This window comes from Acidobacteriota bacterium (assembly GCA_033549365.1).
In the GTDB taxonomy this organism is placed as follows: Bacteria; Acidobacteriota; Aminicenantia; order Aminicenantales; family Saccharicenantaceae; genus JAWSUF01.
Genome location: JAWSUF010000005.1, coordinates 114,994 through 172,664, shown reverse-complemented (window position 1 = coordinate 172,664; position 57,671 = coordinate 114,994). Strand labels below are relative to the sequence as shown.

The 57,671-nt window shown below is 58.2% G+C and carries 54 protein-coding genes and 1 tRNA gene (2 of these 55 only partly in view); 32 read left to right on the top strand and 23 right to left on the bottom strand.

Features of this window, described 5'->3' with window-relative positions:
• The 8 genes in view from SCM96_09350 to SCM96_09315 are tightly spaced (at most 16 nt apart) and all read right to left on the bottom strand, a layout consistent with a single transcriptional unit that may run on beyond the window.
• Positions 1-181: the start of an NADH-quinone oxidoreductase subunit C gene (locus SCM96_09350; GenBank protein MDW7760830.1), read on the bottom strand. 293 nt of this gene lie to the left of the window's left edge; only the first 181 of its 474 coding nucleotides appear in the window; it begins with the start codon at positions 179-181; the stop codon falls past the left edge of the window.
• Between the two features lie 16 nt (positions 182-197).
• The gene (nuoB, locus tag SCM96_09345) at positions 198-617 is read right to left on the bottom strand and encodes an NADH-quinone oxidoreductase subunit NuoB (protein ID MDW7760829.1); all 420 of its coding nucleotides are present in this window, start codon (positions 615-617) and stop codon (positions 198-200) included.
• A 1-nt stretch (position 618) separates the two neighbouring features.
• Positions 619-951: a hypothetical protein gene (locus SCM96_09340; protein MDW7760828.1), complete on the bottom strand. Its 333-nt coding sequence runs from the start codon at positions 949-951 to the stop codon at positions 619-621.
• 3 nt (positions 952-954) lie between these two features.
• On the bottom strand, positions 955-1,263 hold the full coding sequence (locus tag SCM96_09335) for an NADH-quinone oxidoreductase subunit K (GenBank protein MDW7760827.1): 309 nt from the start codon (positions 1,261-1,263) through the stop codon (positions 955-957).
• A complete protein-coding gene (locus SCM96_09330) occupies positions 1,256-1,738 on the bottom strand; it encodes a hydrogenase subunit MbhD domain-containing protein (GenBank protein MDW7760826.1) in 483 nt (160 codons plus the stop codon). The genes SCM96_09335 and SCM96_09330 overlap by 8 nt, the downstream gene beginning before the upstream one ends.
• 3 nt (positions 1,739-1,741) lie before the next feature.
• Positions 1,742-3,235, bottom strand: coding sequence for a proton-conducting transporter membrane subunit (locus SCM96_09325; protein ID MDW7760825.1), 1,494 nt, complete (start codon positions 3,233-3,235; stop codon positions 1,742-1,744).
• Between the two features lie 10 nt (positions 3,236-3,245).
• Entirely contained in the window at positions 3,246-5,111 is a 1,866-nt protein-coding gene (locus SCM96_09320; GenBank protein MDW7760824.1) for a proton-conducting transporter membrane subunit, read from the bottom strand.
• The gene (locus SCM96_09315; protein MDW7760823.1) at positions 5,108-6,538 is read right to left on the bottom strand and encodes an NADH-quinone oxidoreductase subunit L; all 1,431 of its coding nucleotides are present in this window, start codon (positions 6,536-6,538) and stop codon (positions 5,108-5,110) included. The genes SCM96_09320 and SCM96_09315 overlap by 4 nt, the downstream gene beginning before the upstream one ends.
• A gap of 177 nt (positions 6,539-6,715) precedes the next feature.
• Here SCM96_09315 and SCM96_09310 point away from each other — a divergent pair, with 177 nt between their 5' ends.
• Positions 6,716-7,840, top strand: a complete 1,125-nt coding sequence (locus tag SCM96_09310) for a hypothetical protein (GenBank protein MDW7760822.1) — start codon at positions 6,716-6,718, stop codon at positions 7,838-7,840.
• Here the strand turns inward: SCM96_09310 and polA are convergent, their stop codons facing one another.
• Both polA and SCM96_09300 read right to left on the bottom strand, forming a co-directional pair.
• Complete coding sequence (gene polA, locus SCM96_09305) at positions 7,841-10,516, bottom strand: DNA polymerase I (protein ID MDW7760821.1); 2,676 nt, start codon at positions 10,514-10,516, stop codon at positions 7,841-7,843.
• A 7-nt stretch (positions 10,517-10,523) separates the two neighbouring features.
• Positions 10,524-10,790, bottom strand: coding sequence for a hypothetical protein (locus SCM96_09300; protein MDW7760820.1), 267 nt, complete (start codon positions 10,788-10,790; stop codon positions 10,524-10,526).
• A 68-nt stretch (positions 10,791-10,858) separates the two neighbouring features.
• Here SCM96_09300 and SCM96_09295 point away from each other — a divergent pair, with 68 nt between their 5' ends.
• From SCM96_09295 to SCM96_09260, 8 genes are read left to right on the top strand one after another with little or no spacing between them, the layout of a single operon-like run.
• Entirely contained in the window at positions 10,859-11,389 is a 531-nt protein-coding gene (locus SCM96_09295) for a DUF177 domain-containing protein (GenBank protein ID MDW7760819.1), read from the top strand.
• Positions 11,389-11,571 (top strand): 50S ribosomal protein L32, encoded by a 183-nt coding sequence (gene rpmF, locus SCM96_09290; protein ID MDW7760818.1) that lies wholly within the window; start codon positions 11,389-11,391, stop codon positions 11,569-11,571. Before SCM96_09295 ends, rpmF begins: the two co-directional genes overlap by 1 nt.
• Before the next feature lie 14 nt (positions 11,572-11,585).
• Positions 11,586-12,599 (top strand): phosphate acyltransferase PlsX, encoded by a 1,014-nt coding sequence (gene plsX, locus SCM96_09285; GenBank protein MDW7760817.1) that lies wholly within the window; start codon positions 11,586-11,588, stop codon positions 12,597-12,599.
• A gap of 1 nt (position 12,600) precedes the next feature.
• Complete coding sequence (fabG, locus tag SCM96_09280; protein ID MDW7760816.1) at positions 12,601-13,341, top strand: 3-oxoacyl-[acyl-carrier-protein] reductase; 741 nt, start codon at positions 12,601-12,603, stop codon at positions 13,339-13,341.
• Positions 13,342-13,371: 30 nt separating this feature from the next.
• Positions 13,372-13,614: an acyl carrier protein gene (gene acpP, locus SCM96_09275; protein ID MDW7760815.1), complete on the top strand. Its 243-nt coding sequence runs from the start codon at positions 13,372-13,374 to the stop codon at positions 13,612-13,614.
• A 19-nt stretch (positions 13,615-13,633) separates the two neighbouring features.
• Positions 13,634-14,908, top strand: coding sequence for a beta-ketoacyl-ACP synthase II (gene fabF / locus SCM96_09270; protein MDW7760814.1), 1,275 nt, complete (start codon positions 13,634-13,636; stop codon positions 14,906-14,908).
• A gap of 35 nt (positions 14,909-14,943) precedes the next feature.
• On the top strand, positions 14,944-15,726 hold the full coding sequence (locus tag SCM96_09265; GenBank protein ID MDW7760813.1) for an electron transfer flavoprotein subunit beta/FixA family protein: 783 nt from the start codon (positions 14,944-14,946) through the stop codon (positions 15,724-15,726).
• A 10-nt stretch (positions 15,727-15,736) separates the two neighbouring features.
• A complete protein-coding gene (locus tag SCM96_09260; protein ID MDW7760812.1) occupies positions 15,737-16,720 on the top strand; it encodes an electron transfer flavoprotein subunit alpha/FixB family protein in 984 nt (327 codons plus the stop codon).
• A 530-nt stretch (positions 16,721-17,250) separates the two neighbouring features.
• Here the strand turns inward: SCM96_09260 and SCM96_09255 are convergent.
• The 8 genes from SCM96_09255 to SCM96_09220 form a co-directional block, all read right to left on the bottom strand.
• Positions 17,251-17,820 carry a hypothetical protein gene (locus SCM96_09255; protein MDW7760811.1) on the bottom strand — a complete coding sequence of 190 codons (570 nt, stop codon included), beginning with the start codon at positions 17,818-17,820 and terminating at the stop codon, positions 17,251-17,253.
• A gap of 44 nt (positions 17,821-17,864) precedes the next feature.
• A complete protein-coding gene (locus SCM96_09250; GenBank protein MDW7760810.1) occupies positions 17,865-18,341 on the bottom strand; it encodes a hypothetical protein in 477 nt (158 codons plus the stop codon).
• Positions 18,342-18,482: 141 nt separating this feature from the next.
• A complete protein-coding gene (locus tag SCM96_09245; GenBank protein ID MDW7760809.1) occupies positions 18,483-19,460 on the bottom strand; it encodes a hypothetical protein in 978 nt (325 codons plus the stop codon).
• Positions 19,461-19,734: 274 nt separating this feature from the next.
• On the bottom strand, positions 19,735-20,769 hold the full coding sequence (locus tag SCM96_09240; protein MDW7760808.1) for a 6-bladed beta-propeller: 1,035 nt from the start codon (positions 20,767-20,769) through the stop codon (positions 19,735-19,737).
• 419 nt (positions 20,770-21,188) lie between these two features.
• Positions 21,189-22,763: a 4Fe-4S binding protein gene (locus SCM96_09235; GenBank protein MDW7760807.1), complete on the bottom strand. Its 1,575-nt coding sequence runs from the start codon at positions 22,761-22,763 to the stop codon at positions 21,189-21,191.
• Complete coding sequence (locus SCM96_09230; protein MDW7760806.1) at positions 22,744-23,634, bottom strand: DUF362 domain-containing protein; 891 nt, start codon at positions 23,632-23,634, stop codon at positions 22,744-22,746. The genes SCM96_09235 and SCM96_09230 overlap by 20 nt, the downstream gene beginning before the upstream one ends.
• Positions 23,631-24,806 (bottom strand): N-acetylmuramoyl-L-alanine amidase, encoded by a 1,176-nt coding sequence (locus tag SCM96_09225; GenBank protein ID MDW7760805.1) that lies wholly within the window; start codon positions 24,804-24,806, stop codon positions 23,631-23,633. The genes SCM96_09230 and SCM96_09225 overlap by 4 nt, the downstream gene beginning before the upstream one ends.
• 166 nt (positions 24,807-24,972) lie before the next feature.
• The gene (locus tag SCM96_09220; GenBank protein MDW7760804.1) at positions 24,973-26,175 is read right to left on the bottom strand and encodes a 2,3-bisphosphoglycerate-independent phosphoglycerate mutase; all 1,203 of its coding nucleotides are present in this window, start codon (positions 26,173-26,175) and stop codon (positions 24,973-24,975) included.
• An 84-nt stretch (positions 26,176-26,259) separates the two neighbouring features.
• Here SCM96_09220 and SCM96_09215 point away from each other — a divergent pair, with 84 nt between their 5' ends.
• From SCM96_09215 to SCM96_09180, 8 genes are all read left to right on the top strand, one after another.
• Positions 26,260-29,751 carry a DNA polymerase III subunit alpha gene (locus tag SCM96_09215; GenBank protein ID MDW7760803.1) on the top strand — a complete coding sequence of 1,164 codons (3,492 nt, stop codon included), beginning with the start codon at positions 26,260-26,262 and terminating at the stop codon, positions 29,749-29,751.
• A gap of 69 nt (positions 29,752-29,820) precedes the next feature.
• Complete coding sequence (locus tag SCM96_09210) at positions 29,821-30,375, top strand: response regulator (GenBank protein ID MDW7760802.1); 555 nt, start codon at positions 29,821-29,823, stop codon at positions 30,373-30,375.
• Between the two features lie 30 nt (positions 30,376-30,405).
• Positions 30,406-31,149, top strand: coding sequence for a biotin--[acetyl-CoA-carboxylase] ligase (locus SCM96_09205; GenBank protein ID MDW7760801.1), 744 nt, complete (start codon positions 30,406-30,408; stop codon positions 31,147-31,149).
• 17 nt (positions 31,150-31,166) lie between these two features.
• Positions 31,167-31,970: a type III pantothenate kinase gene (locus SCM96_09200; GenBank protein ID MDW7760800.1), complete on the top strand. Its 804-nt coding sequence runs from the start codon at positions 31,167-31,169 to the stop codon at positions 31,968-31,970.
• Complete coding sequence (locus tag SCM96_09195; protein ID MDW7760799.1) at positions 31,951-32,595, top strand: hypothetical protein; 645 nt, start codon at positions 31,951-31,953, stop codon at positions 32,593-32,595. The genes SCM96_09200 and SCM96_09195 overlap by 20 nt, the downstream gene beginning before the upstream one ends.
• Positions 32,596-32,597: 2 nt before the next feature.
• Complete coding sequence (gene rnr / locus SCM96_09190; GenBank protein ID MDW7760798.1) at positions 32,598-34,658, top strand: ribonuclease R; 2,061 nt, start codon at positions 32,598-32,600, stop codon at positions 34,656-34,658.
• A complete protein-coding gene (locus SCM96_09185; GenBank protein ID MDW7760797.1) occupies positions 34,655-35,728 on the top strand; it encodes a SelB C-terminal domain-containing protein in 1,074 nt (357 codons plus the stop codon). The genes rnr and SCM96_09185 overlap by 4 nt, the downstream gene beginning before the upstream one ends.
• 551 nt (positions 35,729-36,279) lie before the next feature.
• Positions 36,280-38,913, top strand: a complete 2,634-nt coding sequence (locus SCM96_09180) for a DUF5916 domain-containing protein (GenBank protein MDW7760796.1) — start codon at positions 36,280-36,282, stop codon at positions 38,911-38,913.
• Here SCM96_09180 and SCM96_09175 read toward each other — a convergent pair whose 3' ends face one another.
• Genes SCM96_09175 through SCM96_09160 form a run of 4 tightly spaced genes read right to left on the bottom strand, consistent with a single transcriptional unit; the run spans position 38,914 to position 44,242 of the window.
• Entirely contained in the window at positions 38,914-41,007 is a 2,094-nt protein-coding gene (locus SCM96_09175; protein ID MDW7760795.1) for a hypothetical protein, read from the bottom strand.
• 47 nt (positions 41,008-41,054) lie between these two features.
• Positions 41,055-41,978 (bottom strand): ornithine carbamoyltransferase, encoded by a 924-nt coding sequence (gene argF / locus SCM96_09170; protein ID MDW7760794.1) that lies wholly within the window; start codon positions 41,976-41,978, stop codon positions 41,055-41,057.
• 9 nt (positions 41,979-41,987) lie between these two features.
• The gene (arcC, locus tag SCM96_09165) at positions 41,988-42,938 is read right to left on the bottom strand and encodes a carbamate kinase (GenBank protein MDW7760793.1); all 951 of its coding nucleotides are present in this window, start codon (positions 42,936-42,938) and stop codon (positions 41,988-41,990) included.
• Positions 42,938-44,242, bottom strand: coding sequence for a cyclic 2,3-diphosphoglycerate synthase (locus tag SCM96_09160; GenBank protein ID MDW7760792.1), 1,305 nt, complete (start codon positions 44,240-44,242; stop codon positions 42,938-42,940). Before SCM96_09160 ends, arcC begins: the two co-directional genes overlap by 1 nt.
• Positions 44,243-44,642: 400 nt before the next feature.
• On the opposite strand from SCM96_09160, the gene SCM96_09155 reads away from it, so the two are divergent.
• Entirely contained in the window at positions 44,643-45,125 is a 483-nt protein-coding gene (locus tag SCM96_09155; protein MDW7760791.1) for a metallophosphoesterase, read from the top strand.
• Here SCM96_09155 and SCM96_09150 read toward each other — a convergent pair.
• Positions 45,122-46,303 (bottom strand): MFS transporter, encoded by a 1,182-nt coding sequence (locus SCM96_09150; protein MDW7760790.1) that lies wholly within the window; start codon positions 46,301-46,303, stop codon positions 45,122-45,124. The genes SCM96_09155 and SCM96_09150 overlap by 4 nt on opposite strands.
• 115 nt (positions 46,304-46,418) lie before the next feature.
• On the opposite strand from SCM96_09150, the gene SCM96_09145 reads away from it, so the two are divergent.
• The 14 genes from SCM96_09145 to dxs all read left to right on the top strand — a co-directional run.
• A tRNA-Val gene (locus tag SCM96_09145) sits at positions 46,419-46,493 on the top strand.
• Between the two features lie 82 nt (positions 46,494-46,575).
• Complete coding sequence (gene thrS / locus SCM96_09140) at positions 46,576-48,525, top strand: threonine--tRNA ligase (protein MDW7760789.1); 1,950 nt, start codon at positions 46,576-46,578, stop codon at positions 48,523-48,525.
• Between the two features lie 16 nt (positions 48,526-48,541).
• Entirely contained in the window at positions 48,542-49,189 is a 648-nt protein-coding gene (gene infC / locus SCM96_09135; GenBank protein MDW7760788.1) for a translation initiation factor IF-3, read from the top strand.
• Positions 49,104-49,304, top strand: a complete 201-nt coding sequence (gene rpmI, locus SCM96_09130; protein ID MDW7760787.1) for a 50S ribosomal protein L35 — start codon at positions 49,104-49,106, stop codon at positions 49,302-49,304. Before infC ends, rpmI begins: the two co-directional genes overlap by 86 nt.
• A gap of 75 nt (positions 49,305-49,379) precedes the next feature.
• Positions 49,380-49,733, top strand: a complete 354-nt coding sequence (gene rplT, locus SCM96_09125; GenBank protein ID MDW7760786.1) for a 50S ribosomal protein L20 — start codon at positions 49,380-49,382, stop codon at positions 49,731-49,733.
• A gap of 7 nt (positions 49,734-49,740) precedes the next feature.
• Complete coding sequence (pheS, locus tag SCM96_09120; GenBank protein ID MDW7760785.1) at positions 49,741-50,775, top strand: phenylalanine--tRNA ligase subunit alpha; 1,035 nt, start codon at positions 49,741-49,743, stop codon at positions 50,773-50,775.
• Entirely contained in the window at positions 50,772-52,832 is a 2,061-nt protein-coding gene (gene pheT, locus SCM96_09115; protein ID MDW7760784.1) for a phenylalanine--tRNA ligase subunit beta, read from the top strand. The genes pheS and pheT overlap by 4 nt, the downstream gene beginning before the upstream one ends.
• A complete protein-coding gene (gene zapB / locus SCM96_09110) occupies positions 52,822-53,082 on the top strand; it encodes a cell division protein ZapB (GenBank protein ID MDW7760783.1) in 261 nt (86 codons plus the stop codon). Before pheT ends, zapB begins: the two co-directional genes overlap by 11 nt.
• A gap of 7 nt (positions 53,083-53,089) precedes the next feature.
• Positions 53,090-53,416: a cell division protein ZapA gene (locus SCM96_09105; GenBank protein ID MDW7760782.1), complete on the top strand. Its 327-nt coding sequence runs from the start codon at positions 53,090-53,092 to the stop codon at positions 53,414-53,416.
• A 107-nt stretch (positions 53,417-53,523) separates the two neighbouring features.
• Positions 53,524-55,086, top strand: a complete 1,563-nt coding sequence (gene rny, locus SCM96_09100) for a ribonuclease Y (protein MDW7760781.1) — start codon at positions 53,524-53,526, stop codon at positions 55,084-55,086.
• On the top strand, positions 55,076-55,912 hold the full coding sequence (locus SCM96_09095) for a TIGR00282 family metallophosphoesterase (protein ID MDW7760780.1): 837 nt from the start codon (positions 55,076-55,078) through the stop codon (positions 55,910-55,912). The genes rny and SCM96_09095 overlap by 11 nt, the downstream gene beginning before the upstream one ends.
• Positions 55,905-57,236: an exodeoxyribonuclease VII large subunit gene (gene xseA / locus SCM96_09090; GenBank protein ID MDW7760779.1), complete on the top strand. Its 1,332-nt coding sequence runs from the start codon at positions 55,905-55,907 to the stop codon at positions 57,234-57,236. The genes SCM96_09095 and xseA overlap by 8 nt, the downstream gene beginning before the upstream one ends.
• Positions 57,233-57,484: an exodeoxyribonuclease VII small subunit gene (xseB, locus tag SCM96_09085; protein MDW7760778.1), complete on the top strand. Its 252-nt coding sequence runs from the start codon at positions 57,233-57,235 to the stop codon at positions 57,482-57,484. Before xseA ends, xseB begins: the two co-directional genes overlap by 4 nt.
• Positions 57,484-57,671, top strand: the 5' portion of a protein-coding gene (gene dxs, locus SCM96_09080) for a 1-deoxy-D-xylulose-5-phosphate synthase (GenBank protein MDW7760777.1). 1,693 nt of this gene lie beyond the right edge of the window; only the first 188 of its 1,881 coding nucleotides appear in the window; its start codon is at positions 57,484-57,486; its stop codon lies off the right edge, out of view. Before xseB ends, dxs begins: the two co-directional genes overlap by 1 nt.

Sequence of the window (57,671 nt, the reverse complement as noted above, 5' to 3'; positions counted from 1 at the left end):
CCACGCCGCTGATCGTCGACAGGTGGGTATAGCCGAAATCGTCCCGAAGACCGGTGACTGCGGGGACAAGATCCCCCGGATCGACCGTCAGGAAGATCCGCAAGGGCGCGGGGTTGGCGGTTTCGCGGATCCGGCTCCCCAGTTTTCCGTTGATCTGTTCAATGAGTTCCGCGTCTGTCATGCTGTCCTCGATGTTTTCAGAGTGTGCCCAGGAGTTTGACCACCCCGTCCACGATGGCGTCGGGCCGGGCCGGGCATCCCGGAATATAGGCATTCACCGGGATGACCTGATCGAGACCTCCCATAACATTATAGCAGCCCCGGTAGACGCAGCCGGACATGGCGCAGGCGCCCACGGCGACGACGAACTTGGGATCGGGCACCTGTTCATAAATCCGGATGATCCGGTCCTTGATCTGCCGGGTCACGGGACCAGTGGCGATGATGACATCGGCGTGGCGCGGCGTCGCTTTGAGCAGAACGCCGAAACGCTCCACGTCGAAACGGGGGGTCAGGGCGGCCACGATTTCGATGTCGCAGGCATTGCAGGCCCCCGAATTCAAATGGAGGATCCAGGGCGACTTGATCCTCGACCAGCGAACGAGCCTCTCGAGCATGTTAACTCCTTGTGGGCAGAGCCATGACGGCCAGGAAAATGACCGCGAGGTAACCGACGGCGAGAAAGGCGAATTTCCCGGCCGGTGCGGTGGCCACGACGAGCGCTGCGACATGCATGATGGTGAAAAAGAGCGCGATGAAGAAAAACAGGCGATATCCGAACTGAATTTTTTCTCCCTCGATATTCTCGCCGCAAGCGTAGGTGGCCAGCTTGCCGCCGACGCGCTTGAGCTTGGGCGCCATCTTTGTGCCGAGCCCGTAGATCGCAAAAGACACTCCGAGAAAAATGACGAAAGCGACCGGCGGAAAGAGAAGGAATTCCAGTGGGCCCATGGCTTATCCTTTCAACCGGGTGAGCTTGCGCACGTCCAGATCCTTCGTGTGGCGATAAGCGTTGATGGCCAGCGCCAAAGCGACAGCCACCAGACAGACCTCGACAACGATGAACGTAATGACGAGGCTCTGGGCGGTGAGCAGCAAATTCTGAGCCCAGCCCGAGGCCAAGAGGGCCAGGCTTATGCCCTTTCCGATAATCCCGACGGCGATGAGAAGCCGGATGATGTTTCTCATCGTCAGCAGGGCATAGAGTCCGACGGCCACGAGGGCCGCGGCAAAAAACATGTAGAGATACCAGGTTTCAGTCATCGAGATCCTTCTTTCTGAACAGAGCCAAAACGGCGAAGACACCGGCCAGGATGACGGCCACCTGGCCGACGAGGTCAAAGGTTCTCTGGCCCCAGAGAACCTGTCCGAACAGCCCCGTTTCCGCTTCGGCGGGAAGGGTCGGAATCTTTCGGATCAGCCCCCGCATGACAAGGACATCGATGATGATGAACACGATGAAAAACAGCGGGAAAATCAGCCGGGCCTTCGGGGATTCGCGGACCTCGGCCTTTTTTTCCGTCAGAGCGACGGCCAGAATGAAGAGCACGGTGATCAGGCCGGCCACGACGGAGATCTCGAAAACGCCGGCGTAAGGGGCACCCATCCGGAAAAAGACGATTCCCAGGAAGAGGCTGGCCGCGGCGAAGCTGATGGCCGCCTTGATGAGATCCCGGCTCAGCAGGGCCAGAGCCGAGAACACGATCAGGCCGATAAGGAGAAGCGTTTGCAGTGTCATCTTCTATAATCCCCACGCGCCGAGAACGAATTGAATTCCTTTGCCCAGAACGCCGGCGGCCGGTTCGATCCAGGCCGCGACGACCGGAGAGAAAAAGATTCCGACGCCGATGCAGAGGAGAGCCAGGACGACCGTCGATGCGGTCATCCAGAACGGCGCCTCCCGAATGTCTTTCCAGCGCTCTTCCGGTTTGCCGAAGAAGGCTTTGCGCTGGAAAAGGAGGTAATACCAGAGGGTCAGAATGCTGGCCAGAACGGCGATCAGAGCGAAGCCGCCCTGTCCCGCCTGAACCAGGGCGATGATGATGATCAGTTTGCTCCAGAAACCGTTGAGCGGCGGCACGCCGGCGATGGACAGCGATCCGACGAGGCTGGTGACCGCGGTGACGGGCATGCGCCGGGCGAGTCCGGCCATTTCGTCGAGGTTCCGTGTGCCCGCGGCGCTCTGGATCGATCCCGAGTTCAAAAACAGAAGCCCCTTGGCCAGGGCGTGATTGAAGAGATGGAACAGGCCGCCGATAATCCCCAGCGGCGTGCCGAGCCCCAACCCCAGGACCACGTAGCCGACCTGACTGATCGAGGAATAGGCCAGCATGCGTTTGAGATCTTTCTGACCCAGCGCCAGGAACGCGGCCAAAACGATGGATACGGATCCGAGAATCATCAGAACCATGGAGAGGGCCGGTGTCAGTCCGAAGACATGGAAGAAGATCCGGGTCATGGCGTAGACGCCGGAAACCTTGATCAGCAGACCCGACAGCATGGCGGAAATGGGAGCCGGGGCCGAAGGATGGGCGTCGGGAAGCCAGGCATGAAACGGGATGAGGGCCGCCTTGAGACCGAATCCCATGAGGAACAGGGCCGAACAGACGGCGACGACCGGACCGGCATCCATGGCGGCAAGCGATCGGGCCACATCCGACAGGGCCAGGCTTCCGGTCATGAAGAAGATGACGGCGATCGAAATCAGGATGAACGCCGAGGCCGCGACCGAAAGCATGAGATACTTGAAAGCCGCTTCAACCTCGTCCCGGCCCAATCCGAAGGCGACCAGGGCGTAAGAGGCGACGGCGGCGACTTCGAGGAACACGTAGATGCCGAACAGATCGGTTGACAGGATGAGCCCGTTCATCCCGGCGACCATGATCAGGAGAAGAGCGTAGTAGGCGGGCTTGGAGCCGAAATGTTCCATATAGGAGATGGAGTAAAGCCCGACGCACAGGCTGACGAGGGCGACGGCCAGGAGCAGAAACAGGCTGAAGTTGTCGACGGCCATCCGCAGGCCGAGAGGTTCGCCGAACCAGGACGCCTGGAGAATGAGCGGCTCCCCGGCCGGAATGCGGCGGCCGAGAACGAAAGCGTTGACGACGAGCACAAAAAAGACGGCATTGGCCAGGATATCGGGCAGGACCCGCTTGGACAGCCGGCCCAACAGGGGCAGGACGGCAGCCAGGGCGAGCGGCAAGACCAGGAAAAAAACTATCAACGTTGTCTCCATATTCATTGCCTCACAACAACCAGCTCAACAGCCCGATGACGACGACCAGCCCCCCGAGACACCAGGCGAGATAATTGGCGTAATGCCCGTTGTGGGCTTTCCGCAGAAGGCCGGTGAACCGGTCGCCGGCGGCGGTGAGGGTTTTTTCATAGACGAAATCGATCGGCCGGTCGACCATGCGGAACAGCGCCGTAGACAGGCCGAACAGGAACTTGACGCCCTGCTCATAGAGGTCGAACACCCGGGCTTCGGCCAAGTCGTAGATCTTCCGGATCCCGGGCAGGTTGTGGACGGGCTCGGAGGCCAGGTGCGCCTTGTTCCCGCCGCGCCGGAAGCCGTAGATGTGGAGCGCCAGGGCCGCCAGCAGGCAGGCCATCGAAATGAGCGCCACGATGTTGAAGAGATCCAGGGCGTGGCTCGTGAAGTCCAGATGTTCGCCGGCCGCGACGTGGCCGTCGAGAATGGGGGTGATGAACGTGTTCAACGGAAGCTTGTTATAAACGCCGAACAGGATGCAGAGAAGGGCCAGGATGACGATGGGGATGAGGATCGGGCTCGGGCTTTCCTTGACGCGGGGCGCATCCTTGTCTCTTTCTCCGAAAAAGACCGAGTGGCCGGCCTTAAGGAAGGAGGCGAATGTGAAGATGGCGCCCAGCCAGGCGGCGGCGGCGAAGATCGTGTAGCCCGAGTCGAGAGCGCCGTGGAAAATCATTTCCTTGGAGACGAATCCGTTCAGGGGCCAGACGCCCGAAATGGCCAGGGCGCAGACGATGAATCCGAAAGAGGTGACCGGCATCTCCCGCCACAGACCGCCGAGTTTCTTGAGTTCGGTCGTTCCGCGCCGATGCTCGACGGAGCCGGCGCTCAGGAACAGGCCGCTCTTGTACATGGCGTGGTTGATCATGTGGAAGATGCCGCCGGCGATGCCCGCCGGAACGCCCGTGCCGATGCCCAGGATCATGTAGCCGACCTGGCTCACCGCGTGGTAGGAGAGCAACCGCTTGAGGTCCTTCTGGATCAGAGCCATCATGACGGCCAGGACGATGGTGACCGCGCCGATGAACATGAGGAGAATGCCCAGGCTGCTTCCCGGCTGCATCTTGAAGAAATCCAGCGTGATGCGGGCCAGGAGATAGATGCCCAGAAGTTTTTCGAACGCGGCCGGCATGAGAGCCATGAAACTGACGGGGGAATCTTCAGCGGCATCAGGGATCCACGTATGGAAGGGCATGGCGCCCGCTTTGGCGACGGCGCCGATCATCATGAGGACGAAAGCCGCTACGGCCGGGCCCTCCGGCCGAATGGAGATCTCCGACATGGTCAGGGAGCCTGTCAGGTGCCACAGGATGCCGATGCCCAGGATCAGGCAGAAGTCGCTGAACCCGACGATCACAAGGCTCTTGACGGCCGTGCGGTTCGACGTGAGCTTGCCGCCCATCGTGATCAGTCCGTACATGACGACCAACAGCCCTTCCCAGAAAAAGATCAGGAGAATGAAGTTGTCGGCCAGGACGGCGCCGTTGGCCATGGCCGCCGCGATCAGCACGTAGGCGTAGTACTCCCGGATCCGGGGGTCGTCTTTCATCTTCACCGTGGAGTAGAGAACGATGAGGAGGAGGAATCCCGCAAGTCCCAACAGGATGAAACTCGAGAAGTGGAAAAGGCGAAGCTTGAACTCGATGCCCGGGCCCAGCCAGGATGTCTGGTAGACAAGGGACTTCGCCGAAAACAGCAGGAACGCCAGGACCAGGACGGCGCCGGCCGATACCACGGCAAGGAATTCCCGGACCAAACGGACGTGCCGCGGCACGAGAAGGGTCAGGACGGCCGCAACGGCCGGAAGGAGAATGGGCCAGAGAAGAGTTTGAGGCATCATGGGAGCCACCAACCGATATGGGATGTCGCCGCCTGGACGAATGTCATGGGATAGGCAACCAGCAGGCCGGCCGCAAGGGAGAGAACGGCCAGGAGCGCAACGACATAGACCATGGAATGGGTCTTTTCCGGCGCCGTATTCTTCGGCTCACCCAGGAAAACCTGGCTGAAGACGCGGAAAAGGTAGTAGAGGGTCAGGACGGCCGTGAACAGGGCGACGGCGGCCAGCCAGGTTTTTCCGGCCTGGACCGTGCCCATGATGACCAGGAGCTTGGAGAAAAATCCTCCGAACGGGGGGATGCCGATGACGGACAGGGCACAGACAAGGAAGGCGATGGCCGTGATCGGCATGGTCTTGATGAGGCCGCCCATCTCGCGAATGTCCTTTTTATGAACGGCGTGAATGACGATGCCGGCACAGAGGAACAGCCCGGCTTTGCCCAGGCCGTGCATCAGGATGAACAGCAGGCCGCCCGAAATCCCGGTGGCGTTGGCCATGCTCAACCCGAGGAAGATGTAGCCGATCTGGCTGACCGTGGAATAGGCCAGGATCCTCTTGATGTCGTTTTCGACCATGGCCGCGCCGGCGGCGACAAGACTCGAAAAGACGGCGACGATGGGGATGATCTCTTTCCAGATGTCGGGGAGCTGGAAGCCGTAGAGGAACAGCCGGGCGTAGGCGTAGACGCCGATTTTGACCAGGACGGCGGCATGGAGAAGCGCGGTGACGGTGGTCGGGGCGACGCCGGCGTCGGGAAGCCAGGTGTGCAGGGGCACCGTTGCCGACTTGGAGAACATGCCGAACAGGATGAGGACGGCGGCCGTTCCCGGAATCAGGACGCCCCGCATCTCGGTGATGTCGAAAGTGCCCGTGGACTGGAAGACGATGACGAATCCCAGCAGCATGACGACGGCGCCTCCGAACGTCACGAGGAAAGCCTTGTCGGCTTTCAGGACGTACTCCCTCAACCTGTAAAAGCCGATCAGGCGCCAACAGCAGATGGCGATGATCTCCCAGAACAGGTAAAGGAAGATCAGGTTCCCGGAAAAGACCAGACCCATCATCGATCCGATGAAGAGGACGACCATCAGGTAGTATTCGCTCTGGTTCTCCTCATGGTGGATGTAACCGAGGGAGTAGACGACGATGAGGAAACCGATCGCGGAGGAGACGACGGCCATGAAGATGGACAGAGGATCGATGACCAGGATGAAGTCCAAGCCCAGGACCAGGCTCCAGCGGACGATGCGTTCGCCGCCGCTCAAGGCGAAAGGAATGAGGAACAGGGGCAGCACGGCCGTCGCTGCGGACAGGACGACGGCCCATGCGGAACGGGCGGATTTCGACACGAGGGCGGCCAGGGGGATCGTCAGGGAGCCGATGATGGGGACAAAAACGGTGAGAAGGGTTATGTTTTCTTGGCTCATGATGGTTATCGGCTACGTATAGTATTTTTCCGGGCGCCGATTGTCAAGGTTTTCAACAAATTTTCCGAAATTCCTTCACAGGCGTGAAGACCACCGATTTTGCTTTTTTTGAGAGGCTTGAGGATGTATAATCCACACAGAAGTCATGAAAACCTGGAAAAAGAGAGGGAAATCCGGATGAACATATATATCAAGGAAGCTAAAACCAAGCCGGATTTAAAAACCTTCATCTATCTTCCGGAAAAATTGCACGCCGGGCACGAGGAATGGACCCACCCCATCTACCGGGACGAATGGGAGTATTTCGACAGGAATCGGAACAAAGCCTTTTCCTACTGTGACACAATATTATATTTGGCCTTCCGTGACGGCCGGTGCGTCGGACGGATTATGGGCATCATCAACCGCCGGTTCAATGAGCATAAGGGCGAAGCACTGGCGCGGTTCGGCTTTCTCGAAGCCGCGGAGGATCGAGAGGTCGTCCGTGCCCTGCTCGCGGCGGTCGAGGATTGGGGCCGCGGGATGGGCATGACCCGGATTGTCGGGCCTTACGGATTTTCGGATCAGGATCCGGAGGGCTTCATGATCGAGGGATTCGAACAACGGGGCACCATCGCTACATATGCGAACTTTCCCTGGATGCCCGGGTTTGTGGAGGCGGAAGGCTATGTCAAGGACATGGATTACGTCGTCTACAAGATCGACGTCCCCAAGGTCATGCCCGAGTTTTACAACAGGATCTACGAACGCGCCATGCGCAAGGGAGTTTTCGAGGTTCTGGATTTCAGGAACAAAAAGGAATTGAAACCCTGGGTCCGGCCCATCCTCGCCCTGATGAACGAATGCTACCTCGAAGGCAACATCTACGGATTCGCCCCGCTCGACGAAAAGGAGATGGATGACTTGGCCGGGCGCTATATGCCCATTCTCGATCCGCGGTTCATCAAGGTGGTCAAAAAGGGAGATGAGGTCGCGGCCTTCATCATCGGAATTCCCGATATGTCGGAAGGGATCCGGAAGGCCCGCGGCCGGCTCTTCCCCTTCGGCTTCATTCACATCCTCCGGTCGGCCAAAAAGACCAAACAGCTCGACCTTCTGCTTGGAGCCATCAAGGAGAAATACCGGGGCCAGGGGCTTGATGTCATGATGGGCGTCCGGATGCTGAAATCGGCTCAGGCGGCCGGCCTGGAGATCATCGACACCCATCACGAAATGGAGACGAACGTCAAGGTCCGGGGCGAGATGGAGCGCATGGGCGGCACGATCTACAAGCGATTCCGAGTCTTCTCCAAAAACCTTTAGTCATTTTGTGCCTGCCCAGGAGATGCCGAGACCAATGTGCACCTTGAGCGGCACGTTGAGCGGGCAGACGTTCTCCATGCCTTCGCGGATGACGGTCTCGGCTTCGTCGCGGACCTCCGTGGGCACTTCAAAAACAAGCTCGTCATGAACCTGAAGGATCATGCGGACGCCGAGGCCGCGCCGGTCGAGCTCTTCCTGGACGCGAAGCATGGCCAGCTTGATGAGGTCGGCCGCCGATCCCTGAATGGGCGTGTTGAGGGCCATCCGGCGTCCGGCGTCGCGGGCGATCCGATTGTCCTGGGCGAGTTCCGGAACGGGCCTCTTGCGGCCCAGAATGGTCAGGGCATAGCCGCGGTCACGGGTTTCCTCGACCGTCCGGTCCAGGAATTCGCGGACCTTGGGGTGGGTTTCGAAGTATCGATCGATGAAGGCCTGGGCTTCCGCGTTCGACGTTCCGAGCTCGCCGGCCATGGAAAAGGCCGAGGAGCCGTAGATCATGCTGAAATTGATGATTTTCGCACGGCGGCGCTGTTCCTCCCGGCTGAGCGGCGAATCGTCGCCGAAGACCCGGCGGGCCGTTTCTTCGTGAATGTCCCGGTCTCCGGAGAAAATCCCGGTCAGGACGGGATCGCCCGAAAGGTGGGCCAGAACCCGGAGTTCGATCTGGGAGTAATCGGCGGCCAGGAGAAGGCAGGCGTCGTCGGGGATAAACGCTTTTCGGAATCGGGGCCCCCATTCGCCGCGGGCCGGGATATTCTGGAGATTGGGATCGCTCGAGGACAACCGGCCCGTCGCGGCTACGGTCTGGTTGTAGGATGTATGGATCCGCCCGGTTTCGGGATTGACGAGAATCGGCAGGGCGTCGGCATACGTGGATTTGAGCTTCGTAATCCGGCGGTAGTCCAGGACAAGACCGGCCAGGGGATGGAGGGGCGCCAGCTCCTCAAGGACGTCCATCGAAGTCGAGAGGCTGCGTGTCACCTTGGTCTTCCGGGTTGTGGGCAGATTCAGCTTATTGAAGAGGATGTCGGCCAACTGGCGCGGCGACTGGATGTTGAATTCGCAGCCGGCCGCATCGAAGACCCGGCGTTCGAGGCGGCGGATTTCGGCATCGAGCTCTTCGGATATTTTTTTGAGTTCCTCGAGATCGACCCGGACGCCCCACATTTCCATGCGGGCCAGCAGAGGAATCAGGGGGCGTTCGATTTCCGTGTACAGGTTTTCCAGTTCTCCGGCCCGAACCTTGTCCCTCAGCCGCCGGCCGAGACGCAGAGCGAAATCGGCATCCTGACAGGCATAGGGGGTCACGGTCTCGATGGCCGCCTGATTCAGGGTGACGCGGTTCCGGCCTTTCCCGGCGATATCGTCGTAGGAGATTTTTTCTTCCTGAAGATAGGCCTGCGACAGGCGCTCCAGATTGTGTTTCCCCCAGTTGGGTTCGAGGAGGTAGGAGAGGATCATGGTGTCGTTTTCGATCCCCTGAAGCCGAACGCCTTCCCTTTCGAGGACGATGGCGTCGTACTTGATGTTCTGCCCGGTCTTGGGGATGTCCGGATTCTCCAGAATGTTGCGCAGGACGGCCAGGGCCCGCTCGACGGGAATCTGCCGCGGGGCGCCCAAACCGTCATGGCGCAGAGGAATGTAAAAAGCTTCTCTTTCCTCGACGGCGAAAGACATCCCGACCAGGCGCGCTCTGACGGGCGACGGGCTGTCGGTCTCCGTATCCAAAGCGAACGCTCCGGCCGAAAGCAGACGTTCGGCCAGCGCCTCGAGATCCTTTTCTTCCAAGACGGCCTGATATCGGACGGGTCCGGATTCGGCCGCATCGGCGTATTCGCGGGCCAGGGCGGAAAACTCCAATTCGCGGAAAAGACGGAGGGCCTCGGCGCGGTCGGGCGGTTCGGATTTGAACCGGTCGGGATCGAAATCGATGTTCAGGTTTCTTTCGAGAGCCGTCAGTTTCCGGCTGAGTTCGAGAGATTCGCGATTGTTTTCGATGGCCTCCCGAATCCGGCGGTTTTTCACCCGGGGCAGGTTTTCGAGGAGGGCATCCAGAGATCCGAACTCCGCGATCAGGGATTTGGCCGTTTTTTCCCCGATGCCGGGAACGCCGGGGATATTGTCCGTCGTGTCGCCCCAAAGGGCGAGAACGTCGGCCACCTGCCCGGCTTCGGCCCCGAAATAGTCCCGGACGTTGTCCCGGCCGATTTCGATGTCTTTGGCCGGATTGTAAACGGATGTCGTGTCGTCGACCGCCTGAAGAAGATCCTTGTCCGTGGTCACGATGAGGGTCCGGAAACCGAGAGAGGCGGATTTGGCGGCCAGGGTCGCCAGAACGTCGTCGGCTTCGTGCCGCTCCTGTTCAAAAAGAGGGATGCGAAGGGCCTTGAGAACATCCTTCAGAACGGGAAGCTGGACGGCCAGATCGTCGGGCATGGGCTTGCGGTTGGCCTTGTAGTCCCGGAAGATCTCATGGCGGGCCGTCGGTCCCTTGACGTCGAAGACGACACCGATGTGGTCGGGATTTTCCGCAGCCGATATTTTCCGGAGAGTCGTGATGAACCCGTAGACGGCGTTGGTCGGAAAACCCTGGGATGTCGAAAGCCCCCGGATGGCGTAATAGGACCGGTAGAAAAGCGAGTTGCCGTCGATGAGGACGATTTTCGATTTCGGCAAAATCGCGTCAGCTCTCCCCGTTCAAAATCCCGTCGAGTTTTCCGTCGGCGATGTCCTTCAAGACCGCCTGGTGCTGGTCATCCATGAGTTTTTCGATTCTGCGGGAGAGATTCAGGCTGTTGAGATAAGGCGTATAATACGATTTCCGCGAAGTCAGCAGACGCCCGGCGCTGTAGACCAGCGTCTCGACATACTGGGCGCCGGCCCCCTTGTCCTGGGTTTGGACGAGAAAAAGCGTCCGGCCGTGCTCCAGGCGGGTATGATATCCGTGCATGCGGGAAGAATAGCAAACCCCGGCACGGTTGACAAGGGGGGCCAAGTTGGTATAATAAACTGCATTTTATGGACAAGACTATGCTGATCGACATCGACAATTTGCCCGTTGATGGACTGCGCCTGGAGCGGGACTTCGATTTCATGAGCGCGGACCTCGTGGAGGAAAACGCCGTGTTTCTCGACCCGGCCCGGGCCGAGGTCGAAATCCGCCCCGCCGGCGACGGGATCAGCGTCAAGGGACGCATCACGGCCCGCCTGAGCTTTGTATGCAGCCGGTGTCTGGCGCCTTTCGAGTATCCCATCGACTCCCGGTTCGACCTCGTTTTTCTGACCGACGAGCTGGACGTCCTGCAGGATGAATTGTCCGATGTCGACATGAACAGACTGTTTCTCTGCGAGCGGCGGCTGGATCTCCGCGCCCTCGTCCTTGAACAGCTCAATCTGTCCTTTCCCGGAAAGCCCCTCTGCGACGAGGCCTGCCAGGGCCTCTGCGCCGTCTGCGGGGAACTGATCGGGGGTGGGGGTTGCAACTGTTCCGTTGAGGAGTCCGATCCGAGACTCCTGAATCTCAAGCGTTTTCAAAGAGATAAAAGCTGATGCCAAATCCAAAACGACGCCATTCTCCGCAGCGGAAAGGCAAGCGCCGCACACACGACGCGCTGTCTCTTCCTTCATTCTCGGTTTGCTCCAACTGCGGTAATCCCAAGCTGCCCCACCGCGCCTGTCCGGAATGCGGGTTCTACAAGGGGCGGCAGGTTATCGAGGGGTCCGAAGACTGACCGGGAGCGGCGCCATGAAAATCGCCGTGGATGCCATGGGGGGGGATTTCGGCCCGCGGGTGGCCGTTGAGGGCGCCGTTCGCGCGTCCCAGGATTTCAACATCGAAGTCCTTCTTGTCGGCGATGAAAAGGCCATTTGCAAGGAATTCGACAAACTCGGCGGACGCCGGACCCTTGTGACCATTGTCGATGCTCCGGATGCCATCGGCATGGGCGAGGGTCTTCTGGCCTTCCGCCGCAAGAAGAAATCCTCCATCCGCGTCGGCGCCGAGCTCGTCCGCAGCGGCCAGGCCGGCGCCTTTGTTTCCATGGGCAACACCGCCGCCGTCGTCTCTATTTCCCGAAAGGTGATCGGCGCTCTTCGGGGCGTGGATAAACCCGCCCTGGCGCTGCTGGCTCCCGGGGCCGCGGGACTGACCCTGCTGATCGATGTCGGGGCCAATGCCAATTGTCTGCCCCACCACCTCGTCCAATTTGCGGTCATGGGCAAGACGTTCATGGAGACGGCCATGGGATTGAAAGATCCCCGTGTCGGCCTGATGAGCATCGGCGAGGAAGACAACAAGGGAAACGATCTCACCCGGGACACGTACGAAATGCTGCAGGACTCCCCCCTCCGATTCGTCGGAAACATCGAAGGCAAGGATCTTTATTCCGGCAAGGCCGATGTCGTCGTCAGCGACGGATTTACGGGGAACGTGGCCCTGAAGGTTTCCGAGGGGGTTGTCGACACCCTGGTGTCCATGGCCCGAACGGAAATCATGAAGAATTTTTTCGCCAAGATCGGGTTCCTGCTGATGAAAAGAAACCTCAAGAAGGTTTACAAGAAGCTGGATTATTCCGAATACGGAGGCGCTCATCTCCTGGGACTCAACGGCGTCTGCATCATCGGCCACGGGCGGTCCAATGCGACGGCGGTTCGGAATGCCGTCCGCAACAGCGGGCGGTTTGTCATGGAAAAGATCCATGAACGCATCCAGAACGAATTGCCCCGTTTCGAAAAGGCCTGGAAAGGGGCAGGAGGGTAAGATGCCGTTCCAAGGAAAAATCGCCATCGTCACGGGCGCTTCTCAGGGAATCGGCGAAGCCGTGGCCCTTGAACTGGCCGGGAAAGGCGCTTCGGTCGCCCTGGTGGATATCCGCAGGGACGGCATGGAAACCGTCGCCCAAGCCGTCCGGGAGCTGGGGCGTCCGGTGTCCGTCCACGAAGCCGACGTGGCTCATCCCGAAAGCGCCGGCCGGGTGATCCAGGAAGTTCTGGACGCCCACGGCCGCATCGATTTTCTCGTCAACAATGCGGGGATCACCCGCGATACCCTGCTCATGCGGATGAAGGACGAGGATTGGGACGCCGTGATGAACGTCAACCTCAAGGGCGTGTTTCTGTTCTCCCGCGCCGTCATCCGGACCCTGCTGGCCAACCGGTCCGGGCGCATCGTCAACATCGCGTCCGTCGTCGGCGTCATGGGCAACGCCGGGCAGGCCAACTACGCCGCCTCCAAGGCGGGCGTCATCGCGCTTTCCAAATCCCTGGCCCGGGAAGTCGCCGCGCGGGGCATCACGGTCAACTGCATCGCCCCGGGATATATCCAGACGGCCATGACCGACCGCCTGCCGGAAGATGTCAAGAAAGCGTTTCTGGACATCATCCCCGCCAAGAGATTCGGGCTGCCCCGGGAAGTCGCCGCGGCCGTCTCCTATCTGCTGTCTGAAGATGCATCCTACATCACCGGTCAAGTGATTCATATCAACGGCGGCATGTACATGTGACATGGCCGTGCAACTTTAAAGGAGGAAACCATGGAAAGAGATCAACTCATCAAGAAAGTCAAGGCCATCGTCTCCGACAAGCTGAGCATCGGCGAAGACCAGGTGACGGAAGAAGCCTCCTTCATCGACGATCTCGGAGCGGATTCCCTGGATACGGTGGAACTCGTCATGGCTCTCGAAGATGAATTCGGACTCGATATCCCCGACGAGGACGCCGAAAAACTGACAACGGTCGGCAAGGCGCTCGACTACATTCTCGCCAACGCCAAGTAACCGGGACCGTTCTTTTCGCATGTCCGGCAGCGGAACGAAACCGCGGCCCATTTCCGAAAAGCGGGTCGTCGTCACCGGGATCGGCCTGGTGACGCCCCTGGGGGTGGGTACGCAGAAAAATTGGGAAGCCCTCCTTCGGGGGGAAAGCGGCATCCGGCCGATTACGCGGTTCGATGCCGCGAGATACGACAGCCGTATCGCGGGGGAAGTTCAGGGCTTCGACCCCCTGGACTTCATCGACCGGAAAGAAATCCGGAAGATGGACCGGTTCATTCAATATGCCCTCGCCGCGGCCCAATTGGCCGTCGACGACTCCGGTCTTTCTTCCGGGAACATCGAAGGCGAGCGGAACGGCGTTTACGTCGGATCGGGAATCGGCGGCATCGGGTCGATCGAAGAGACCCACAAAACACTCCTGGAAAAAGGGCCGGAGCGGGTTTCACCCTTTTTCCTGATTCAAACCATCATCAACGAGGCCTCGGGACAGATCGCCATCCGCTTCCAGGCCAAGGGGCCCAACTGTGCCTCGGTCACGGCCTGCAGCTCGGGCACGCATGCGATCGGCGATTCCTTCCGCATCATCGCCCGCGGCGACGCCGACATCATGATCGCCGGGGGGGCCGAGGCGCCCATCACGCCGATAAGCGTGGCGGGTTTCACGGCCATGAAGGCGCTGTCCGTGAGAAACGACGATCCGGCCGCGGCCTCCCGCCCGTTCGATGCCGAACGCGACGGGTTCGTCATGAGTGAGGGCGCGGGCATCCTGATCCTCGAAGAACTGGAACGGGCCCTGAAAAGAAACGCCCGCATCTACGCCGAAATCGTCGGCTACGGCATGACCGGAGACGCCTATCACGTGGCGGCGCCTGCGGCCGACGGCGACGGCGCGGTCCGGGTCATGATTCGGGCTGTCGAGGACGCCGGCATTTCCCCCGAGTCCGTGACTTACATCAACGCTCACGGCACGTCCACGCCCTATAACGACAAGACCGAAACGCTGGCCATCAAGCGTGCCTTCGGGGACCATGCGGCGCGCATCGGCGTCAGCTCTTCGAAATCGATGACCGGCCACCTTCTGGGAGCGGCCGGCGGGATCGAGGCCGGTATCACGGCGCTCTGCATTCAACACCAGGTCATGACGCCGACCATCAATCAGCAAACGCCCGATCCCGACTGCGACTTGGACTATGTTCCGAACGCGGCGCGGCCGGCCGAAATCATTTATGCCCTGAGCAACTCTTTCGGCTTCGGGGGAACCAACGGCTCGCTCTGCCTGAAGCGGTTCGAACAATAGACCGGGCCGGCGTCTAGACATAAGGAGGGACAACGATGAACATTTCCGTCTTGGTCAAACGCGTTCCCGATACGGAATCCCGGATCCGCATCCGTCAGGATGCGCCGGGGATTATCGAGGACGGCTTGAACTTCGTGATCAGCCCTTACGACGAATATGCCATGGAGGAAGCCCTGCGCATCCGGGAAGCCCGGGGCGGGCTGGTGCGCGCCGTCTCGATCGGACGGGAGGACGCCTCAACCGTGCTCAAGAAATGCCTGGCCATGGGAGCCGATGAAGCCGTCCTTGTCCGGGACGATCTTCCGGAGACTTACGACGGCCTGCGGACGGCCCGGATCGTCGCCCGCGCGGTGGAGAAAAAATTCCCGGATGCCGACCTTCTTCTTTTCGGCCGCCAGTCGGTCGGCGCCGATAATGCTCAGGTTCCGGGCATGACGGCCGAACTTCTGGGATGGCCCCATGTCGGTGTCGTCACGAAGATCGAATGGGGCGACGGCGAGGCGACCGCCTTTCGCGAAATCGAGGGCGCTTTGGAAAAAGTCCGGTTCTCGCTGCCAGCCGTCCTCAGCGCCCAGAAAGGACTGAACGAACCCCGCTACGAAACCCTCAAGGGTATCATGGCCGCGAAGAAAAAACCCATCCCCGTGATCACGCTCGAAGAACTCGAATTGACGGCCGAGGATCTGGCGCCTTCCATCACGGCGGTCGAACTATCGGCGCCCTCCGTAAGGAAGGCGGGGACGATCCTCGAGGGGGATCCCGTCGAGGCCGCCCGTCGTCTGGTCGAAATTCTCCACGGCGAAGCCAAGGTTTTTTGAGGAAACGAAGATGATCTGTGTATTCATCGAAATCAGAGACGGAAAAATCAAGAAAAGTTCGCTCGAAACCCTGGCCGAGGCCCGGCGCAGGGCGGATGAGCTAGGCTGGCCGGCCGCCGCGGTGCTGGCGGGATCGGGGGTGGAAAAGTTCGCTCCGGAGCTTTTCCCCCACGGTGCGTCGAAAGTCTACGTGATCGACGACCCCTCTCTCGAACACTATGCTCCCCAAGCTTGCGCGGCCGCTCTCGCCGAGATGACCGCCATGGCTTCACCGAAGGCGATATTTTTCGCCGCCTCGGCCCTGGGTCGCGATCTGGCGCCCCGTCTTGCGGCTCGTCTGGGCGTTGGGCTGGCATCGGACTGCACCGGCCTCTCCGTCCGGGATGGGAAGCTCCTTTATACTCGTCCCGTCTATGCCGGGAAAGCCCTGCTGACCCTGGAAGCGAACGGCTCTCCTGCGATGGCCACCCTGCGGCCGAATGTCTTCCCACTTCTCTCCGAGCCGGCGGCCGCTCAGGGCGAAATCGCGTCGGTTCCCGTTCAAATCGACCCGGCGTCCGTCAAGGCCCGGGTCATCGAAAAAGTGAGTGAGGACGGCGCCGAAATCGACGTCAGCGAGGCCGACATCATCGTTGCCGGCGGCCGGGGTTTGAAAGGACCCGAAAACTTCACCCTGTTGAAGGAGCTGGCCGCTCTTCTCCCGAAGGCGGCCGTCGGCGCATCGCGGTCGGCCGTGGACTCCGGTTGGATCGGGCACCAGCATCAGGTCGGGCAGACCGGAAAAACCGTTTCGCCCAATCTCTATATGGCCTTCGGTGTCTCCGGCGCGATCCAGCATCTGGCCGGGATGTCATCCTCAAAGTATATCGTCGCGGTGAACAAGGATCCCGAAGCGCCGATCTTCAGAGTCGCCGATTACGGCATCGTCGGCGACCTCTTCGAAGTCATTCCCGCACTCAAGGCAGCCCTCATCAAACTCTTCTCCGACTCTTAGGAGAAGCTGTGCGTCATAACGCCGTTTTTGTTTCTTTTCCCTATCCGGCGTTATGACCCTTCGGGCGAGCCGATCTCACCACACCGATTTCGTCCCGGCCTGCTCGACGTAGCTCAACTACGCCTGCGCAGTCCGAGACTCATCGCTGCGGCAATCTCGACTCGCGCACAGCCTCTCCTCTTCCCAGGGCAGTGCGTTAAAAGAGCCGGGTTTTTCTTTATTGCATCAATGGCAGACCGCAATACGTATGCTCACCTAAATAGTGTGTATGGAAATCATAAGTATCCCAACAAGCAAGCACATATTCACATTGACAGAGCCAGGAAAACCCGGGGATTAAACACTCACAAAACCACTTTGCATAGCCTCCACAACCACCTAAGTCCTGACAAAGGAATTCACAATCCTGAGATGCAGTGTTATCAGCCCAATCTAAAGTGCAAGGACGCCCCCACCATCCAATTAGCACATCAGATTGAAGCACACATAGGAATAATATCAGGACCGGTATAAAGAACCTACAAACTCTTTTACTCAAAGTTACCTCCTATTCGGTATTTTATTAAAGTGCTTCTGTCCTTCTTCAATGCATATAAAAAACCCTTTCCATCGGAAACAAAAGGCGGAAAAAGATCATCGCTTGCAACAAGCGTATCCATGTGCTGGCCTGATTGAAGATAACGGTATATCACATAGTTATTTGCGCCCTTGAAATAACCCAGGCAAATATTCCCTAGGTTGTCGAGATAAAGTGAAAAAGGAAGGATTGTCGCCGTCGCACTTTTTCTTTTAAGTAGGGAGGCTCTTTTTTTAAAATCCTGAAAGAAATCCCTGTTTTGTTTTAGTGAAAATTCTCTGATCAATGAGTGTTCCCGATCATAGATAGATACGGATAGAGTATAATTGGAAATAATAACCAAGTGATCGTCTTGAGATATTGCTTTTTTCAAATCAAATTCACTAACTAATCTCTTTTCCGCCGCGGGCCGAACATTATAAAATTCTGAATGGAAATGCCGGTTCGATACAAAAAAGCCATCTTTGTGAGCGAAACTCTCATCGAAACACTGAATTAAATTTCCTCCCTCGTAGGTGACCAAATAGATGTTCCCATCGGAATTCACAAGGGGAGTGTCCAGGATTCTTATCTTTCGACTCCTGGGCGCATTGAAGCTCTTTTCAAATAAGAATGATTTTGAAAATACGGAAAATCGTTCATTGCCTTGATCATAGACATAGAGCTTTTCATTATTCCCATAACTGATCTTGAGGGGGGCTGAGAGCGGGCTAGCCGTGAATTCGCCGGGCCCTGTCCCGGCCGCCCGACCGTATCGATATGTTCGCCGTAAGGATTGAACTTGAATATTTTATTCCACCCCGAATCAGCAACGATAAGGTTGTCGGTCCGATCGCAACATATTGATGAAATATTCCAGAAAAGCTGTGGCCCGCTAGTTGATTCGAAGCCCTCAATTTCAAAAATCTTTTCGAGTTTCTTCACGGGTACTTGTTCATGTCTATTGTCTTTATCACAGGATAGACAAACAAAGTACGAGAACAACACGGTGGAAAGCACGGCAATCTGCTTGTTGGTTAACCTGAATTTCCTTCGAATGGTCATCTTCGCCTCTTCCGGGATCTTCCCTGGTAAACTCAATCTCCAAACAATCCTTACGTAATTTTTAATGACCTCGATTCAGGTTCGGTAAGTCTGTTTGTGCTGACAGCATGAATGTTTGACCATATCTTTGACTTTCGCCATTCATTTAAAATACCGAGCCATTGTTGAAGCATCAAGCCTAACGATATCACCGGGCTCTTCAGAAAATGTTATACGGCCCCTGCTATTTAAAATGATGAAGTAGGGATCAATATAGTATTTATAAAGCAAAGATTCTTCAAACATTGAATCTTTATCTGTATCTGAGAAAATCCCTACGGTTACTTTTTGAGGGATATCGTACCTCTCAATAAAATTGTTGACCTCGCTAATCTCGTTTCTGCTGCTGAAAAGGATCATGATCAAAGGGGTTTCCTGAGATGTTTCTGGGAAGCCATATCCATTCATTAAGGAGACCCGTATTTGCGGGAGGCAGGACAAGCATACGGATAGAAACAAATGAATAATTGACGGTCTCTCACGAATTGTTTGTCTTATGCATTCAATGTGTTGTGTCCTGACATTCATATAGAATGATTGTTTTAAGATGATTTCAAGCGATGAATCAGAAAAAGCCGGCATTTTCTGCCCTTCATCGAACAGATGCGTTGTAATGAGCGAGTATATTGTCGGATTGTTTAGGTTATTATGCTTGATTCTTATTTTGAATGATTTATCGATGAGGATTAGGTCATTGAGGTTTGCGTGAAAAATGGAGGCAATATACCCGTCGTCATCTACTACCGGTGCAGAAAAATGTTCTTGTCGGATTGAGTTGTCTTTTCCCAATGTATTGATAAAGACCAGACGGAAATTATATTTTTGAAGCCTTGTGAATAATGAGTCAAGAAAATGCAAACCTTCCAAATCATGCTTATTAAACCTGGAAAAACGGAGCACAATCACATTCCCAAGAAAATCCCTGAGATTGAGAGTCTCTGCCGCTGAAAGAGGGATTGGAATATCAGGACAATCTTTGACAGGATAAGAAACCTCTTCAAAATGAATAGGTTCGAATTGAAAAGAAGTTCCAATTGCATGACCCTTCTTGGGGTTATCTTTTGATAAATACAGAAACATGCCTCCTGCATACAGAAGCACAAGAAGAAAGATTAGAGAGAGCTTAATAGTATTCAAGCTACCCCAATTTGACCACATAAGATGTCTTTGCTGATTCTCCTGTAGAAAAACCCATTCTCAAAAAAATTTACTCTATTTCAAAGTATGAGCAAAATACATGCTGGCCGATCGACATGTCGTCGCGATCATGGAAAACAGGCGGGGCCGGAATCTGTAGCTGTGCGGCGGATAAGCATTTTTACTCGGCGGTCAACCGAATTGCGAAAGATTTAAGTCAGGATATCCGCTGCCTGAACTTGACAATATCAGGTGGAAAAGCTTCATGGAACCTCAACCCGAAGACAGCGTCTTCCGTGATCTTGAGGATTCCGAAAGCATCTGTGGTGGTTTTGTGGATGAAGCGGCCGTGATCGTCGAATACCTCGATGAACATTTTTCTTGTCTTGAAGAAAGAATCTCCGGAGGGCAAGCTGACTGCAAAGATGTTCCCCTCGGCATCCCCATCAACGAGAATAAAGCGGGTTGATGTGTCTGCTGCCTCCAGGCTCTTTTCGATAACGAAAAGAGGCTCCCCATAGGGATCCAGAATGGAAAGCTTATTATCGGATGATTCACAATAAATAAAACCACGGTTGTTGAGGGCGCCCAAAAGAAAATCCGGATGATTGGCGAAGTCTGCAACGCTTCTCGTTGTTTGGGAAGGGATCTGTTTCGGCGGCGGCAACAAGGCCAGAGTCCTCTGCTTATTCATGTTGTTGTCATAGATAGCTATTTCCTGTCCTTTGTGTCCAAACGTCTTTGCCAAAATGCCGCCTCCGGCTGTGAAGAAGAACTGTGCAACATATTCCGTCAAAACCATGGTCCTTAATAAATCGCTCTGATGTGCGAAGACATTCATTCGCCTTTTTCTTCTATCATGTTTCATGACTTGAACAATATGGAAGTTGCCATCAGGGTCCAGAGCAAAGGCAACGGCTTCGGTCAATTCTCCGGAACCGCGGCCTTGTTTTCCTATCGACCTGAGATATCGTCCCCTATAATCGAAGACCCGGACACATCCTTCCAGCTTGTCCAGCACAAGGATATTTCCTTTGCTGTCGATCTTGAGATCCGTGATTAATCCTCCAAGGGTGTATTCTCCTTCGCGCTTCCCGGGTATGACGAAATCCTCGTCCAGAATCCATTCCTGTTCTATGGGTCGCGAAGAAATGGTATTCTCGCTCTTTTCCTGGATCTCGGATACAGGCTTATCCGCCCGGCAGCAAAACAACACCAACAACCCCAATACCGGAAAAATAATATTTTTCATAATCACCTCCCGCGGGATTTCAAATTACATGGGATAATGATTGATGTCAAGATTACGTTCTTCATCTCGGAGAGACGCCGGTCCAGGATGGCCGTCGCGGCGATCTCGTCTCCCGCAAGGAGACTCTCTCTGGATGATTGGGGTGGCCGGGGATGCCTGAAGCGACCATGGGAGGGTTTAGCCTTCATGAGCCGTTCCGGCAAGGAAAGCGGTCCACGAGAGCGTAGTGATGCTACGTCGAGTGGGCTGCGACGAAGCCGGAATGGTGAGATCGGCTCGCCCGAAGGGGAAAAAGCGCCGGCATATAACTGAGGGGAAAAACCCGGCTCTTTTTCCGCACGGCTTCGGCAAGCCTGGATTATTCACGAGTCGAGGCGGCTGCAGATGCAAGGCGCGGAGGGTGAAGCTGTACTCCCAGGCTAAAAGAGTTCGAGGAGGAGCTGGTTCTTGGACGACCGCTCCTCTCCGACGCTGGTGACGAAGATGGCCGGCTTGTCCATGACCGGGCACTTGTTTTCGCAGACGCCGCAGCCGATGCAGAGATCGAGGTCGATAACCGGCCCCATCTGGGTCACGATGCTCCCGTCCGGAAGCTTGGCTTCGACCTCGACGAGCTTGATGGCCTTGGGTGACGTCGGGCAGTGCTCCTCACAGACGATGCAGGGTTTTCCGAAAACGTAGGGAATGCAACGGCTCTTGTCCACCCATGATGTACCGATCTTGACATCGACTTTTTCCTCGACGGTCAATTCACGGATGGCGCCCGTGGGACAGACCTGGGTGCAGAGCGAGCAGTAGTACTCACAGTATCCGATCTTCGGAACGAGCATGGGCGTCCAGATCCCTTCCGGTCCGGCTTCCGACAGTGTCGGCTGCAGCCCGTTGGTCGGGCAGACCTTCATGCACGCGCCGCATTTGACGCAGGTTCGCAGGAAATCCTCTTCCGGCAGCGATCCGGGAGGCCGGATGAGCTTTTCGGAGGCCCGTTTTCGGGCGGGCGTGATCCGGAACAGGGGGGCCGCCGCGAAGCCGAGAAATGTGGTCAGGACAAGCTTTCTTCTGGACAGGTCGATCCCGGTCATTTTCGCCGGTGCCGGCTTCAGAGGAAAGCTGATGGCGGCCGTCGGACAGATCGCCGCGCAGGTCTGGCAATACACGCACTCCGAGCTTTTCCATTCGGCATTGGGGAAGGGTGTGGCCTGGGTTTCGCAGTGGAGATTGCAAAGTCCGCATTTGATGCATTTGTCTTCATCGATGCGGAGTTTGAAGATGTTCCATCGGGAAAAGAGCCCCAGAAGAGCGCCCAGCGGACAGAGATACCGGCACCAGAAACGCTCTTTCCAGGCGTTCAGCATGACGGCTCCCGTCAAGAGAAGCCCGATGAACAGACCCTGCAGAAAAATCGTGTTGAACATCATGTTTTCGACGAATTGGCCGAGACTTCGGCCGGCCGTGGTCATTCCCGTTCCATAGAGAACGTCGAGAACCGCGTCCGCGCCGAAAGCCAGGAAGGGAAAGACGGCCAGAGTAAACGATCGATAGAGAAAAGATAGGGGATCGAGATATCCTACGAGATTCAAGGTGAAAAGCGAGCCGGCCAGGACGAAGACGAGCACGACATACTTCCAGGCCAGCCCGGCCTTCCCGTCGTTTTTCGGCTTCAGAAAACGGGCTTTTTTAAAAACCCAGGAAAAGAACTGATGAAGCGTGCCCAGGGGGCAGGCCCAGCCGCAAGCGACACGTCCCAGGATCAGGGTGACCAACAGGGTGATGCCCGCCAACAGGAAAGAGGCGAAGAAGACCCGGGTCGCGATAAACGTCGTCAGTCCCAGCAGAGGATCGAAATGGAAGAAGCGCTCGACCGGACCGATATAATCGTCCCCGGGATAATGGGTGACGGCCATGAGATAAAGGAAAAGGAAGAAGAAAGCGGCCTGGATCGCGACGCGAAGAAGCTGAAAGACCCGGTGTTTTTTAGATCGTTCGTTTTTCAATGTGCAGGCTCCCCAAATCAAGTTGCCCCAGACCGCGATCCTGTCCCATCTTGATAAAGGGCAGGTCCTTGGGGTCGATATCGAACAGCGACGCGCCCACGGCTTCCACCGCCACGGGATCGACGCCGGCGGCGACGGTTTTCTTGAGTTCGGTATCCGAAATGCGGCCTCCCTGCGGGCCGTTGCGGATGAGAATGCGGTAGCCGTCGAGAACGGTCAGGGCGGGCTTGAAAAAGGCGGCCAGATCGACCACGGCCTTGTCGATGTCCTGATGGAGTTGGTTCCGGGCCCCGGCGATACCGCCCAGCCAGTTCTTCATCCCCAGGGTCAGCCGGCAGAGGCTATGGTGCTTGGCGATGGGAACGTTGATGAGGACGTCGGTTTCGATGACATCGAGAAGCACATCCCATTCCTTGATCCATTCGCCGCCGATCGGCATCTTCCGGACCCGCCGCTCGTCCATGAAGATGACCCGGGCGCCCGCCTGGCGGGCGGCTTCCTGGATTCCCGAACGGACATAGCAGCGCTTGGCTTGGTTGGTGGTGTTGTCGATGACTACGGCCTCTTTCGCGCCGGCTTCCAGGGCCATTTCCACGACGGCGGCCACGACGTCCGGATTCGTGTTGGCGGCCATTTCCGGCGTCCGGTCCCAGCCGATGTTGGGTTTGACGACGACGCGGGCGCCCCGGGAGACGAAGCGCGACATGCCGCCGATGAGCGAGACGGCCTTCTTCGTCAATTCGGCCGGGGATTCGCCCTCGACATATCCGATGTCCGGCAACCCGGCCTGGAGAGGATACAGGCGCAGCGGTGTGCTTGCGGCCAGTCCTCCCAAGGCGATGTTTCTGATAAATGTCCGTCGTTTCATCATAGTGTTTTATCCTTTCCCAAAGACTGGATGTAGTCGAGGATTCCGGCGTGAATGCCCCGGGCGATGGCTTGCCGGTATTGCGGCGTCTTCAGCCGCGCTTCCTCCCGGGGATTGCTGAGGTGGGAAACCTCGACCAAGACCGACGGCATGTCGCCGCCGATGAGAACCCAGAAAGGCCCGCCCTTGGTGCCGAGGTCGCGCACGGGATTGTACGACTTGGCCAGGGTCTGAACCAGATGTTTTTGAATTCTTTCGGCCAATCCCCGCGACTCGTAGATCTTGCTGTTTTGAACGATCTGCTGGATGATGCCCCGCATCTGGCCGATATTTTTTGTGGAGGTGGCGTTTTCCCGGGCGGCGAGTTCGTTGACGGCGGGGTCGGGGCTGATGTTGAGATAAAACGTCTCGATGCCTTCGCGCTTTTCGTTCCGGCTGGCGTTGACATGAATCGAGACGAAGATGTCGCCGGCTTTCTGGTTGGCGATGACCGGCCTGTCTTCCACGCGGATATAGACATCGCTTTCCCGTGTGAGGATCACCTGGAGGTCTTTGTTGCGGGACAGGAGATTTTTAAGCTCCTGGGCGATTTCCAGAGCGACATCCTTTTCCTTAAGGCCGCTTTTCCCTATCGCGCCGGGATCGCGCCCGCCGTGACCCGGGTCGATGATCACGGTCCGGACCCCGAGTCCGAGCTGGCGGGCCATGGAATAGCCCGTGGCCAATGGATCGGGCGGGGTCGTGACGGCGGACGGTTGTCCTCTCCGGGGGGTGATGTCGATCACGAGGCGGAACGGATCGAAGATGTGGTAGACCCGGTAGGAATCGACGCGGGAGAAATCGATGTCGGCCGTCATGCGGACCGTGGATGGGGATTTTTGGGCGATGCGGATCTGGCTCAGGTAGTCCGTCTTGACGGGATAGCCCTGATTGTGAAGAAGAGGGTTGAGCCGGGCCTGAAGGACGTCAACATAAATGCGATCGGGCGCGCGTAGATCGCCCGACGAGTATTCGCGGAGTTCTCCGATATCGAGGACGATCCGGGTGAAGTTCGGATGGGTGTGATAGCGGATGTTGACGATCTCGATCCGCTGGTCGTCCTGGACGGACCCGGCCGTCGACAAGGCCGCCATCAGAATCAGAACGGCCGCCGCACCGGATTTGCGCGCAGACATCGTCATCATTTTTTCTATTTTACAGAAGGCCGCCCGGCTTGTCCATTGCGTTATAAGAGGGATCGCCCGGCCGGCCCACGTCGGCAGTTTCGCCATCGGCTTTCTGCTGGTGCGGAACCTGGCCCGTTCCCGGCGGCTTTCATGACAGGGTTCGCCCCGGATCGGATCAGGCGCCGTATTTTGTGAGCTTGAGGGCGTGGGCCAGCATCAGGGGCATGGCCCGCATGGAGGGAAAGCGGCCGAGGATGCCGCCCGCGCAGGCTCTCTCCGTGAAAATCTCGACATCGTCTTTTCCGGCCGTCGCCGCATGGAGAAGGAAGGGATTGGGGTGCCAGGAATGCCCTTTGAGAAGAGACGGCGTCGAGTGGTCCGAAGTCACAACCAGAACGTCCGGCTTGAGCGCCCGAAGACGCGGGATGAAGGCGTCCATCTCCTCGATGGCCGCCGTCTTGGCGGCGAAATTCCCGTCTTCCCCCGCTGAGTCGGTCTTTTTGTAGTGGATGTAGAAGAAGTCGTGCTCTTGGAAACGGGCTTCGAGCGTGTCGAAGAGGTCCGTCGTTTTTTCCCCGGTTTCGAGGACGGTCATGCCCAGAAGCCTGGCCAGGCCCCTGTACATCGGGTAACCGGCGATCGCCGCCGGACGCAGCTTGAACAGATCGGTCATGGACGGGATGGACGGGAAACGGGAGAATCCCCGGAGAAGCGCGGCATTGGCCTTCGGTTCTTTTTCCAGAAGCCGGGCGGCGTCGTCGAGAAAGCGGTTGACAACCTCCGCCGTATCACGGGCTTCGGGGGCCAGAGCGGAGGCCGCCTGGGGGGGGCGGTCCTCCTTCTGAGGATCGGCGTCACTCAAGGCGTCGGACAGGTCCGGAGCCGTGAAGCGGGCGACGAAACGGTGTTCGCGGCCTGGGAACACGGAGACGGCGATCCCGTCCCGCTTTGGAAGATTGTCGTTGAGGAAGGCGCAAATCCGGACGTTCTCCTCGGTCGGGATGCGGCCGGCGCGGCGATCGACGATCCGGCCGTCCCGCAGTGTGGCGAAATTGCCCCGGGCCACGAGATCGTTCCGGCCGACTTCGACCCCCGAGCCGAGAGCTTCGAGAATGCCCCGGCCGAGCCGACGGCGCAGGGGGTCGTACCCGAAGAGCGAAAGATGGGCCGGGCCGCTGCCCGGGGTGACGCCCATGAGGACGGGATCGGTGAGGCCGCAGACGGAATCGCGGGCCAGAGCATCCAGGTTCGGCGTCCGCGCGGTCTCGAGTTCGGTTGCGCCGTCGACGGGCAGGCCGCCCAATCCGTCCATGACGAGAAGAACGATCCGGGTGTCCGTTGTCTGCGACAGTTCGGCGGCCAGGGTTTCCCAATCCATGATGAAAACATTATAAAGCGGACCGCTCCGGAAGACAAGATTCACCCTTCTCACGGGACGGCCGCTCTGCTAGAATCAATGGCGATGGACAGCCCCTTCATTCACCTGCACAATCATTCCGAATACAGCATTCTCGACGGCTGCATGAAAGTCGCGGACCTGGTTGAGGCGGCCTATGTCCGGAAGATGCCGGCCGTCGCTTTGACCGACCACGGCAATGTCTTCGGCGCGCTTCAGTTCTTCAAGGAAGCCAAGGCCCGGGACATCAAACCCATCCTCGGCTGCGAAATCTATGTCGCGCCCAAGAGCCGGTTCGATAAAAAACCCATGCCGGACGAAAACGGCCATTCCTTCCACCTGGTGCTCCTCGTCAAGAACGACAAAGGTTATCGGAATCTCTGCCGCCTGCTCACGGCAGCCTACCTCGAAGGCTTTTATTACAAACCCCGGATCGACAAGGCGCTTCTTGCCGAGCATGCCGAAGGTTTGATCGGGCTGTCGAGCTGCCTGAAGGGCGAAATCAATGTCTGGCTGTCCCGGGGGCGGGACGACACGGCGGCCGAAACCGCCCGCGCCTACGCCTCCTTTTTCTCTCCGGGCGACTTCTATATCGAGCTGATGGACCACGGCCTCCCCGAACAGAAGGCCAACAACCCGCGGCTCATCTCCCTGGCCCGGGATCTCGGCCTGCCCCTGGTGGCGACAAACGACATCCACTTCTTGAAGAAGGAGGATGCCTCGACTCAGGATATCCTGATCTGCATTCAGACGAACCGCAAGCTCACCGACCCGGACCGAATGCGCTTTGCCGGCAATGCGTTCTATTTCAGATCGGCCGAGGAGATGGCCGAGCTTTTTGCGGACGTCCCCGAGGCGTTGCGCAATACCGCCCGCATTGCCGCCACCTGCGATTTCGATTTTCCCGCCAAATCCTACTACCTGCCGAATTTCCAGCCTCCGGAAGGCCGCGCCCTGGGCGAATATTTCGAAACGACGGCCCGGGAAGGTCTGGCCGCCCGATTGGCGGCCCGGGCGGCGAAAAACCCCGAGGGGAATAACGGTCGGGCTGAAGAGGCCTATTACGACCGATTCGAAAAAGAGATCAAGCTGATCAAGCAATTCGGTTTCGAAGGGTATTTCCTGATCGTCTGGGATCTCATCCGCACAGCCCGCGCCAAGAAGATCCCGGTGGGTCCGGGTCGTGGTTCGGCGGCGGGCAGCCTTCTGGCCTATTGCCTGAACATCACCCAGATCGATCCCCTGGAATACGATCTTCTTTTCGAACGATTCCTCAATCCCGAACGGATCAGCCTTCCCGATATCGACATCGATTTCTGTGCCCGGCGCCGCGAAGAGATCATCCACGATATCACCGAAAAATACGGCCGGGAAAACGTGTCCCAGATCATCACCTTCGGAACCATGGCCGCCCGCCAGGCGATCCGCGACGTCGGCCGGGTTTTGGAGCTGCCCCTTCCCGAAGTCGACCGCATCGCCAAGATGATCCCTTCAGCCGGCCCGAATTCGACCATCGAAGACGCACTCAGGGCCATCCCCGAACTGCGGGACCTGGGGGAAAAGAATCCTCTGGTCTCCAAAACGCTGGAGAACGCGCGAAAACTCGAAGGTCAAGTCCGCCATCCCTCCATCCATGCCGCGGGTATCGTCATCACGCCGACGCCGATCGTCAACTATGCTCCGCTCTATCAGTCCGCCAAGGGGGAAATCACCACCCAATTCCCCATGCAGGACGTTGAAGCCATCGGCCTGCTGAAGATGGACATCCTCGGCCTTCGCAACCTCACGGTCATCGACGACACCCTGGCCCTTGTCGAGAGAGACACCGGCGTCCGCCCCGACATCGACGCCGTGCCCCTGGATGACGCCAAGACCTTCGTGGTCTTTCAGTCGGGGAACACCGACGGCGTCTTCCAATTCGAAAGCCCCGGGATGAAGGATCTTCTCCGAAGCTTCAAGCCCGAGGATTTCCGCGATCTCATCGCCCTCAACGCCCTCTACCGTCCCGGACCGCTGAAAAGCGGGCTGACCGACGAGTTCATCCGGCGCAAAAACAACCCGGAACGAACGGTCTACGAGATTCCCGAACTCGAACCCATCCTCCGGGAAACCCGGGGCGTCATGGTTTACCAGGAACAAGTCCTGCGGATTGCCTCGGATCTGGCCGGGTTTTCGCTGGCCGAGGCCGATCTTCTCCGCAAGGCGATCTCGAAAAAAGTCGACAAGATCATGCGGGAGCAGCGAGCCAGGTTCATCCAGGGCGCCAAAAAGAAAGGAATCAGCCAGGTCAAGGCGGGCCGGATTTTCGACCAGATCCGGAATTTCGCCGAATACGGATTCAATAAATCGCACAGCGCCGCCTATGCCTACCTGGCCTATAAAACGGCCTATCTCAAGGCCCACTATCCGCTTCATTTTCTTGCCGCCCTGCTGACATCCGAGGCGGAGCGGGGCGCGACGTCTCAGGTGGTCAAGTATGTCGCCGAATGCCACGAGATGGGCATCGCCATCCTGCCCCCGGACATCAATCGGAGCGACTATCCTTTCACCGTGGAAGGCGACGCCATCCGCTTCGGCCTGGCCGCCGTCAAGAATCTGGGAGAAACGTCCGTGCGGGACATTCTTGCGCTCAGGCGGACCCTCGGATCCTTTCAATCGCCCTTTGACCTTTTCCAGGATGCCGGCACCAGGAGCGTCAACCGCAAGGCGCTCGAAAGCCTGATCAAAGCGGGAGCGTTCGATGCCCTGGGTTGGCGGCGGGCGCAAGGCCTCGCCATGCTCGATACCCTGATCGATTACGCGCACGAAATTCAGAAGGCCCATGACCGGTGTCAGACCCGGCTGTTCGATACGACGATGTCCGCGGCCCCGGACATGCCTCCTGAAATCCGGAATATGGACGAGTGGGACGAACCGGCATTGCTGTCTTACGAACACGAGGCCCTGGGCTTCTATCTGTCTCGCCATCCCCTGGCCCGGTTCCGGGACCGCTTGTCGACACTGGTGTCCCACAACCTGGCGGATCTCGATGAAAACGCCGGAGCCAACGGCGAAGTCCGTCTGGCCGGAATCGTCGCCTCGATCAAGCCTCTGAAAACCCGGAAAAATGATGAACGCATGGCCTCCTTCATTCTGGAGGACATGACCGCACGGGCCGACGTCGTGGCCTTTCCGGAATGCTTCGCCCGCTACGGGGCCTGTCTTCATGAAGGCCGTCTGGTCTGGGTCCGGGGCAAATGTTCCGGAGAAGGCGAAAGGCGGCGGATCGCCGCCAGCCGGATCCTGTCTCTGGATGAGGCCTTCATCAGCCAGGCCAAGCGGGTGGTCATTCGGGTCTTTCTTCCCGGCATGGAGAAGCCCGTTTTATCGGAACTGAAAACCGTCCTCGAAAAACATCCCGGCAAGTGTCCGGTTTTCTTCGACCTCGAAACATCCCAGGCCCTTCGGGTTTTGACCCAGTCGGCCGAAGTCCAGTCGGTCGCGCCCACGGACGATCTCATCCGGGACGTGGAGGCCATTCTGGGCGAGAACTCGGCCGCCATCGACTACGAACCATAAGTCGGCTGTGGTTGACAGGTGTTGGGGGAAATGATTAGATTAACAGAGAACCCATCACACTTCGAGGACATGTTGCCATATAAAGTTATTGTCGCCGATCCGAGTCCGTCGACGCAGAAGGCCGTTCAAGCGGCATTCCAATATCCCCTATTCGAAATTGTGCCGTGCGACAACGGAACGGACCTCATGGAAACCGTTGTCCGGACCCGTCCCGACGCGCTGTTGGTCAATCTCTTTCTTCCGGGGGGCGACGGCCGGTCCATGGCTCAGCAAATCCGGGGCCGGGAGGAATTCAAGAATCTTCCGATTATTTTCCTGAGAGGGGCCTTCGAAGCCTTCGATGTCGATGATGAGGAAACGGCCGGCCGGGCCGTCGTCGGCAAGCCGTTCGATTCGGAGAAGCTGGCCGTCGACGTCAGGGATATGATCGACGGGGCCATGACGCCGCCGTCTCTGCCGGAGGAGCCGGATTTCGACGAAGGAAAAGGCCCGGCGGATCTGGAACAACGCATCCTCGCTCTGATCCGGCAAGAAATCCCGGCCCTCGAAAACAGAATTGAAAAAAGATTGAGCGCCCGCAGGATAATTCCGGACGATCCCGCGCGACGGCGGAGACGCGGCTGATCCCGCAGAAAAAGATTGAAGGAGTCGGGCATGACCTTCGGATCCCTCGTTTATCGCTATGACCGCATCGCCTCGACGAACGCCGTCGCCGGAGAAGCCGCAGCCCAGGGGGCTCCGGAGGGGGCGGCCTTTATTGCCGACGAACAGACCTCCGGCCGCGGCCTCAGGGGACGGACCTGGTATTCCCCCCCCGGCAAAGGACTGTATGTTTCATTCATTCTCAGGCCCGACGCGTCCCTGCATCCTCTCATCCCTCTGGCCGGAGGCCTGGCCGCAAGGCAGGCGGTTCTCGAATCGTCGGGCATCCGGACAAACCTCAAATGGCCGAACGACATCCTCTACAAGGGGGCGAAGCTCGGCGGCATTCTCGCCGAAGCCGTATTTTCCGGTTCCGATATCCAATACGCCGTCCTCGGGATCGGCCTCAACATTGACCACCGGGCTGAGGATTTTCCGCCGGAACTGGCCGGACGGGCGCTGTCGTTGAGGATGATCACGGAATCGGCGCCGCCCAGGGAAACCGTGTTTTTTGCTCTGTGCCGGGCTCTCGATGATGTCTTCGCCCGGTTGGCCGCCGGAGAGGGGGAGGAATTGGTCCGGGCGTTTCAGGCTGAAATGACATTTCAACCGGGCGCGCCGATTCGTCTGTCCGTGCCCGAAGGCGAAACGGCGGGCACCTATCAGGGGCTGACGGCCCGGGGCGGCTTGATTGTTTCCGTCAAGGGGGATGACCGGGTTTTCCATTCGGCTGAAATCTCGGCCGCTGACGGATGAATTCGGGGAGACAGGCGATGCTTTTAGCCTTCGATATAGGAAACACGACTGTGGCCGTCGGCCTTTTCCGGGGCCGCGATTTGATCAAGGACTGGAAAATCGCCTCCGATAAGGAGAAAACCAGCGACGAATACGAAGCCGTCCTGCAAACGTTGTTTCGGTTCGGGGGGCTGGATCCCAAGGACATCAACGGGGTCATCATTTCCAGCGTCGTCCCGCCGTTGACGCCGGTTTTCCAGGAGATCGGAAAGAACGTTTTCGGCTGCCGGGCTCTGGTGGTCGGCCCCGGATTGAAGACCGGCATGCCGATTCTTTATGAAGCGCCCCTTGAGGTCGGCGCCGACCGGATCACGGCGTCCATCGCGGCCTATGAGAAGTACGGAGGACCGTGCATCATTCTCGATTTCGGCACGGCCACGACATTTGATGTGGTCTCGGGCCGGGGCGAATATCTCGGCGGGGCCATCGCTCCCGGAATTCGAATCGCCGCCGAAGCCCTGTATCTGAAAACGGCCCGGCTTCCCCGGATCGAGATCCGGAAACCCCGCCGGGCGATCGGGCGGACGACGGTGGCCAGCATGCAATCGGGTCTTTACCACGGCTATGTCGGGCTTGTGACGCACACGATTGCCGAGATCCGGAAAGAGCTGGGATCGGAGGCCAAGGTCGTCTGCACCGGCGGATTCGGCGGCGAAATCGTGGGCGAAATCCGGGATATCGATGCTCACGATCCCCATCTGGTGCTCGAAGGTCTTCGTATCGTCTATGAAAGAAACCGAACAGCGGGGCCGGGGAACGGCAATGACGATCCGAGCGGCTGAGGAGGACAGGAACCGGTATTTCCGGACGATCGCCCGGGAATTTCTGAAGCGGCGCGGCGCACCCTTTTTCCTGAGTCCGCGCGACGCCGAAATCATATCCGGTTGGGAACGGCGGGGCATCCCTCTCTCCGTCGTTCTGGAAGGAATCGAACGCGCGTTCGAGAGAACGAAGCCCGGAAGGCCGGACACGGGAAAGATTCTGTCGCTGGCTTTCTGCGCGCCCAAGGTCGAGAGGGCCTTCGACATTCAAAGAGAGAAAACCGTCGGCGGGCGAAGACGGGTCACATCCACGGCGGACAAAAAACGCCCGGCCGCTCATGAGGCGGAACGCTTCCTTGCCGATCTTCCGAACCGGTTTTCGCGGTTGGCGACGCTCTACCGGGAGGGGTTGGAAATTCTGTCCCGGACCGAGGTCGATGAGGAAGCCCTTGAAGCTCTGGACGATCGCGCCGACGAAATTCTCCGTGAGGCGGCGACGCCCGAAGAAAAAGCGGAAGCGGCTGTCGACATGGCCGCCGATCGATCGGTTGACCGGGACGGGGATTCGCCGGAAATCTCTTTGCGGGCCGCCCTGATAATCAGGCGGCGGTATCGCGTGCCCTATCTCGCCTTGTTTCATTATTGACGATGGAAAAACGCATTCTGACGCTTCTCGAAAAGAATCCCGCCGGGCTCGAGTTCCAGGACATCCTGGACGGGCTCCGCTTGAAGAGGCGGGAAAAAAACGCTCTGCGGGAGTCCCTGGCCGTCATGGAAAGGGAAAAATCCCTCCGCCGCCGAGGGCGGCTCTATCTCCCCGTCCCCCGGGCGGCCGTCGTGCGCGGGGTTTTCTCCGCCGGGCCGCGGGGATTCGGTTTTGTTGCGCCGGAGGACGGCGGCGGCGACATCTTCATTCCCGCCCGGTTCGCCGCCGCGGCCGTCACCGGCGACATCGTCGAGGTCGTCCGCCGCGAGGCGGGGCGACGGGGAAAGCCCGAAGGGCGCATTGTGAAAATCGCGCGAAAAACGCGAAAAACGCTTCTCGGAATTTATCGGGAAAAGCAGGGATTCCCCTATCTTTCCGCCTTCGACAGCGCCTCTTCCGAGGAAATCCCGCTCAAATCCAAAGGCGGATTGAAGCCCGAAGAGGGGATGATCATCGAAGCCGACCGAGCCTCGCTGAAAATTACGGAGGTTCTCGGCCGGCCCGATGATCCGGGCGTCGACACGGAAACCGTCATCCGCAAGTTCGATCTGCCCGCCGCATTTCCCGCCGATGTCGTCGGGGAAAGCGAATCCGCGCGAAGCGATCCCCCCGTCGCCGACGGAAAGACCCGAAGAGATTTCACGAATTGGATGACCGTGACCATCGATGGGGAGGATGCCAGGGATTTCGATGATGCCGTCAGTTGGACTCCCCGGGAAGGCGGGGGTTGTCTTCTGGGGATTCATATCGCCGACGTCTCTTTCTATGTCGGAACGGGGACGGCTTTGGACCGGGAGGCTTTCCGGCGGGGGACAAGCGTCTATTTTCCGGATTCGACGCTTCCCATGCTACCTGAAAAGTTGTCCAACGATCTCTGTTCCCTGCGGCCCCGACGGGTCCGGCCGGCTCTGAGCGCGCTCATGGAAATCGATGAAAACGGTCGTGTGGGTCGAACCGAGTTTTGCGCCTCATTGATCCGGACGTCCGCCCGCCTGACATATACGGCCGTCGCAGCCGTTTTCGACGGCGATGAGGCGGAATCCTCAAGGCTTGGAGACATCGTCCCCCATCTTCTCGCCATGCGCGACCTGGCCCGGAAAATGAGGGATCGGCGCCGGGAAAACGGCAGCCTGGATTTCGATCTCGATGAGCCCGAGCTGATTTACCGCGGCGGGGTGCTCCAGGCTGTTGCCGCGGCCGAACGGAACGAGGCCCATCGACTCATTGAGGAATTCATGATCGCCGCGAACGTGGCCGCGGCATCTTTTCTCTCGGAAAAGGGATATTCTCTTCTCTATCGGGTTCATCCGGCGCCGGCTCCGGAGAGCCTGGAGAAGCTTAGAGAACTGCTTTCGGGATTCAGTGTGTCTTTGCCCGCCGCCGAAACGGCGACCTCCGGCAGCCTGCAGGCCGTTTTGGACAGGTTCCGGGGCCGGCCCGAGGAAAAATTCATCGGTGTTCAGGTTCTGCGGGCGATGAAGCCGGCCGTTTATTCAGAAAAAAACAGCGGTCATTTCGGGTTGGCCCTTTCCGAATATGCGCATTTCACCTCGCCCATCAGGAGGTATCCCGACCTTGTCGTGCACCGCATCATGAAGCGGGCCCTGGCCGGAAAAAAGCCGGAAAAGCTCCCTCTGGACGTGTGGGCGCTTCACTGTTCGGAAAGAGAGCGCACAGCCGCCGAAGCGGAGAAGACTCTGCTTCAGTGGAGGATCCTCCGGTTTCTCAAGACCCGCCTGGGCGATGAATTCAACGGGATTATCGTGGACATCAATCGGGCGGGACTGGTTGTTGAGCTTGAGGATTATTTTGTGGACGGACTCATGCCCTTCTCGGCTTTGGGAGGGGATTATTACCGCCGGCAGGATTCCCGGACGCTCAAGGGCCGGAGAGGGGGCGTGATCTTCCAGGTCGGCCGGAAAATCCGGGTCTCTCTTCTGGCGTGTGATCCCGTTCTGCGCCGCATGGAATTCGGATTGGCCGATGAGCCGGAGGATCTATGATGAAACCGACGCGGGTTTTTGATGCGCTTCTCGATATTCCGATGGACATTAGCGGAGAGGTTGCGGCGATTCGGATCGGAGGCAAAAGAATTCGGGCCGAGCTCGCCGTCTATGGTCCCGCCTCGAAAGGGTCTGTTTTCGTTCAGGTTGCCGTGTCGCCGCCGGTCACAACGGCTTGGGGGGACGCCTTTGAAATTGAGGATGCCGGAAGAAATCATTTGGGAAGCGGCGCCGTCCTGCATCCTTTTCCACCCGAATTCAAAAAAGCCGATATTGAAAAAAAACTTCCTCTGCTCCGGCTTCTGGCCGGAGATGCCGCTCAGATGCTTCAGGCGCTGGCTGAGGAAAAGGGCATCCGCGGTCTGAACGATGAAGAATGGGCCGGCATGACCCGGCTCGGACCGGAAAAACGCCAGGCGGCGGCGCTTGAAATCGAGAGCCGGGGACTCATTCGAATTTTGTCGTTTGAACCGCTTCATGTCATCTCTCAGCCCGCCTTCGAGTTTCTCTGCCGGAGAATCGAGACGTTCCTTTCCCGCTTTCACGGGGACAACCCCGGGCTTCGCGGACTCGATCCCGAAAAGATCCGCGACAGATTCAAGTTGTCCCGCCTGGTGCTTCGGTTGGCTCTGGGGTGGCTGAGGAAAGAGGGCAAGATCGTGAATGTTCCCGGCGGAGTCGCTCTGGCCGGATTCGAAATGGCCCTGACGCCGGAGGAGGAGCGCATCCTTCGGGAATTGGAAAAGACGGCCTTCCGCGGCGAATTCGATCCCGCCGCCCGCGAGGAGATCCGGAGGACGTTTCGGATCGGGGATGCGCGTCTGGATTTCCTGATGTCCGTTCTCGTCGAGCGAAAAAAAATCGTCGAAGGGTTCGACGGGTTTTATGTTCACGCCCGTTGGCTGGATGAACTGACCGAGCGGCTGAAAAAATCCGGCCGCCGGGAAATCACCGTCGCCGACTTCAAGGAATTGACGGGTCTCAGCCGGAAATACGCCATCCCCCTGCTGGAACTTCTGGATCGCATCGGGGTTACGCGGCGCACCGGAAACACCCGCCACCTCCTTTAGCCCGGCCTTTTCATCAAAATGCCGTCGCGTTTCATGTGCCCATCGTTGCCTGACAGCATTTCCTATTAATAAAGCCGGCATTTTGACCCTCCGGGCAAGCCGATCCGACCGCATCTGCGGCGTTGCGAAGGGTTCGCGGTACCAAAGAGTACAGCTTCACCCTCCGCGCCTTGCATCTGCAGTCGTCTCGACTCGTGAACAGGCCGGGCTGAAGGGGCTGTACGGAAAAAGCGCCGGGTCTTTTCCTTCTCCCATAATTCCGGCGCTTTTCCCCCTACGGACGAACCGATCTTACCGCATCGATATCGTCGCGGCCTGCTCGACGTAGTTCAAACTACGCCTGCGCAGTCCGCTCCTCATCGCTACGGCAACCTCGGCTCGCGCACAGCCCCTTCCATCTGGGCTCCGCCTGATAAGTTCGTGCGAGTCGTCTCGACTCGTGAACAGGCCGGGCTGAAGGAACTGTGAGGATTCCGCGGGGCGCATCAACCTTTTTGGGGGTTGGGGAGTCTTATCTCATGAATGCGAAAACACCTGGAAGAGAGGACGCCATGAGACGAGCCCCTTTTTTTATCGCCGCGGCGATCATCCTGACGTCGGTTCTTGTTGCGGCCGACACGGACAGAAAAATCTACACCACACGCCACGTCAACCCCCATCCGCCCGTCATCGATGGGATTCCGAATGACCCGGCCTGGGAGAAAGTGGAATGGCAGACGGATTTTATCCAGTGGAAGCCCTATGAGGGGAAACCGCCGTCCCAACGCACGGCCTTCAAGATCCTTTATGACGATAAAAACCTCTATATCGCCATCCGGGCCTTCGACACGGAGCCCGGGAAAATCGAACGCCGCATCAGCCGCCGCGATATCCTCGACGGCGACTGGGTCTCCGTGGCTTTCGACAGTTACTTCGACAGGCGGACGGCCTTCAATTTCACGGTGAACGCCGCCGGGGTCAAGGTCGACTCGCTGATGTCGAACGACGGTCAGAGCGAGGATCACAGTTGGGATCCGATCTGGGAAGTCCGGACGGCGATGGATGCCGAAGGTTGGACGGCGGAGATGAGAATTCCCTTTTCCCAGCTCCGGTTCGGAACGAAGGAGGAGCAGATCTGGGGCCTCCAGGTTGCGCGGAACGTCTTCAGGAATGACGAACGGTCGCTGTGGCAGTTCATCCCGCGAAACGCCTCAGGCTGGGTCAACGGCTTCGGCGAACTTCATGGATTGAAAGGGCTGCGTCCCCCCCGTCAGGTCGAGCTCTTCCCTTATGCCGTCGGGAAACACCAGACCTACCGGAAAGTCGACGGCAATCCTTTTGCGACAGGACGCGATTCCTCGTTTTACGGCGGCCTGGACGGCAAAATCGGCGTGACGAGCGATCTGACGCTGAACTTCACGGTCTATCCCGACTTCGGGCAGGTCGAGGCCGATCCGTCCGTGGTGAATCTGACGGCTTTTGAAACGTATTACCAGGAAAAAAGACCGTTCTTTGTCGAGGGCCGGAATATCCTGTCCTTTCAATTGATGGGCGGCGACGGCGATTTTTCGAGCGACAACCTGTTCTATACGCGCCGTGTCGGGCGGGCCCCTCAATTCTATCCCCAGGCCGGTCCCGGCGGTTACGTCGAGATGCCCGAGGCCGCCTCGATCCTGGGCGCTTTCAAGCTCACGGGAAAAACCCGGCGGGGTCTGTCCATCGGCATCATCGAAAGCGTGACATCCCAGGAAAGGGCAACGATATTCAGGAGCGGGAATCTATTCGAACAGACTGTTGAACCCCTGACGAACTACCTGGGTCTCCGGCTCCAGCAGGATTTCCGGGAGGGGAAATCATCCGTCGGTTTCATGGCGACGGCCGTCAACCGCGACATCCGGAACGAGAATCTCAGTTTTCTTCATGACCAGGCCTATACCGGCGGGATCGATGCCTATCACAGCTGGAAGAACAGGGCTTATGCCCTTTCCTTCAACTCCGTCTTCTCCTGGGTTCACGGCACGCCGGAAGCCCTGCTCCGGACACAGACCTCCCCTCTCCGCTATTTCCAGAGACCCGACGCCTCTCACGTCGAACTCGATCCGAATCGCACCTCGCTTGCCGGACATGGCGGGACGTTTGTGATTCAAAAAATGGGCGGCGGCCGGATCCAAGCGAGCACAGGCGTCACCTGGCGATCTCCCGGGCTTGAGCTCAACGACATGGGCTTTCTCCGCGGCGCCGACAGCATCATGCAGTTTTTCTGGTTGGGTTATCGGATCACCGAACCGTTCTTCTTCTTCCGCAGCTTCAACATCAGCGTCAATCAATGGCGGGGCTGGAACTTCTCCGGGGAAAACATCTTCGACGGGGGGAATGTCAATTTCGGAGGCCAGTTCAAGAACCACTGGTCCGCCTGGCTGGGAATCAACCGCAATTTCGAATCTCTTCAAGCCAGCGCTCTTCGCGGCGGACCGGCTCTCCGCGTTCCCGGCGCCAATAATCTCTGGGCGAGTATCCAGACGGACATGAGGCGTAAAGTTCGTTTGACCTTCAATGGCAGCTCGTTTCGACGGGACAATGGAGAAACCCGGAGTTTCTCGCTCCAGGGCGGCGTCATCTTCAATCCGACCAAAGCCCTCAATCTCTGGCTTTTGCCGACGTACTCGGAAAATTTCAATGAGCTCCAATATATCGCCACCAGAAATTCCGCCGGAGAGCCCCGCGCCATTTTCGGGCGGATTGAACAAAAAACGCTGGCCATGACCGTCCGGCTCAATTACAGCCTGACCCCCGACCTGTCCATCCAGTTCTATGGGCAGCCCTTTGCCTCATCGGGAAAATACACGCGTTTCAAACAGATTACGGACTCCCGGTCCCGGGATTACGACGCCCGCTACAGGCTTTTTGACGAAAATGAACTGCTTTACGATGAGGCGGCCCGTCTTTTCCGGGTCGACGAAAGCGGCGACGGCATGCCGGACTACAGCTTCGGCCGTCCGGACTTCAGTTTCCTGCAGCTTCGATCCAATCTCGTCGTGCGCTGGGAATACCGGCCGGGTTCCGCCCTCTATCTTGTCTGGTCGCAGGGCCGCACCGGAGCGCTCCAGGAGACGGATTTCTCATTCGGCCGCGACATGGGGAATCTCTTCGGCCTCCACCCGCACAATGTGTTTCTGGTGAAGTTTTCCTACGCCTTCCAGCTGTAATCAGTCTTTTTGGTCTTGAGGGGCGGTCGGCTCGGACTTGTCCGCCTCGTCCTTCTTTGTCTGCTTGAGGGCGGACTTGAGCTTTTCGGCGAAGAACCCGAACCCGGCGTCTTCCTTGGGCAGGGGCTTGAAGTCCTCTTTCTTATCGGCTTTCTTATCCGCCTTATCCCGGGGGCGTAACTCCAGGCCATCCTCATCGGCCTGCTTGATGGCCGTGAACGCTTCAATTTCGGATTCTTCCTCAGCGATTTTTTCCGTGATGACCCGGCGTTCACTCTTGCGGGTGGGCCGGGCTCTTTCACCTTCGATCTTGGGCTTCTTGCGCTTGGGCTTATCCTTCTTTTCGGCCGGGGGTTCCGGCGTACGCCTGGGCGCCTCAACGGGAGCGGCGACCTCCTCATCTTCAAGAATGTCCTCGATCAAGTCTTCATAGACCGAGAGTTGCGTCGCAGCGGCTTCGGCCGGCTCTTCTTCCTTGGCGACCACGGACTCTTCCACATCCGCAGGGATATCCTCGAGGGCCGGAATTTCTTCACCGGGCTCGATCGGTCGGCGGAAGATAAAGACCCCTTTCTTTTTCTCGGAGGGTTCGAATTCCGGAAGATTGAGGAGAACGGTTTCGACATCCTCCTGCGTTGTCGATCGGATCATGTCGGCCAGATGATAGACACGCAGAAAATGAAGGGCGCGTGTTTCTGTGGACAAGTGGGGGTCATCGTAGATGCGTAGAATCAGGCGGCCGAGATCGGCATCTTTCTCGGTTTCGGTGAGGGGCAGAAGACAATGCAGGGTCTCGCGTTCGATGAAAATGATTTTGTTGGGCAGTGCAAAGGTGAACATGTCTTCGCCGGCATCTTCAAAATGTCCGGACTCGGCGTTGAAAGCCACCTTAGGCACGGCGAGCTTTTTCTTGGATTTCTTGACCCAGAAATGAAAGCTGTTCGGTCCCTGGCGTTCGATGGTCAAACTGGCGCCCTGAGGGATGTGGTGGGCTTCATAAAATGGCATGAGGCCCAGAAAAAAGTTTTCGTCGGGGTAATAATACAGCGTGTACGTTTTGTTCTCTTCCGGGTCCGTGAAGAGATATTCCCGGGATTTGGCCAGTTCGCGGGCCAGGCTTTTCGGTGGCTTGATGCCGCCGGACAGAATTTCCCGCCATGTCAGATAAATCTTGACGGGAAAATCCTGGGAGGCCGTGACGCCGGTTTTATCCGAGGGTTCGAATTCGGGAAGCGGCGCCCCCGCGGCGGCGATCGGCCGACCGGCGGCCATATCCTTGAGCGTTTTTTTGAGATGCCAGCGGCCCCATCCCTCCGGGGAAACGAGCAGGATGTCTTTTTTGTGCTTTTTTTCCAGCGTGATACCCAGGCTCATGCAGTGGAGATCGAACAGGTCGTTCGAAGGCTCGATCCGGAAATATTTTCTGACAATGTCCTCGGTTGAAACCGAAACACCGTTTTTGGCGATGCCCTCCCGAACGGAATCGACGACGGCATCCGGAATATCGATCTGCCTGTCTTTCAGATGCCAGCGATCATTCCAGGTGAATGTGCCGGGAGCTTTGTTGAGAGCGGTCTGGAGCTTTCTTTCGAGGCTGTGCAGATCCCGGTCCGTCATGGGCAGTTCGGTGAGCCGGGGATCGTCTCCGCTTTCCAGGTTTTCGGGCGTCCGGGCGGCGCCGCCGGTGTTGGACGGCAGAAGGACCTGGGTCCGGGTCTTTTTCATATATTCGAGGTATTTGCGGAAAATCCCGCCTCCGGGATAATCCACCTCGATCATTTCGGATTGAAAACTCGGGAAATAGGTTTTGGACACCACCTCGAGAACCACGGCGCCCTGAAAATGCTCGACGGCTTTGCTGCCGACGGACAGGGTTTCATCGTATTCCTTGTAGATCTGATCACCTACCTGATAGATGCACTCCGGGTCATACTTTTTGACGGCCTGGGTGCGCTGACCTGCCGTTTTGGCAAAAGCCAGTTTTTCGGCCAGCTCGGAGACGGACCGCGGCTGTGAGGAGGCGGCCAGCTCCTTTTCCACAAAAGCGAGATCGTCCGCGGTGATTTCAGTGAGTTTCTGCGTTTCTTTCGTCATCGGCGTTGATCCGGATTCTTCGACATGGCGTTCCTATGAAGAAGCGATCAGGCGCGGCCCCCCATCAAAAGAGTCATGATGACCTTCTGGACATGAAGCCGGTTTTCGGCCTGGTCGAAAACGACGGAGTTCGGCGAATCGATGATTTCGTCCGTCACCTCTTCACCTCGATGGGCCGGCAGGCAGTGCATAAACAGGGTATCCGGCTTTGCGGCCGACATCAGAACGGCATTGACCTGGTAGGGAGCGAAGATCGCGGCCCGTTGTTTCTTTTCGGATTCCCGGCCCATGGAGGCCCAGACATCGGTGTAGACGGCGTCGGCGTCCCGGACGGCGGCCTTCGGGTCGTGAGTCAGCTCGATTTCGGCGCCCGTGGCCTTGGCGTCTTCCCGGGCCGTCCGGACGATGTCCGCATTCGGCTCGTATCCTTCCGGCGTCGCGGCGATAACCCGCGCCCCGGATTTGGCGGCGGCGTACATCAGACTGTGGCAGACGTTGTTGCCGTCCCCGATGAAGGCCAGGCTGACGCCTTTCAGACGTCCCTTTTTCTCCAGCAGGGTGAAAAAGTCGGCCATAGCCTGGCAAGGGTGGAGGAGATCGGTCAAAGCGTTGATGACCGGAATCCGGGTTGCCTCGGCCAGGTCCAGAATCAGGGAATGAGCGAATGTCCTGATCATGATGCCGTCCACCCAGCGTTCCAGGTTGCGGCCGATGTCGTAAGCCCCTTCCCGGTCGCCCAATTGGATGTCGGACGGGCCGAGATAGATCGCCTCCCCTCCGAGCTGGAGCATGCCGGCTTCAAAGGTCATGCGGGTCCGGAGAGAGGGCTTCTGAAAGATCATGGCCAGAATCTTGTTTTCCAGGACCTTGGCATATTGTCCGGGATTCTTTTTCATGTCTTCCGTCCGGGCCATGATGTCCTGAAATTCTTCCGTGCTGAGGTCGTGAATGGAAATGAAATCGTCTTTCATGGTTTTCTCCTAAGAATCGGCGACGATGCGCGTGCCGGACCGCCCGATCAGGGCGGCCTTGAGTGAGGCGGCCGAGGTGATGAGGACTTCCCGGCCGCCGGCCTCCACGTATTCCACCGCGGCCCGGATCTTGGGACCCATGGACCCCGGAGGGAATTGGCCGGCTTCGAGATGGCGCCGGGCTTCCGCGGCGCCCATGACAGGGATCTCCTTTTGTTCGGGTTTTCCGAAATCGAGGTAGACTTTGTCGACGGCCGTCAGGATGATGAACAGCTCCGCTCCGGATTCCCGGGCCAGAAGCCCGGCGGCATAGTCCTTGTCGATGACCGCCTCGACGCCGCGGAACAGGCCGTTGCCGTCGATGATGACGGGGATGCCCCCGCCTCCGGCGGCGATGACGATGCGGCCGGCCTGGATGAGATCGCGGATGACGGTCTTGGGGACGATGTCGATGGGCCGCGGCGACGGAACGACTTTCCGGAACCCCCGTCCGGCGTCTTCGATCATGGTCCATTTCTTTTCCTTGGCCAGCTGTTGGCCGCGGTATTTCGTGTAAAAGGGACCGACGGGCTTTGTGGGATTTTGAAACGCCGGATCGTTCCTGTCGACGAGGACCTGGGTGATCAGGGTGGCGACGTCCTTGTCCATCGAGCAGCGGCGCAATTCGTTGATCAGGCTTTTTTCGAGCATGAAGCCCATGCTGCCCTCGGTCATGGCGTCACAGACGTCCAGGGAATACGGAGGAATGATATGGGACGCTTCCTCCATCTGGATGAGGAGATTGCCGACCTGAGGTCCGTTGCCGTGGACGATGATCAGCTCATAGCCTTTGCGGATGATATGGACCATGAGCTTGGCGGCATGATTGGCGTTTCTCATCTGCTCTTCCTGGAGACCTTTCTGGGTCTCCGTAAGAAGAGCGTTTCCGCCGAACGCGATGAGAGCGATCTTTCTGTTCATCAGAAGCGTTTCAAAACGTCCTTGAGATTCGGCGATCCGATCTCTTTGAGCTCGTAGCGCACGCGCAGAAGCTTCTTGTTGACTTTCAGGACGCGATTGAGGTCGATGGGCGTGGCGCTGATGACCGTGTCGCAGGGGATCCGGTCGATGGTCCGGGCGAGTTCCTGAACCTGCTTGTCTCCGTAACCCATGGCCGGAAGAACGTCATCCAGGTGGCCGTATTTGGCGAAGGTTTTTTTGATGCTGCCGACGGCGAACGGACGGGGATCGATGATCGAGGCGGCGCCGTATTTCCGGGCCGCGACAATGCCTGCGCCGAAACGCATTTCCCCATGGGTCAGGGTCGGCCCGTCCTCGATGACCAGCACCTTCTTTCCGGCGATCTCCTTGTGATTTTCCACGATCAGGGGGGAATTCGCCTTGATGACGACGGCTTTGGGATTGAAGGCCTTGATATTGGCGAGGATCTTGTTGATGCCTTCTTTTTCCGCGGTGTCCATTTTGTTGATGACGATGACACCGGCCCGGCGGAAATTGGTTTCACCAGGGTGGTAAGTCAGTTCATGTCCGGCGCGGTGGGGATCGGCGACGACGACTTCGAGGTCGGCTTTATAAAAGGGAAAATCGTTGTTCCCGCCGTCCCACAGGATGACATCGGCCTCTTTTTCGGCCTTTTTCAGGATGGCGCCGTAATCGACGCCCGCATAGACGACGATACCGTTGTCGATATGGGGTTCGTATTCCTCGCGCTCCTCGATCGTACAGTTGTGCCGGTCGAGATCCGCATAGTCGGCGAACCGCTGGACTTTCTGGCTGATCAGGTCGCCGTAAGGCATGGGGTGGCGGATGACGGCCACGCGGCGGCCCTTGGCCTTGAGCAGAAGGGCGATCCTGCGGCTGGTCTGGCTTTTTCCCGATCCCGTGCGGACGGCGCAGATGGAGATGACGGGCTTGCGGCTCTTGATCATGGTATGGTCGGGTCCGAGCAACACGAAGTCGGCTCCCGCCGCAAGAACCATGGAGGCCTTGTTCATGACGTAGGTGTGGGGCACGTCGCTGTAGGCGAAGTGGACCTCGTCGGCTTTGAGCTTGTGGATCAATCCCGGAAGTTCGTCTTCGGCATAAATGGGAATGCCCTTGGGATAGAGCTTGCCGGCCAGTTCGGACGGATATTTCCGGCCATCGATATCGGGGATCTGAGTGGCCGTGAAAGCCACGACCTTGAATTCGGGCTTGTCGCGGAAATAAACATTAAAGTTATGAAAATCCCGCCCCGCGGCGCCCATGATGATGACGCGTTTCATTGCGTAACTCCTTTTCATATATATAGCGGCCCAGCCGCCGAAAATGGCAATCAAGTATAATACACACAAGCATTTCTTGCAAACAGCCGGGGTTGTGCGGAAAAAGCGCCGAGTTTTATTTTCTCTTCCTATACGGCGCTTTTTCCCCTTCGGGCGAGCCGATCTCACCACATCGATTTCGTCCCGGCCTGCTCGACGTAGTTCAACTACGCCTGCGCAGTCCGGGGCTCATCGCTGCGGCAATCTCGACTCGCGCACAACCCCGGCCCCGGGGCTCGGACATGTCTTGTGAAGGGATTCCCCCGAGCCCGAAAAGCGGAAGCCGACGAAGCGGGTTTGGCCCGTCCGGCGGGATCGTGTAAAATACCAGAGAGGCGTATTGAGAAACCAAGGTGCGAAAATGATCGGCATCCTTTCGGATTCCCACGATAATCTGACCATGATCCGGAGGGCGGTGTCCGTTTTCCGAAGCGCGGAATGCAACCTGGTCGTTCATGCCGGGGATATTGTCGCTCCTTTCGCGGCGGCGGAACTTGCTGAAACGGGCTGCCCGGTTAACGCGGTCTTCGGAAATTGCGACGGCGAACGGGCGGGACTTGTCCGGGCCTTCCAGGCCTTCGGAGAGATCCGCGAGGGCCCTTGGAGTTTCGAGCATGCCGGGCTGACCATTCTTGTCACCCATATCGAAGATTCCCGCCTGACAACGGAGCCGCGAACGGCATGGGATCTCCATGTCTGCGGACATACTCACAAAGCCGAGGTCCGCAAGGAAGACAACCGCATGATCGTCAATCCCGGAGAAACCTGCGGATGGGTCAACGGCATCGGCACCGTGGCGCTGTTCGATCCTGAAAGGCGGATCGCCGAAATCATCCCTCTTTAGTCCGATTCCGAAGACGGAAGCCGCGGCGACTCCCGGACGAATATCAGAAGGATCGCGGCGGCCGCCGTCAGAACAAGAGACAGGCTGAAGGGTGCCCAGAGTGCAATCCGATCCCAGAGAATTCCCGCGGCCAGAGAGGCGGGCAGCGCGCTGAGTCCGATGACCATTTGAAAGGCGCCCAGAACGCTGGCCCTATAGTCGAGGGGGGCCAGCTCGGCCGCCAATGTCTTCTGAGCGGGTTCAAGGGCCGCTTTGTGGGCCCCGAAGAGGATGAAAATCGGGATGACAATCAAAGCCTTCCCGGCGCCGGTTATAGCCCCGACACAGACACATCCCCAGAGCGCCAAGGCTGCAAAAAGAACGGGCTTCCGGCCGACTTTATCCGCCAGCCGGCCGAATGGCCATGACAGGGCGGCGGCCGTGATGGCGAAGATCAGGTAAAGAAAGGGAAGCTTGGAATCCCCGACTCCCGAGGTTCGAGCCAAAACAAGTAGAAAGGAATACGAAAAGGCCCCCAGTGCGAAAACCGCGTTCAAAGCGACATAAAGGCGGAGATTGCGTCCGATATCCCGGAAAGAAAGCCCTTTGAAGGCGCGAGCGTCCGATTTTGCGGGCTCTTGGATGTTTCTGAGGATGAGGAACACTCCGGCCAGCGAGGGAACGGCGGCCAGAGCGAAGAGAAGGCGAAAACCCAAAATATTGAACAGAAAGGCACAGAGAAGAATGCCGCAGACCGCGCCGAGATGGTCCATGGCCCGGAGAAGACCGAAGTGGCGTCCGCGGTCGGCGCGGGTCGAAATGTCGGCGACGACGGCGTCGCGGGGGGCGCCGCGGATCTTGCCCGCACGATCCAGAATCCGGAAGGGGATGAGATGTGTCCAGACCGCCGAGACGGCATAGCCAAAACGCGAGAGAGCGCCGCAAAGATACCCCGTCCAGATGAAGATCTTGCGCTTTCTCCATTTATCGGACAGGTAGCCCGATCCGGCCTGCGACAGGGACACCACAGCCTCACCCAGACCGTCGAGAAAACCGAGAGCGGTCATGTTGGCTTTCAAGATCTGCGTGACGAAGAGAGGCCAGATGGGCGCGATCATGTCCGAGCCCATGTCGTTGAAAAAGGAAGCGGCGGCGAAGGTGCGGATCGTCCTGCGGCGGCGGGGTTTTTCGGAGTCCATAACCTGCCGATTAGCTAACACATCTCCCGGGCGGGGTCAAGCGCCCACCCGATAATTCATGTTGACACTGCCTGGTGATTTGCCTAATATATAAAGGCTTTAAAAAGCAAAGGATAGGCGCGTAGCTCAGTGGGAGAGCGCTTCCTTGACACGGAAGAGGCCGTGGGTTCAATTCCCTCCGCGCCTACCACGAGGCGGAACCCGTCTTGATAACATGATGTTTAAGACGTTATTTTGAACGGATGGCCCTATTGATTCGGGCTTGAGTACCCATGACAAAAGATTCAGTCGAAGAAAAAGCGGATTCCTCGTCTCTTCAGGCGAGTCAAGGTTCCCGTCTGTCCGAAATCGCCGCCGGACTCCGACTTCCCTGTCCTGCGGTTGCCGCCCGGATCAACGGCGATATTCTTGATCTCCGATCCCGGGTCGATCCGGATGCCGACATCACCTTTCTGACCTGTGAGGACCTCGACGCCCTCGAAGTTCTCCGCCACAGCGCGGCCCATCTTCTCGCTCATGCCGTGACCGAGCTTTTTCCCGGAACGGAAATCGGGATCGGACCGGCCGTCGAGACCGGGTACTATTACGATTTTCACCGGGAAACTCCGTTTTCCATCGAGGACCTGGAGGCCATCGAAAACCGGATGAAGGCCATCGCGGCTGAGGATCAGCCCATCGAGCGCATCATTCTTCCCAAGGCCGAAGCCGTCCGCCTGTTCCGGGACATGGGGCAGAATCTCAAGGCCGAACTCGTCCGGGAAAAAGGCGGCGAAGAGGTTTCCTGTTATCGCCAGGGTCCGTTTATCGACTTCTGCCTGGGTCCGCACATCCTGTCCACCGGACCGCTCGCCCATGTGAAATTGTTATCCGTTTCCGGGGCCTACTGGAAGGGCGACGAAAAGGGACTCCAGCTTCAGAGGATCTACGGGACGGCCTTCTTCACGGCGCCCGATTTGGAGGCTCACCTCGCGTTTCTTGAGGAAGCGAAGAAGCGCGATCATCGCCGTCTCGGCCAGGACCTGGAATTGTTCAGCTTGAACGAGGATCTCGGCAGCGGGCTCATTCTCTGGCATCCTCAGGGAGCCCGAATCCGGGAGGTCATCGAGCAATACTGGCGGAAAAGACACCGGGACGGCGGCTACGATCTTCTCTACAGCCCCCATATCGGAAGAGAAAATCTCTGGAAAACCTCGGGCCATCTGGATTTCTACAAGGACGCGATGTACGCCCCCATGGATATCGATGGGCAGAATTACTACATCAAACCCATGAATTGCCCGTTTCATGTCCTGATCTACAAAAGCCGGCTTCACTCTTACCGGGATCTGCCTCTCCGCTGGGCCGAACTCGGAACCGTCTACCGGTATGAGCGCAGCGGAACCCTGCACGGCCTGCTCCGGGTCCGGGGATTCACCCAGGACGACGCGCATATCATCTGCACGCCGGACCAGATCGAAGACGAAATCCTCAGGGTTCTGGATTTCTCGATATCGATCCTGGCTGCCTTCGGATTTACGGACAATGCCATCGAGTTGTCCGTCCGCGATCCGCTCAATTGCGGAAAGTACTGCGGCCCCGACGACATGTGGTGCCGGGCCGAAGCCTCGCTTCTCAAGGCGCTGGAAACACGCGGACTCAAGTTCAAGCGCATGGAAGGGGAAGCCGTCTTCTACGGTCCCAAGATCGACATCAAGGTCAAGGACGCCATCGGGCGCCTCTGGCAGTGCACGACCATCCAGTTCGACTTCAACAATCCCGACCGTTTCGACATGTCCTATGTCGGGGAAGACGGCCGGACGCATCGGCCTTACATGGTTCATCGCGCCCTTCTCGGCTCGCTGGAGAGATTTTTCGGCATCCTGATCGAGCATTACAACGGGGCCTTCCCGGTTTGGCTGGCGCCCGTCCAGGCGATCATTCTGCCCATCGCCGAAAGACATGAGGACTATGCCCGCCGGCTCGACGAGAAACTGAGGGCGGCCGGGCTGAGGTCGCGCCTCGATCTGAGCCGGGAAAAAACCGGCAAGAAAATCCGGGAAGCCGAAGTCAAAAAGATCCCGCTCATCCTTGTCGTCGGAGACCGGGAGGCCGAGCGCGGAACGGCGTCCCTGAGGATTCGGACACGCGGCGATATCGGCGAAGTCGCGGTCGACGATTTCATCGCGGAAACCCTGGAGCTCGACAGAACACAAGCGCTCCAGATCGATAGATTTTTAAAATAAAACGAGGAGGCCGAACATTTTCAGACGACACCTTTTCCAGCCTGCGACGCAGAAAGCGAAAGCCCATCGCATCAACCAGATGATCCGGGCCAACGAGATCCGTGTGATCGACAGCGAAAAAAAGCAGCTCGGGATTTTGCCTCTCACCCGGGCCTTGGAGATCGCCCGGGAGCAGGGATTCGATCTGGTCGAGATCGCTCCCCTGGCCGACCCCCCGGTCTGTCGAATCATGGATTACGGCAAGTTCATCTATGAAGAACACAAGCGGGAACAGGAAGCCAAAAAACACCAGAAGCAGATTCAGGTGAAGGAAGTCAAGTTTCGTCCGAAAATCAGCATCCACGACTACGATTTCAAGATGCGGCATGTCAAAAGATTCCTCGGCGAGGGAAACAAGGTCAAGATCACCATCATGCTCAGGGGACGGGAACGCTCCAAACCCGAACTGGGCCACCAGATTCTCGGCCGGGTCATTGACGACATTCGGGATATCGCCGCTCAGGACGGCTCGACACGCCGGCAGGATTGGATGGTTTCGGCCCTCGTCGTCCCAATCAAGACGGCAACCGGAGGAAAAGATGCCAAAACAAAAAACCCACAAGGGCGCTCAAAAGCGGCTGAAGGTCACAGCGAAAAAGAAGGTTCTTCACAAAAAGGCGAATAAAAGCCACATTCTGACCAAAAAATCGTCCAAGCGGAAGAGGAAGCTTGGCCGGAAATCCGTCATCAGTTCGGCCGATATGTCCGCCGTCAAGGACATGCTTCCCTACGATTTCTAGAATTCACGAGCGGACGGCGCCGGTCCGCCGCCGGAATGCGGTGGAACATCCGCCGGCGCGTTTAAGGAGATCACGATGCCAAGAGTTAAAAGAGGCCCGAGAAAAAAGAACAGGAGAGTGAAAATCCTGAAACAGGCCAAGGGCTATTGGGGCGCCAAGAGCCGAAATTACCACACGGCCAAGGAAACCGTGGAAAAAGGCCTTCAATATGCCTACCGGGATCGCCGGGCGCGCAAGGGAGACTTCCGCAGGCTGTGGATCATCCGGGTCAAAGCGGCCGCTGAAGCCAATGGCCTGTCCTACAGCCTGTTTATCCGCGGATTGAAGACATTGAAAATCGAGCTCGATCGAAAAATCCTGGCCGAGCTCGCCGTCAACGCTCCCGGCACCTTCGCCCATATCGCGGGGATGGTCAAAAGCGCAGCCTGAGCCGGTCATGAAGGAATTCGCGGCCCGGCTCAAGGAGGTCCGCCGGTTATTCGACCAGGCCCTGGATCAGGCGCAGGACGCCCGGTCTCTGGAAGGTCTTCGCAACCGGTTCCTCAGCCGGAAAAAAGGGCTGCTGGCCGGGCTCTTCGAGGATATGAAGAGCCTGCCGAACGCCGACAAACCCGAAGCCGGGCGTCTTCTCAATGAGTTCAAGGCGGCCGTCCAGGAAGGGCTGACGGCCCTGGAGTCGCGCCCCGCCGAAAAGGACTCTCCCGGCGAGGGCTTCGATCCGACTCTGCCGGGTCGCGTCCGTTACCGGGGCGCTCCCCATCCGATCCACATCTTTCAACAGGAGATCGAGTCGATTTTCCTGGGGATGGGGTTTTCGATCGAGGACGGACCCGAAATCGAGACGGATTTCTATAATTTCGAGGCTCTGAATTTTCCGCCTCATCATCCGGCCCGGGACAGCTGGGACACGTTTTATGTCACCGACGACCTGTTGCTGCGGACTCACACCTCCCCGGTGCAGGTCAGGGTTATGGAGAAGAGAAAACCCCCGATCCGGATCATCATTCCCGGCAAGGTCTATCGGCGCGAAACGCCGGATCCGACCCACCTGCCGATGTTCCATCAGGTCGAGGGGCTGGTCGTCGACGAAGGCATCACGTTTGCCCACTTGAAGGGGACCTTGGAGAGTTTTCTCCGAGCGCTTTTCGGAGACAACACGAAGATCCGCTTCCGGCCGAGTTTCTTTCCCTTCACCGAACCGTCGGCGGAAGTCGATGTGGAATGTCTGGCCTGTTCCAGCCGCGATCCGGGCTGCCGCATTTGCGGAGGGACGGGCTGGAAGGAAATCCTGGGCGCCGGGATGGTCGATCCCCAGGTCTTCAAGAACGTCAACATCGACCCGGAAAAGTACACCGGCTGGGCTTTCGGCATGGGCATCGACAGGATGGCCATGTTCGCCTACCAGATCCCGGAACTGCGCCTGTTCTATGAAAACGACCTGAGATTTCTGAGACAGTTTCACCTGAAATGAAAATCAACCTGGAATGGATCAAAGATTACGTGAAGGCGGACCTGCCCCCGGCCGAGCTGGTCGAAAAGCTCACCGCCATCGGGCTCGTCGCTGAAAGCGTCGAGGACAGGGGTGGAGATCCCGTTCTGGATTTGGAAACATACGCGAACCGGCCCGACACTCTCGGCCATCGGGGCGTGGCCCGCGAGATCAGCGCCATGCTGGGCCTCACCTTCGAGGATCCCGTCCCGCCGGTGGCCGAGTTTTCTCAGAAAACATCGAGCCTGGTCGATATCCAGATCCTGGATGAAAGCCTTTGTCCGAGGTATTGCGGACTGGTTGTCAAGGGCCTGAAAGTCGGGCCCTCCCCCGAGCCTCTCCGGCGCCGTATCGAATCCATGGGATTGAAACCCATCAACAACGTCGTCGACGTTTCGAACGCCGTTCTCTTCGCAACCGCTCAACCCATCCATATCTTCGACTTGTCCCGCATTGCCGGAAGCCGTATTATCGTCCGCAAGGCTCAGCGGGGCGAGAAACTCCGTACTCTCGAGGGAACGACCGTTGACCTCGCTCCTGACATGCTGGTGATCGCCGACGAGGACAAGCCCGCGGCCCTGGCCGGCGTGATCGGCGGAGAGGATTCGGGCGTCACCGAATCCACCGTCGATGTCTTCATTGAAAGCGCCTGCTTCGACCCGGTGTCCGTCCGCAAGACGGCCCGCCGTCTGGGCCTGTCCACGGATGCCTCCTACAGGTTCGAGCGGGGGGCGGACATCGATTTCGCGCCGCAGGCGGCCCGCATGGCTGCGGCGATGCTCAACGCCTTCGGCGGCCGGGCGTCGCGAGGCGTCCTGGATGTTTATCCCAAGCCGAGGAAACCCCGGTCCATCGTTCTCCGCCGTTCCCGTGTGGCACATCTGCTGGGCGTGGATGTTCCGGCGGACTTCATCGTCCGCCTGTTTGAAGCCCTGGGCTTTAAAATCGCGGACGAACGGAAAGACGTTTGGAAATTGGGCATCCCGTCCTTCCGCGTGGATATCGAGCGGGAAGCCGATCTGATCGAGGAGATCGCCCGCTTTTACGGCTACGACAGGATCCCTTCCGTCGTGACGCCTCTCCGGACCTATGAACCTCCCCGAAACCGAAAAAGGCGGACGATTCAGAAAGTCCGGGACATTCTTTTTCATCAGGGGTTCGACGAGGTTGTGACCTACAGCTTTTCCGATCCCGAAAAAGAAGCCGTGATCGGCGGCGATCTCGATCCCGTTTCGCTCAAGAATCCGATTTCGACCAGGGCCTCGACGCTGAGGACGAATCTGCTTATGGGTCTTCTCGAAACGGCGGCCTGGAACACGAACCGCGGCCTTGATGGCGTTCACATTTTCGAAATCGGCAATATCTACTGCCGGGACGAGGACGTTCACCATGAGAACTTGACCCTCGGGCTGCTGAACATGGGAGCCGTGGGAGGGCCGCACTGGCTGGAAAAGTCCCGCCCGGCCGACCTTTTCGATCTCAAGGGCGCCGTGGAAGCGGTTCTGGGCGGCTTGCGCTATCATCTGTTCGGGTTCGAGCGGGCCTCTTTCCCTTGGTTCGAAGACGGGACGGCGCTGGCCGTTCACTACAGAGGGGAAAAGATCGGGTCGATGGGCCGGGTGGCGCGCAAGATCCTCGAAAAGTGGGATCTGGACGGAGAGATTTTTACGGCGGATTTGAATCTGGCCGCAATCCTGGCCAAGCAACCGCCGGTGTTCCGGCTGGCTCCGCTGGCCCGTTTTCCCGGCGCCGTCCGTGATCTGTCCATCCTTGTCGGCCGGTCGACCGGATTCGAAGAGATCCGGAAAGTTCTGAACAGGTTCGAAATCCCGCTTCTCGAAGGCTTTGAACTCAGCGACAGGTATGTCGGTCCGGGTGTTCCCGAAGGAAAGGTCAGTGTGACGCTGCGGTTTTATTTTCGACATCCCCAGCGCACGCTCCAGACCGAAGAGGTCGACAAGGCCGAACAGAGCATTCTCGGACATCTCAAGACGGGCCTGCAGGCCGTATTGAGGGAAGGAGGCCAAATTGACAAGTGATTTGGAGAGGATTAAAATACTGGAAGGCAAGATCTCCCAGGTTCTGGATTGCGTCAAGCGATTGGCCACTGAGAACGACAAGCTCAAACAGCAGCTTAAGGAGATCAAGTCGGAAAAGAAAGAGTTTGAGGAGCAGGCCCGCAAGCTGGCCCGTCTTGAGGAGACCGTCAAGACGAGCGAGAGCTATCGGGAGGCCGTCAAGGCGCGGATCGAAGCCCTCATAGGACAGATCGACGCCTTGGGCCTCTGAGCCTGAGATGGACAGGATCATCAGCATCGAAATTTTCGGACAGCACTACAAGATTCGTGTCAAAGGAGAGGAGGATGAACAATACATCAGCCACCTGACTTCCTATGTTGACCAGAAAATGAACGAAGTGGCCGTGAAATCCGGATCCTCCGATGTCGCTAAGATCGCCGTGCTGGCGGCCTTGAACATCGTGGACGAACTTTTCCTGAGCCACCGGGAAAAGGATCAACTCAGCGAAGCCATTGGCCGTTTGGAGACGGAACTCGAGAGTTTAGAGGACCAACTGCATAAGAATGAACATACATCATCGGAATCGGAGAAAGTTTCTTCCTGAGACGGGCTTTTTCCTCCCTCGGGGTTTTCCCGGATATTCCCTAATTCCGGTTCTCTGACCTCCTCTTTTCCGATCTCCTTGAAATAGATCGCGAGGAGGTACTTGAAATGAACACGCTTCTGACCGCAGGTGTCGGTCTCTCGATCATTCTACTCACCGTCCTGCTTTTCCTCCTCCTCAGGAGAAAAGATGCCGCGCGAAAGATTTTCAAAGCCCGCGAGGAAGCCGAGAGCATCCTGAACCGGGCCCGGGACGAGGCGGAAAAAGTCAAGCGAGAGTCGGCCATCGAGGCCAGGGAAAAAGATCTGGCCCGCCAGGCCGAATTCGAAGAACAGACGAGGGAACGGCGGAGAAAACTCAACGAAACCGAGCGAAGGCTCGTCAACAAGGAAGAAAACCTGGAACGGCGTATCCAGTCCCTGGAAAGAAAGGAAAAGGATTTTTCCGCCAAGGAGGAGAGGCTCTTCAACAAGGAAAAGGAAATCGAGGGCCTGGAAAACCGTGTTTCCGAAACCCTGGATCAACAGATTCGGGAATTGGAACGCATCTCCGGCATGACCCAGGAGGAAGCCCGGGCCAATGTCATTCGCAAGATCGAGGAAGACGCCCGGCTCGAGGCCGTCCAGGCCATGCGCCGGATCGAGGATGAAGTCCGGGAAAACAGCCGGGTCAAAGCCCAGGAGATCATCAGCAACGCCATCCAGCGTTCGGCCGCCGAACATGTCGTTGAAACCACGGTCTCGGTCGTCGATCTGCCCTCGGACGACATGAAAGGCCGGATCATCGGCCGCGAAGGCCGGAACATCCGTGCTTTGGAACAGGCGACGGGGGTGGATATCATCGTCGACGACACGCCCGAGGCGGTCATTCTTTCGAGCTTCGATCCGGTGCGCCGCGAGCTGGCCCGGCTGTCCATTCAGAAACTCGTCCATGACGGGCGGATCCATCCGGCCCGGATCGAGGAAATCGTCGAATCGGTCAAACAGGAACTTGATCAGACCATCAAACAGGAAGGCGAAAACACCGTTCTCGAACTCAAAATTCAGAATCTGCATCCCGAGCTCATCAAGCTTCTCGGCAAACTCAAGTACCGGACGAGTTACGGCCAGAATGTTCTCCAGCACGCCAAGGAAGTGGCCTTCCTCTCGGCCGCCATGGCCCGCCAGTTGGGGGTCAATGTCCAGGTGGCCCTGAGGGCCGGGCTTCTCCACGATATCGGCAAGGCGGTCGACAAGGACGTCGAGGGGACGCATACCGAATTGAGCGTCGAGCTGACCCGAAAGTACGGTGAGTCGGAGAAAGTGATCCAGGCTATCGCCTCCCATCACCGCGACGTCGATTTTCCGTCGGTTGAGGCGGTTCTCGTCCAGTCCGCCGACACCCTTTCGGCGGCCAGGCCGGGCGCGCGGCGCGAACTTCTGGAATCCTACATCCAGCGTCTGCAGAAGCTCGAACACCTGGCCAACTCGTTCGAGGGCGTCCAGAAATCCTTCGCCCTTCAGGCCGGCCGCGAGATCCGGATCATCGTCGAGAGCCAGAAAGTCACGGACGACCGGGCTTTTCTGATCGCCAAGGACATCGCCCAGAAAATCAAGAACGAACTGGATTATCCCGGGCAGATCAAAGTCACGGTCATCCGGGAGATGAGAGCGGTGGAATATGCCCGCTGAGAAGGTCAGGTCCGAACGGACGTCGTCCGCGGGCATCGGCATTTTGTTCATCGGCGACGTCATCGGCTCCGTCGGCCGGAAGGCGCTTCAGAAATACCTTCCCGTTCTGCTGCGCAAGTATTCTCCGGCGATCACCATCGCCAATGCCGAGAACGCCGCCGGAGGAAACGGCATCACCGAGGATGTCGGACGGGAACTCTTCATGCATGCCGATATCCTGACCTCGGGAAACCATATCTGGGATAAAAAGGAAGGGCTTCCGTATATCGACAGGGAACCCCGGCTTCTCCGCCCGGCCAATTACCCTCCCGGCAACCCGGGGCATGGATCCTATATCTTCACCGGAGAAGACGGCGTGCGCATCGGGGTCCTCAACCTCCAAGGGCGTGTGTTTATGGAGCCCCTGGATTGCCCCTTTCGAAAAGCTGATGAAGAAATCGCCGTTTTGAGGGAATCGACCCCGATCATTCTTGTCGATTTTCACGCCGAGGCGACATCCGAAAAACAGGCCCTGGGTTGGCATCTCGACGGCCGCGTCTCGGCCGTCGTCGGCACCCATACCCATGTTCCGACGGCCGACGAACGGATTCTGCCCGGCGGAACGGCGTTCATCACCGATGTCGGGATGGCCGGCGGCCGCGATTCCGTGATCGGGATCGCCCGGGAACAGGCCCTGCAGCGCTTTCTGACGGCCCGTCCGGTGCGCTTCGAACCGTCCAAGGCCGGCCTGATGCTCCAATCGGTTTTCATCGTCGTCGAGGAAAAAACCGGCCGGGCTCTCTCGATTCAGAGAGACCTTTTGTGCGAGGATAAGGGTGATGGATGAGATCCACTCCGGGACCGACCGAGTCTATACGGTTTCAGAACTGACGCGTCTTGTCAAAGGCGTTCTCGAGACCGCGCTGCCTCAGGTGTGGGTCGAAGGGGAGATATCCAATTTTCACCGTCATTCGTCGGGACATATCTATTACACGCTCAAGGACGAAAAGAGCCAGATCCGGGCCGTCCTTTTCCGGGGAGATGCCCGGAGGGCCGTCTTTGAGATGAAAGACGGGCTCCAGGTCGTCTGCCGCGGGCGGATCAATGTCTACGAACCCCGGGGAGAATATCAGATCGTCGTCGATCTCGTTGAACCCAAGGGCAAGGGTGCGCTTCAACTGGCTTTCGAACAGCTCCGGGACAAGCTCAAATCCGAAGGTCTGTTCGATCCCGCCCGAAAGAAAAAAATTCCCGTCTTTCCGAAAAAGATCGGCATCGTCACATCTCCGAGAGGAGCCGCCATCGCCGATATTCTCCGCATCCTGGACAGACGATTCGCCCGGGTCCATATCCTCCTCTATCCGGTGAAGGTCCAGGGGGAAGGCGCCGCCGATGAGATTGCGGCCGCGATTGAATACTTCGGCCGCCGCGGAGACATGGATGTTCTGATTGTGGGCCGAGGAGGAGGATCGATCGAGGACCTCTGGGCTTTCAACGAGGAAAAAGTCGCCCGGGCCATCGCCGCTTGTCCGGTTCCCGTTATTTCCGCCGTCGGACATGAAGTGGACTTCACCATCGCCGATTTCGCGGCCGACCTGCGCGCCTCAACCCCCTCGGCCGCGGCCGAAATCGTGGTCGAGACGGAAACCGTTTTCCAGGAACGGATCGCCGCTCTGCGCCGGAGTCTGGAGCAGGAATTCCGCTATGGCATCCGAGCCCGTCGCGAAAACGTCACCGCCCTAACCCACCACCGGATTTTCCAGGGCTTCCGGGTCCGGCTGCTGAACCTCCAGCAGCAGGTCGATGAGATGGAGGAGAGGGCCCGGACCGTGATCCGCGGCGAACTGAGGAAAATCAACGCCGGCCGGACGCGCACTCTTGTTCTGGCTGAAAAGGCGGTTGCCGCCATGCGGGAAAAAATCAGGCGGCCCCGGGCCACCTGGGAGCGCTTGACGGCCTCGCTTCACAACTTATCTCCTTTTGCCGTTCTGAAAAAAGGATATGCCATCTGCTGGAAAGCGGGCGGTCTTCAGGCCATCCGGAAGGCCGAGGAGGCCGTTGCCGGCGAGGATATCATCGTATCTTTCCATAAAGGGGAATTGACATGCCGGGTTCGGGACATCGACCCTAAGAAACGCCTGGAATCCCGGTTCGTGGAGGAGAAACCATGACCCAACTCCATTTCGAAAAAGCTCTGGCGGACCTGGAACAGGTTGTCGCCCGCCTGGAAAAAGGGGACGTCTCATTGAACGAATCCCTGGCTCTGTTCGAAAAGGGCGTCAAACTGGCCCGTTTTCTCCGAACGGAATTGGACAAGGCGGAGAAGAAGGTGGAGATTCTGCTCAAGGATGACGACGGGGAAATTCAGGCCGAGCCGTTCTCCGTGGAGACCGAGGAAGACGGCGAAGACAAGGCGTGATGGGAAAGCTGCTTGAGGGGATTCAATCCCCCGCCGATCTGAAAAAGCTTTCCGTGCGGGAGCTGAACGACCTGGCCGTCGAAGTCCGGGCCCGCATTCTGGAAATCGTCTCAAAAACGGGCGGGCATCTCGCCTCCAATCTGGGTGTTGTCGAGATCACGCTGGCTCTTCACCATGTTTTCGATAC

What these genes read in the sequence shown, in the direction of transcription:
- nuoB (MDW7760829.1), bottom strand. Translation starts at nt 617, where the DNA reads ATGCTCGAGAGGCTCGTTCGCTGGTCGAGGATCAAGTCGCCCTGGATC.
- SCM96_09340 (MDW7760828.1), bottom strand. Translation starts at nt 951, where the DNA reads ATGGGCCCACTGGAATTCCTTCTCTTTCCGCCGGTCGCTTTCGTCATT.
- SCM96_09335 (MDW7760827.1), bottom strand. Translation starts at nt 1,263, where the DNA reads ATGACTGAAACCTGGTATCTCTACATGTTTTTTGCCGCGGCCCTCGTG.
- SCM96_09330 (MDW7760826.1), bottom strand. Translation starts at nt 1,738, where the DNA reads ATGACACTGCAAACGCTTCTCCTTATCGGCCTGATCGTGTTCTCGGCT.
- SCM96_09325 (MDW7760825.1), bottom strand. Translation starts at nt 3,235, where the DNA reads ATGGAGACAACGTTGATAGTTTTTTTCCTGGTCTTGCCGCTCGCCCTG.
- SCM96_09320 (MDW7760824.1), bottom strand. Translation starts at nt 5,111, where the DNA reads ATGATGCCTCAAACTCTTCTCTGGCCCATTCTCCTTCCGGCCGTTGCG.
- SCM96_09315 (MDW7760823.1), bottom strand. Translation starts at nt 6,538, where the DNA reads ATGAGCCAAGAAAACATAACCCTTCTCACCGTTTTTGTCCCCATCATC.
- SCM96_09310 (MDW7760822.1), top strand. Translation starts at nt 6,716, where the DNA reads ATGAACATATATATCAAGGAAGCTAAAACCAAGCCGGATTTAAAAACC.
- SCM96_09300 (MDW7760820.1), bottom strand. Translation starts at nt 10,790, where the DNA reads ATGCACGGATATCATACCCGCCTGGAGCACGGCCGGACGCTTTTTCTC.
- SCM96_09295 (MDW7760819.1), top strand. Translation starts at nt 10,859, where the DNA reads ATGGACAAGACTATGCTGATCGACATCGACAATTTGCCCGTTGATGGA.
- rpmF (MDW7760818.1), top strand. Translation starts at nt 11,389, where the DNA reads ATGCCAAATCCAAAACGACGCCATTCTCCGCAGCGGAAAGGCAAGCGC.
- plsX (MDW7760817.1), top strand. Translation starts at nt 11,586, where the DNA reads ATGAAAATCGCCGTGGATGCCATGGGGGGGGATTTCGGCCCGCGGGTG.
- fabG (MDW7760816.1), top strand. Translation starts at nt 12,601, where the DNA reads ATGCCGTTCCAAGGAAAAATCGCCATCGTCACGGGCGCTTCTCAGGGA.
- acpP (MDW7760815.1), top strand. Translation starts at nt 13,372, where the DNA reads ATGGAAAGAGATCAACTCATCAAGAAAGTCAAGGCCATCGTCTCCGAC.
- fabF (MDW7760814.1), top strand. Translation starts at nt 13,634, where the DNA reads ATGTCCGGCAGCGGAACGAAACCGCGGCCCATTTCCGAAAAGCGGGTC.
- SCM96_09265 (MDW7760813.1), top strand. Translation starts at nt 14,944, where the DNA reads ATGAACATTTCCGTCTTGGTCAAACGCGTTCCCGATACGGAATCCCGG.
- SCM96_09260 (MDW7760812.1), top strand. Translation starts at nt 15,737, where the DNA reads ATGATCTGTGTATTCATCGAAATCAGAGACGGAAAAATCAAGAAAAGT.
- SCM96_09250 (MDW7760810.1), bottom strand. Translation starts at nt 18,341, where the DNA reads ATGACCATTCGAAGGAAATTCAGGTTAACCAACAAGCAGATTGCCGTG.
- SCM96_09245 (MDW7760809.1), bottom strand. Translation starts at nt 19,460, where the DNA reads ATGTTTCTGTATTTATCAAAAGATAACCCCAAGAAGGGTCATGCAATT.
- SCM96_09240 (MDW7760808.1), bottom strand. Translation starts at nt 20,769, where the DNA reads ATGAAAAATATTATTTTTCCGGTATTGGGGTTGTTGGTGTTGTTTTGC.
- SCM96_09230 (MDW7760806.1), bottom strand. Translation starts at nt 23,634, where the DNA reads ATGATGAAACGACGGACATTTATCAGAAACATCGCCTTGGGAGGACTG.
- SCM96_09225 (MDW7760805.1), bottom strand. Translation starts at nt 24,806, where the DNA reads ATGTCTGCGCGCAAATCCGGTGCGGCGGCCGTTCTGATTCTGATGGCG.
- SCM96_09220 (MDW7760804.1), bottom strand. Translation starts at nt 26,175, where the DNA reads ATGGATTGGGAAACCCTGGCCGCCGAACTGTCGCAGACAACGGACACC.
- SCM96_09215 (MDW7760803.1), top strand. Translation starts at nt 26,260, where the DNA reads ATGGACAGCCCCTTCATTCACCTGCACAATCATTCCGAATACAGCATT.
- SCM96_09210 (MDW7760802.1), top strand. Translation starts at nt 29,821, where the DNA reads ATGTTGCCATATAAAGTTATTGTCGCCGATCCGAGTCCGTCGACGCAG.
- SCM96_09205 (MDW7760801.1), top strand. Translation starts at nt 30,406, where the DNA reads ATGACCTTCGGATCCCTCGTTTATCGCTATGACCGCATCGCCTCGACG.
- SCM96_09200 (MDW7760800.1), top strand. Translation starts at nt 31,167, where the DNA reads ATGCTTTTAGCCTTCGATATAGGAAACACGACTGTGGCCGTCGGCCTT.
- SCM96_09195 (MDW7760799.1), top strand. Translation starts at nt 31,951, where the DNA reads ATGACGATCCGAGCGGCTGAGGAGGACAGGAACCGGTATTTCCGGACG.
- rnr (MDW7760798.1), top strand. Translation starts at nt 32,598, where the DNA reads ATGGAAAAACGCATTCTGACGCTTCTCGAAAAGAATCCCGCCGGGCTC.
- SCM96_09185 (MDW7760797.1), top strand. Translation starts at nt 34,655, where the DNA reads ATGATGAAACCGACGCGGGTTTTTGATGCGCTTCTCGATATTCCGATG.
- SCM96_09180 (MDW7760796.1), top strand. Translation starts at nt 36,280, where the DNA reads ATGAGACGAGCCCCTTTTTTTATCGCCGCGGCGATCATCCTGACGTCG.
- SCM96_09175 (MDW7760795.1), bottom strand. Translation starts at nt 41,007, where the DNA reads ATGACGAAAGAAACGCAGAAACTCACTGAAATCACCGCGGACGATCTC.
- argF (MDW7760794.1), bottom strand. Translation starts at nt 41,978, where the DNA reads ATGAAAGACGATTTCATTTCCATTCACGACCTCAGCACGGAAGAATTT.
- arcC (MDW7760793.1), bottom strand. Translation starts at nt 42,938, where the DNA reads ATGAACAGAAAGATCGCTCTCATCGCGTTCGGCGGAAACGCTCTTCTT.
- SCM96_09160 (MDW7760792.1), bottom strand. Translation starts at nt 44,242, where the DNA reads ATGAAACGCGTCATCATCATGGGCGCCGCGGGGCGGGATTTTCATAAC.
- SCM96_09155 (MDW7760791.1), top strand. Translation starts at nt 44,643, where the DNA reads ATGATCGGCATCCTTTCGGATTCCCACGATAATCTGACCATGATCCGG.
- SCM96_09150 (MDW7760790.1), bottom strand. Translation starts at nt 46,303, where the DNA reads ATGGACTCCGAAAAACCCCGCCGCCGCAGGACGATCCGCACCTTCGCC.
- thrS (MDW7760789.1), top strand. Translation starts at nt 46,576, where the DNA reads ATGACAAAAGATTCAGTCGAAGAAAAAGCGGATTCCTCGTCTCTTCAG.
- rpmI (MDW7760787.1), top strand. Translation starts at nt 49,104, where the DNA reads ATGCCAAAACAAAAAACCCACAAGGGCGCTCAAAAGCGGCTGAAGGTC.
- rplT (MDW7760786.1), top strand. Translation starts at nt 49,380, where the DNA reads ATGCCAAGAGTTAAAAGAGGCCCGAGAAAAAAGAACAGGAGAGTGAAA.
- pheS (MDW7760785.1), top strand. Translation starts at nt 49,741, where the DNA reads ATGAAGGAATTCGCGGCCCGGCTCAAGGAGGTCCGCCGGTTATTCGAC.
- pheT (MDW7760784.1), top strand. Translation starts at nt 50,772, where the DNA reads ATGAAAATCAACCTGGAATGGATCAAAGATTACGTGAAGGCGGACCTG.
- SCM96_09105 (MDW7760782.1), top strand. Translation starts at nt 53,090, where the DNA reads ATGGACAGGATCATCAGCATCGAAATTTTCGGACAGCACTACAAGATT.
- rny (MDW7760781.1), top strand. Translation starts at nt 53,524, where the DNA reads ATGAACACGCTTCTGACCGCAGGTGTCGGTCTCTCGATCATTCTACTC.
- SCM96_09095 (MDW7760780.1), top strand. Translation starts at nt 55,076, where the DNA reads ATGCCCGCTGAGAAGGTCAGGTCCGAACGGACGTCGTCCGCGGGCATC.
- xseA (MDW7760779.1), top strand. Translation starts at nt 55,905, where the DNA reads ATGGATGAGATCCACTCCGGGACCGACCGAGTCTATACGGTTTCAGAA.
- xseB (MDW7760778.1), top strand. Translation starts at nt 57,233, where the DNA reads ATGACCCAACTCCATTTCGAAAAAGCTCTGGCGGACCTGGAACAGGTT.